The organism is Rathayibacter sp. VKM Ac-2803, from assembly GCF_009807175.1.
In the GTDB taxonomy this organism is placed as follows: domain Bacteria; phylum Actinomycetota; class Actinomycetes; order Actinomycetales; family Microbacteriaceae; genus Rathayibacter.
Genome location: NZ_WUCD01000001.1, coordinates 2260882 through 2316067, shown reverse-complemented (window position 1 = coordinate 2316067; position 55186 = coordinate 2260882). Strand labels below are relative to the sequence as shown.

Below are 55186 nucleotides of genomic sequence, written 5' to 3'. Positions count from 1 at the left end.
CCTGCCGTCGAGGACAATGGCGAACTGGTTCTGCGAGCCGGTCAGCGCGACGAGTCGCGACGTGACGGCGCCGAAGGCCTCGGTGCCCTGGTCGTCGAACGAGAGGTTGACCGCCCAGGTGCCGGTGCTGGCACCGGAGGACGTGGTCATCAGGCCGTTCGAGGCGTCGGAGATGTCCTCGCCGGTGATCTCGACCGGGCCGAGGACGTACTTCACGGTGCCGGTGTCGTCGCAGGTGATCAGCGGCTGGTCGGCGGGCGCGAGGTTCGGGTCCTGGTCGTTCAGGAACGCGCAGTCGAAGGCGGTGTACTGAGCCTCGAGCGCGGGGGTGATGTAGGCGAGGTCGCTCGCGTTCGACGGCGACGCGGTCGGCGTGGTCGAGAGCGACGGATCCACGGGAGTGGGCGTCGGTGACGAGGTCGAGTCGCCTCCGACCGCGGAGTTCGTGGCCTGGCTGGCGACCAGCACGGGGCGGAAGTCGAGCTTCGCCGAGGCCTCGATGCGCTGCAGCGTCTCGTCGTCGGGGGTCCCCGGGATCGAGACGACGATGTTGCTCGAGCCCTGGGTGGTGATCTCGGCCTCGGACACGCCGGACGCGTCGATGCGCTGACGGATGATCGAGACGGCCTGGGTGAGCTGCTCGGACGAGACGGTCTCACCGTCGGTCAGCTGCGGCTGCAGGACGATCTGGGTGCCGCCCTCGAGGTCGAGCGCGAGCTTCGGAGTCCAGGAGCCGCCGCCCCAGAGGACGGCCGCGGTGTTGAGCCCGACGAGGGCGAGGATCAGGACACCGAGCCAGCTCAGTGAGCGCCGGGCCTTGCGGACGGGGGTTGATGCGGCCACCCAGGGCTCAGCTTTCTCTTCGTTCGACGGTGATCGGTCGGGGTCGAGCCCCGGACGCGGAAGGGCGGGCGAGGCGCTCTCGCGCCCGGCCCGCCCTGGAGACTACTGCGCGTCCGGCTTGCGGTCGCGGTCGAGGGGGTCGACCAGCGGGTCGGCCTGGTGCGCGGAGTCGCGCTCGCCGAACGCGGGCGACTCGGCCGCGACGACCGGCTCGACCTCGTCGGCGTCGGCGACGGCGGTCTCGTTCTCGGTCGGGTCGATGATGCGCGCGATCGCCTGGCGGTGGATCGTCAGGAGCGTGCCGGGCGTCGACTCGATGATGATCTTGTTCTCGTCCTCGTCGATCGAGACGACGGTGCCGAACAGGCCGGAGCCGGTCATCAGCTCGGCTCCGGGGACGAGACCGCTCTTCATCTTCTCCGCATCGCGCTGGCGCTTCTTGTTGTTGCGGAACATGAAGATGATCATCACGGCGAGAAGAAGGACGAGCAGAATGATCGTCGGATCCATGGGTGAGCCTTCCGGAGTGGGTGGCGATCCTCGGCGTCAGTGCCGGTCGTGAGCGGATCGAGCGGCCCGTCGGGCCTTGAAGATTATAGGTCATCCCCGAAGAGCGACTGCTGGGGCCCCGCCGAGGGCGCACCACGAGGTGTGAGGGCGAAGTGCCGCCAGGCCGCCGGAGTCGCGACCCGGCCGCGCGGCGTGCGGGTCAGCAGTCCGATCCGCACCAGGAAGGGCTCGACCACGGACTCGACGGTGTCCGCCTCCTCCCCCACCGACACGGCGAGGGTGTTGAGGCCGACCGGGCCTCCGTCGAAGCGGGTCAGCACGATGTCCATCACCGCGCGGTCGAGGCGGTCGAGACCGAGCGCGTCGACGTCGTAGAGCTCGAGGGCCGCACGGACGGCGGTCACGTCGGCCCGCCCTCCGTGCACGAGGGCGAAGTCGCGGACACGGCGCAGGAGGCGGTTCGCGATGCGGGGAGTCCCGCGGCAGCGGCCGGCGATCTCGGCGACGGCCTCGCCGTCGATGTCGAGATCGAGCAGGCGAGCGGCGCGGGTGAGGACCTGCCGCAGCTCGTCCTCGGCGTAGAACTCGAGGTGGGCGGTGAAGCCGAAGCGGTCGCGGAGCGGATTGGGGAGCAGACCGGAGCGGGTGGTCGCCCCGACCAGCGTGAAGGGCGCGAGATCGAGGGGGACGGACGTGGCTCCGGCACCCTTGCCGACCATGATGTCGATGCGGAAGTCCTCCATCGCGAGGTAGAGCATCTCCTCCGCCGCGCGCGCCATCCGGTGGATCTCGTCGATGAAGAGGATCTCGCCGGGCAGGAGCGAGGACAGCACGGCCGCGAGGTCGCCCGCGTGCTGGATCGCCGGTCCGCTCGACAGGCGCAGCGGCGACGAGCTCTCCTCCGCCACGATCATCGCCAGGGTCGTCTTGCCGAGACCGGGAGGGCCCGCGAGCAGGATGTGGTCGGGGGTGCGGCCCTGCATCGCCGCCGCCTTGAGCAGCAGCTCGAGCTGCCCGCGGACCTTGCGCTGCCCGACGAACTCGCTCAGGCTCTTGGGCCGCAGCGCCCCCTCGAAGGCGATCTCGGCCTCGGAGGCGACCTCGGGACCGAGCACGTCGTCGCTCACGATCGCGCCGCCGGGCCGAGTCGGGCGAGAGCGAGGCGGAGGAGCGCCTGCACGTCGGCAGCGTCGGACGCCTGCGCGTCGAGCAGGATCTCGTCGACGACCTCGGCCGCGACGCGCTCGGGCCAGCCGAGGCCGACGAGCGCCGACAGGACGCTCTGGGCGGCGGTGGCGCCGGGACCCGAGCCGCGGGCTGCGCGCGGGCGGACGGCGAGCTTGCCGGCGAGGCTCAGGACGATCAGCTTCGCGGTCTTGGGGCCGATGCCGGTCACCTTGCGGAACACGGCGTCGTCCTCGTCGGCGACGGCCTGCGCGATGCGATCGGGCTCGATCGCGCCGAGGACGCCGAGGGCCGACTTCGGACCCACCCCCGTCACTCCGATGAGCAGCTCGAAGATCTCGAGCTGCTCGGCGTCGGGGAAGCCGTAGAGGGTGAGCGAGTCCTCGCGGACGATCAGCGTCGTGGTGAGGGTCGTCTCGTCTCCGACGCGCAGCTCGATCGCGTGCTGCGGGGTCACGTTGACCGCGTAGCCGACGCCGTGGACGTCGACGACGGCGAGACTCCCGCGGGCGGAGAGGACGGTGCCGCGGAGGGAGGAGATCACCGCAACAGTCTAGGACCTCGAACAGGCGTTCGAGTGGAGGCCTCCGCGGCGCGCCACGCCCGCTGCGCCGGCGTCTCGTCTGCGCCCGCCACGGGGCCCGACGCGAGCGGCGCGCGCCAGGCGTGGCACACCGCGAGAGCGAGCGCGTCGGCGGCGTCGGCCGGGGTGGGCGGGGCGTCGAGACGGAGGACGCGCTGGATCATCGCGGTGACCTGGCGCTTGTCCGCGGCGCCGTATCCGGTCACCGCGGCCTTCACCTCGCTCGGGGTGTGCATGCCGACCGGGAGCGAGCGGCGCGCGGCCGCGACGAGCGCGACTCCGCTGATCTGAGCGATGCCCATCACCGTGCGGACGTTGTTCTGCGCGAAGACGCGCTCGATCGCCACCGCGTCGGGACGGTGCTCGTCGAGGAGCGCCTCGATGCCGTCGCCGAGCGCGAGGAGGCGGCGCTCGAGAGCGTCGTCGGTGGGCGTCCGCAGCACGCTCACGTGCACGAGCGTCGCCCGCCGGTCGCGGGCGACGTCGACGATGCCCACACCGCAGCGGGTGAGCCCCGGATCGATCCCGAGGACGCGCATCAGAGCGCCTGCCCGGGACGGACCGGGGTCACCGCGTCACTCCTCGTCGTTCTCGAGCTCGGCGCGCACCTCGGGCGTGATGTCGAGGTTCGTGTAGACGTTCTGCACGTCGTCCGAGTCCTCCAGCGCGTCGATGAGGCGGAACACCTTGCGCGCGGTCTCGGCGTCGGCCTCGACCTGGAGCGACGCGACGAACTCGACGTCGGCGGCGTCGTAGTCGATGCCGGCCTCCTGCAGCGCGGAGCGGGCGGGGACGAGCTCGCTCGGCTCGGTGCGGACCTCGAAGCTCCCGCCGTGGTCGATGACGTCGTCGACTCCGAAGTCGAGGACCGCGACGAGCACGTCGTCCTCGGTCACGCCGTCGCCGTGCGGGACGGTGATGACGCCCTTGCGGGCGAAGTTGTAGGCGACGCTCCCCGGGTCGGCCATGGTGCCGCCGTTGCGGGTCATCGCCGTGCGGACGTCGGCGGCGGCGCGGTTCTTGTTGTCGGTCAGGCACTCGACGAGCAGCGCGATGCCGTTCGGGCCGTAGGCCTCGTACATGATCGTCGTGTAGTCGATGACCTCGCCGGTGAGGCCCGCGCCGCGCTTGATGGCGCGGTCGATGTTGTCGTTCGGGACCGAGGTCTTCTTGGCCTTCTGCACGGCGTCGACGAGCGTCGGGTTGCCGGAGAGGTCGGCGCCGCCGATCTTGGCGGCCACCTCGATGTTCTTGATCAGCTTGGCGAACGACTTCGCGCGACGCGAGTCCTTGATCGCCTTCTGGTGCTTGGTCGTGGCCCACTTGGAATGCCCGGACACGGTGCTCCCTCGGAAGTTCGTTTCGGCGCGACCCCCGCAGGCGCCGCCTATCAGCTGATGCAGTCTAATCGAGGCTCCGGAGGCGCGAGCGGTGCCGCGCGAGGACGCTCGCCCGCCCGCGCGGAAGATCGGGACGGGGCCGCCTCGTCGGTCCGACCCGATCCGCCGGGAGGTCTGCAGTTCCACCCTGCTGACGGACGTTGGTCTCGATACGCCCCTGCGGGGCTACTCGACCAGCATGCTCGCGAGCGGACGGGCGGGAGTCCGATCTGAAGGAGAGCCTGCAGATCGGCGAGCCCCGCGAGGCGAACCGTCGATTCGCGTGCGAGCGAATCGGCGTAGCCGTTCGCAGGACGCTCCACCCGCGCGACCACCTCTGAAGGCCGACCGCGCCGGACCGGGCAAGGACCGGCCCGGCCGCGAGCACCGCCGAACTGACGATTCGCGTGTCAGCGAATCGGCGTAGCCGTACGCAGGACGCTCCACCCGCGCGACCACCTGTGGGAGCCGACTGCGCTGCGCCGGGCAGGGACCGGCGCAGACGAGGTTGCTCAAGTAGCAGATCCGCCGCCGGCGGATCTGCTACTTGAGCAACCTCGAGAGGACACGATCCGCGAGGGGCTTCCCGTTCGTCTGGCAGGTGGGGCAGTACTGGAGGGTGGAGTCGGCGAAGATCACCTGGCGGACGGTGTCGCCGCAGACGGGGCAGGGCTCGCCGGTGCGGCCGTGGACGCGCATGCCGAGCTTCTTCTCGCGCTTGAGGTCGGCGGCGTGCAGGCCGACGGCACGGCCGAGGGCCTCCTCGAGGGTGTAGCGGAGGGCGGAGTAGAGGCGGTCGAGCTCTTCGGCGGTGAGGGTGGCGGGCTTGAACGGCGACATGCGGGCGACGTGCAGGATCTCGTCGGAGTAGGCGTTGCCGATGCCCGCGATCCGGGACTGGTCGCGGAGGACTCCCTTGAGCTGCGCGCGGCCGGCGGTGGCGAGGATCGCACCGAGGATCTCGCGGGTGAACGCGGGGTCCAGCGGGTCGGGTCCGAGGCGGGCGACGCCGGGCACATCGCGCGGGTCGGCCACGATCGAGAGCGCGAGGCTCTTCTTCGTCCCGGCCTCGGTGATGTCGAAGCCGGAGCCGTCGTCGAGGACGAGGCGTGCCGCGAGCGGACCCCGGCCCGGCTTGACCGGAGCAGTGGGCCGCTCGGGTCGCCAGCGCACCCAGCCGGCGCGCGCGAGGTGCAGGAGGACGTGGGCGTCGCCGATCGCGAGGTCGAGGAACTTGCCGTGGCGGCTCACTCCGTGGATCGTCTCGCCCGCGAGGGACGACGGGGTGATCGCGACGGTCTTGAGCGCCGAGATCGCGTACACGCCGAGGCTCTCGAGGACGCGGCCGCCGAGACGCTCGTCGAGGTCGCTCGCGAGCGCCTGCACTTCGGGGAGTTCGGGCATGCGACCACTGTGGACCGCACCACCGACACCGTCCACCCCTGGCGGAGCGCGCGGCGCGGTGTGCTCAGGCGCCGAAGCGCGTCGCGGCGACTTTCCGCAGGAACAGCTCGTGGAAGCGGTAGTCGCCGGTGATCTCGGGGTGGAACGAGGTGCCGAGCAGGTTGCCCTGCTCGACGGCGACGACGCGGCCGTCGGCGACGGAGGCGAGCGCGGTCGCCCGCTCCCCCAGCGCCTCGACGATAGGAGCGCGGATGAAGACCGCATGCATCGGCGGATCGCCGATGGCGGGGATGTCGAGGTCGGTCTCGAAGGAGTCGAGCTGGTTCCCGAAGGCGTTCCGCCGGACGGTGACGTCGAGCCCGCCGAAGCTGGCCTGCCCGTCGATGCGGTCGAGGACCCGGTCGGCCAGCATGATCAGCCCCGCGCAGGTGCCGTAGACGGGCAGACCCGCCTCGATCGCCTCCGTCACGGGCCCGGCGAGGCCGAACAGGCGAGACAGCTTGTCCATCACCGTGGACTCGCCGCCGGGGATCACGAGGCCCGCGACCGAGGCGAGCTCGGCGGGGCGCCGCACCAGGACGACCTCGGCGCCGAGCTCGCGCAGCACGTGCGCGTGCTCGCGGAAGTCGCCCTGGAGAGCGAGGACGCCGACATGGAGCCCCTCGAGGGACTCGCGCGTCTCGCCCTCGCCCGCGACGGGCGGCTCGCCGGGGCTACCAGCCACGCTCGGAGAGGCGGTGCGGCGCGGGCACGTCGGCCACGTTGATGCCGACCATCGCCTCGCCGAGTCCGCGGGACGCCTCCGCGATGACCTTCGCGTCGTCGAAGAACGTCGTCGCCTTGACGATCGCGGCGGCGCGCTTCGCGGGCTCGCCCGACTTGAAGACGCCGGAGCCGACGAAGACGCCGTCGGCGCCCAGCTGCATCATCAGCGCGGCGTCGGCCGGAGTCGCGACTCCGCCGGCGGTGAAGAGGACGACGGGCAGCTTGCCGGTGCGAGCGATCTCGGCGACGAGGTCGTAGGGCGCCTGCAGCTCCTTCGCGGCGACGTAGAGCTCGTCGTGCGTGAGCGACTTCAGGCGGTTGACCTCGGCCGAGATGGTGCGGATGTGCTTGGTGGCCTCTGAGACGTCTCCGGTGCCGGCCTCGCCCTTCGAGCGGATCATCGCGGCGCCCTCGGTGATCCGGCGGAGCGCCTCGCCCAGGTTGGTCGCGCCGCAGACGAAGGGCACGGTGAACTTCCACTTGTCGATGTGGTTCACGTAGTCGGCGGGCGAGAGGACCTCGGACTCGTCGATGTAGTCGACGCCGAGCTCCTCGAGGACCTGCGCCTCGACGAAGTGGCCGATGCGCGCCTTCGCCATCACGGGGATGGAGACGGCCGCGACGATGCCGTCGATGAGGTCGGGGTCGCTCATCCGCGCCACACCGCCCTGCGAGCGGATGTCGGCGGGGACGCGCTCGAGCGCCATCACGGCGACCGCTCCCGCGTCCTCCGCGATGCGGGCCTGCTCGGCGTTGACGACGTCCATGATGACGCCGCCCTTGAGCATCTCGGCGAGCCCGCGCTTGACGCGGCTCGAGCCGAACTGCTCGGGGGCGGACGAGGACGAGGTGGTGGTGTCAGTCATGTTCGGGGTGTCCTGTTCTGTGCGGCGTCTTCCGCCGACGGCAGCAATGAGTCTACGAGAGGGTGCCGCATGCGATCCGCGCTGGACACGCACCGCCCGGCTGGTCTAGTCGGCGGGCCAGGCGGCGGCGATGCTCGCACGGACGTCGCCGAGCAGCTGCGGCAGCGCCTTCGTGCGGGCGATGATCGGGAAGAAGTTGGCGTCGGTCGCCCAGCGGGGCACCACGTGCTGGTGCAGGTGCGCGGCGATCCCGGCTCCGGCGACGGCGCCCTGGTTCATCCCGAGGTTGAAGCCGTCGTTGTTCGAGACCTCGCGGATGACGCGCATCGCGGTCTGGGTGAGGGCGCCGATCTCGGCCACTTCTTCTGCGGTGGCCTCGTCGTAGAGCGGGATGTGCCGGTACGGGCAGACCAGCAGGTGTCCGGAGTTGTAGGGGAAGAGGTTGAGGAGCACGTACGCGTGCGTCCCGCGGGCGACGATGAGGCCCTCCTCGTCGCTCAGCGTGGGGGCGACGCAGAACGGGCAGTCGTGCGCGCCGGGCTGCCCCTTCTGGATGTACACCATCCGGTGCGGAGTCCACAGGCGCTGGAACTCGTCGGGCACGCCCGCGAGGTGTGCGGAGCCCTCGGCGCCCTCGGGGATGAGATCGCCGTCGGTCATCAGACCTGCGCCTTCGTCGCGATCGCCTCGCGGATGCGGGCGACGGCGTCGGCGACGGGGATGCCGTTCTCCTGCGTCCCGTCGCGGAAGCGGAAGCTCACCGCGCCCGCGTCGCGGTCCTTCTCGCCGACGATCAGCTGGAACGGCACCTTCTGCAGCGTGGCGTTGCGGATCTTCTTCTGCATGCGGTCGCTCGAGTAGTCGATCTCGGCGCGGACGCCCGACTTCTTCAGCTCGCCGATGACGCCCTCGAGGTAGGGCAGGTACTCGTCGGCGATCGGGATGCCGATCACCTGCACAGGCGACAGCCAGACCGGGAACGCACCGGCGTAGTGCTCGGTGAGGATCGCGAAGAAGCGCTCGATCGAGCCGAACAGGGCGCGGTGGATCATCACCGGCTGCTTCTTCGTGCCGTCGGACGCGGTGTACTCGAGCTCGAAGCGCTCGGGCTGGTTGAAGTCGAGCTGGATGGTCGACATCTGCCAGGTGCGGCCGATCGCGTCGCGCGCCTGCACCGAGATCTTCGGGCCGTAGAACGCGGCTCCGCCCGGGTCGGGGACCAGCTCGAGGCCGGACTCGACGGCGACGGCGCGCAGCGACTCGATCGCCGACTCCCACTGCTCGGGGTCGCCGACGAACTTCGGGTTGCCCTCCTCGTTGGTCGAGAGCTCGAGGTAGAAGTCGTCGAGGCCGTAGTCGCGCAGCACCTGCAGCACGAACTCGAGGTTGCGGGTCAGCTCGGCCGCCACGTCCTCCTGGGCGACGTAGATGTGCGCGTCGTCCTGCGTGAGTCCGCGCACGCGGGTGAGGCCCTGCAGCGTGCCGCTCTTCTCGTAGCGGTAGACGGTGCCGAACTCGGCCAGGCGCAGCGGCAGCTCGCGGTAGCTGCGCCCCCGCGAGCGGAAGATCAGGTTGTGGAAGGGGCAGTTCATGGGCTTCAGGTAGTAGTCCTGGCCCTGGCGGGTGATCGTGCCGTCCTCGTCCTGCAGCTCGTCGAGGTGCATCGGGGGGAACATCCCCTCGGAGTACCACTGCAGGTGACCGCTGGTCGTGAAGAGATCGCCCTTGGTGATGTGCGGCGAGTAGACGAGCTCGTAGTCGTGGGCGAGCAGCTGCTCGCGCATGTACTGCTCGATCTCGTAGCGGATGATCCCGCCCTTGGGGTGGAAGACCGCGAGGCCGGAGCCGATCTCGTCGGGGAACGAGAAGAGGTCGAGCTCGTGGCCGATCTTGCGGTGGTCGCGGCGCGCCGCCTCCTCGAGCCGTGCCTGGTGGGCGCGGAGCTCGTCCTTCGTGGGCCAGGCGGTGCCGTACACGCGCTGGAGCTGCGGGTTCTTCTCGGAGCCGCGCCAGTAGGCGGCGGCGTTGCGGGTCAGCGCGTAGCCGTTGCCGATCATCCGCGTGTTGGGGAGGTGGGGGCCGCGGCAGAGGTCCCTCCAGACCGTGTCGCCGGTGCGCGGGTCGACGTTGTCGTAGATCGTGAGCTCGGGGCCGCCTACCTCGACCGACTCGCCGTCGGATCCGCCGCCCTTGAGGCCGATCAGCTCGAGCTTGTAGGGCTCGCCGGCGAGCTCCGCACGGGCCTCGTCCTCGGTCACGACGCGGCGCACGAAGCGCTGCCCCTGGCGGATGATGCGGTCCATCGCCTTCTCGAGCGCCTTCATCGCCTCGGGGGTGAAGGGCTCGGTCACGTCGAAGTCGTAGTAGAAGCCGTCGGTGACGGGCGGGCCGATGCCGAGCTTCGCCTCCGGGTTGATCTGCTGCACGGCCTGGGCGAGCACGTGCGCGGCCGAGTGGCGGAGGATGTCGAGACCCGCCGGCGAGGAGATCAGGACGGGCTCGATGCGGTCGCCGGGGACGACCTCGGTGGCCAGATCGCGCAGTTCTCCGTTGACGCGGAGGGCGACGACGGCCCGATCCGTGAAGTGCGTGAACCCCGTCCCGGCCTCGGTCACCTCGAAGGACGACTCGTTCTGGGGGGGATTCGACGATTCGTTCGACACGCGCGGGCACTCCTCAGGCTCTGCAGACCCCTCGACTTTAGTCGCCCGCGGGGCGTCGGCGGACCGGTTCCGGAGGCAGGCCGGAACACCTCGCGGAGGCGGCTGTCCGCACTCGAGAGAGTGAACTGAGAAGGAGCCCCGGCATTCGGAGAAGTGATGTCGGCGAATGCGCGGACAACGGTGCCGAATGCTCTCTCGACGGAGATATCGAGCGCCTTCTCCCGCGGTACCGCGAGAATGAAACGGGTTGCAGGAACCCCTGATGAGACGGCGTGTCCGGTCGCGATGCCGCGCGGTTCGGAGAAGCTCGAGACGCATTCCGCCGGTGGACTCGCGATATCACCGGGAGAAGCCGGCGAGTGATATCCGAGAGGGAGGGAGCGCGGTCCGGAAGGTGACCTTCCGAACCGCGCCGGGCTCCCTCTCGCTCCGTCACGATTCCTGGCGGTCGGGGGCGTCCGGGAACCCTCGATGCCGAGGCGCGACCCGATCGCGCGATCGGCATCGAGACGATTCTAGGAGGCGGCCGCCTGACACGCGGTTGGGAGCCAGGAGCTGAGTGTCACCATTCCCGTGACCCCCGTAGTGGGGTCGCAGAACGCGCCATTTCTCCCGCTATGTTCGGCAGAGCACCACCAGACCATCGGTCCGGCGGAGATCGCGAACCCTGTCGCGAGACCGCCGCCGACACGAGGCGCCACGTCGCCCGCCCTGCTCATCCTGGGAGCTCGGCGGTCGAGGTGGTGTCGACGAGGCGATGACGCCCCCGCGGCCCCGAAACCGCGACGCGGTCAGTGCCCACCCGAGAAATCCCTTTCCCTGTAAACCCGAAATGCAGGTTGATCCACGTGTACGCACCTTCGGTGCGCCTCCTCGGCGCGCCCATCCCGCTCTGTCCACCCTCGACTCCCCGTCGCCACCCCCCGGCGACCCGAGATACGAGCGGCGGTGAGAGCCGGAGCCGGCGGTGACCGCCGTCTCCGCCGCGGCCCGGCCACCCCGGCGCGACCCCGGCGCCCTCGTCCTCGTGCCCGCCCCGAGAGCGGCGGCCTCGGACTGGCGGCGGCGCTTCTCGCGACGGGTCCTGGCCGCGGACACCCTCGTCCTCCTCGGCGCCGTCGGCCTCTCCGCGGCCCTGCGCTGGAGCGCTGAGCCCTCGACGCGCGACCTCGCCGTCGCGGCCGTCCTCTGCGGCCTCTGGATCGGCGCGGTGCAGCTCTCGCAGCGCCGCCTCGACCAGTACTGCGGATCGGGCGCGGAGGAGTTCCGCCGACTGCTGTCGGCGACGATCCTGACCTTCGGGATCGCCTCCGTCGCCTCGGTCCTGACCCGGATCGACCTGCCGCGCCTGCACGTCCTGGTGGCGCTGCCGATCGGCCTCGCCGGGATGCTCGCCGTGCACGCCCTCGCCCGGGGTCGACTGACTCGGGAGCGACGTGCCGGCCGCTCCCTCTCGCGGGTCGTCGTGCTGGGTCGCACCAGCGACGTCGCGCACGTCGTCGGTCAGATCGAGCGGCGTCGCGGACGCGTCGAGTACGACGTCGTCGGCGTCGCCCTCGCCGACCACGCGGGCGGCGACCAGCGCTCGATCCTCGTGGGCGGGCGCTCCCTCCCGATCGTCGGACCGATCGATCAGGTCGACCGCTCCGTCGTCGAACGACGGGCCGACGCGGTCATCGTCGCGGGCCCGGTCGACGGCGGCGACGCCTTCCTCCGGCGTCTCTGCTGGGCGCTCGAGCCGTTCGCGGTCGAGCTGGTGCTCGCCCCCGGGCTCAGCAGTGTCGCGGGACCGCGCATCCACTGGCGGCCCGTCGACGGCCTTCCGCTGATGCGGGTGGAGCCGCCGCGCTACTCCGGGCCCCGGCACGCGCTCAAGCGGGCGGTCGACGTGATCGTCGCCTCCCTCGCGCTGCTCGTGCTGGCCCCGGCTCTCGCGGTGCTCGCCGTCCTGATCCGCCGCGACAGCGCCGGGCCGGCCCTCTTCCGCCAGGAGCGGGTGGGGCGAGCGGGACGGACGTTCACGATGCTGAAGTTCCGCTCCATGACCGTCGACGCCGAGTCGCGGCTCCTCGAGCTGCAGACGGCGAACGAGGGCTCCGGGCTGCTGTTCAAGCTGCGAGAGGACCCGCGGGTGACGCCGCTGGGACGTGTGCTGCGGCGCTACTCGCTCGACGAGCTCCCGCAGTTCTGGAACGTGCTGCGCGGCAGCATGAGCCTGGTCGGGCCGCGACCCCCGCTCCCGAGCGAGGTCGCGCGCTACGACGAGACCGTCAATCGGCGCCTGTACATCAAGCCCGGCATCACCGGTCTCTGGCAGACCGGCGGCCGCTCCGAGCTCGACTGGGAGGACGGGATCCGTCTCGACCTCTACTACGTCGAGAACTGGTCGCTGACGGGCGATCTGCTGATCCTCTGGCGGACGCTGCGCGTGATGCTGCGCCCGGTCGGCGCGTACTGACGACCCGCGACTCCCCGCACTGACGGCGCCCGCCCCTGATCCACGGGGCGCGCCCCTCGCCCGCTGACGCCCGGACCCCGCGTCGGCTCTCCCCGGCGCGCTCCGCGCCGCTCCTCCGGCGCGCCTGCCGCGCCGCTCCACCACGTCCGCGCTCCCCCTCTCCCTGGTCGGGGAGCGCGGTCCCCTCGGCGTGCCCGCACGCCCTCCTCCTCACCCGAAGGACACCGCCATGACAACCACCATCCCGTCCCGGAGGCTCCGCGTCGCTCTCGTCGGCGCCGGCTACTGGGGCCCGAACCTCGCCCGGAACTTCGCCGCCAGCTCCGACTGGGACCTCGTCGCGATCTGCGATCTCGACCCGGTGCGCGCGCAGAACGTCGCTCGCGCGAACGGCTCCGTCCCCGTCCTCCGCTCGCTCTCGGACGTGCTCGACCTGCCCGGGCTCGACGCGATCGCGATCGCGACCCCCGCCCGCACCCACCACGCCATCGCGATGGCCGCGATCGCCGCCGGACTGCACGTGCTCGTCGAGAAGCCGCTCGCCGACTCCAGCGTGCTCGGGATCGACATGGTCGACGCCGCCGAGCGCGCGGGCGTCGTCCTGATGGCCGACCACACGTACTGCTACACGCCGGCCGTGCTGAAGATGAAGGAGCTGATCGCCTCCGGCTCGCTCGGCGACGTGCTGTTCGTCGATGCCGTTCGGATCAACCTCGGGCTGATCCAGCCCGACGTCGACGTCTTCTGGGACCTCGCTCCGCACGACCTGTCGATCCTCGACTTCATCATCCCCGGCGGTCTGCGCGAGGGCGCCGTGGCCGCGCAGGGTTCCGACCCGCTCGGCTCGGGGCGCTCGTGCGTCGGCTACCTCACCGTGCCGCTCGGCGAGGGGGCGATCGCGAACGTGCACGTCAACTGGCTGAGCCCGACCAAGATCCGCAGGATGGTGATCGGGGGATCCCAGCGCACGCTCGTCTGGGACGACGTGAACCCGCAGCAGCGGCTGAGCGTCTTCGACCGCGGGGTCGACCTGAACTCCTCCCTCCGCACCGGAGCCTCGCGTCGCGACGCGGCCATCTCGTACCGCCTCGGCGACACCTGGTCGCCGGCGCTGCCGGAGCGCGAGCCGCTCGCCGACATGGTCGCCGAGTTCGCGAACTCCATCTCGGAGCGCCGAGCGCCCCGCACCGACGGGCGCGCCGCGCTCCGCGTGCTGAACGTGCTGGAGCAGGTCAGCGACCGGCTCCTGGACGCCAGCCAGGTCAGCCGCACCAGCGCTCCGGCGCTCCGTCTCGAGGAGGCCTCGTGGCTGCGCTGACCCCCTCCCCCGTGACCCTGGGCGGCGCGGACGTCCTCGTGACCGGCGGCGCCGGCACGATCGGCTCGACGATCGTCGACCGCCTCCTGGCGACCGGGGTGAACCGCGTCGACATCCTCGACAACCTCGTCCGCGGCCGCCGCGAGAACCTCGAGGGCGCGCTGGCCGACGGCCGCGTGCGCCTGATCGAGGGCGACATCCGCGACCGCGACCTCGTCGACTCGCTCGTCCGCGGCAAGGACGTCGTCTTCCACCAGGCGGCGATCCGGATCACGCAGTGCGCCGAGGATCCGCGGCTCGCCTTCGACGTGCTCGCCCAGGGCTCCTTCACCGTCTTCGAGGCGGCGGCCGCTCACCGCGTCGGCCGCGTCGTCGCCGCGTCGAGCGCCTCGATCTACGGTCTCGCGACCCGCTTCCCCACCCACGAGCGGCACCACCCCTACGCCAACGACACGATCTACGGCGCGGCGAAGGCCTTCAACGAGGGCATGCTGACCAGCTTCGGCGCGATGGCGGGCCTGCACTCGACGGCGCTGCGCTACTTCAACGTCTACGGACCGCGGATGGACGTGCACGGCCTCTACACCGAGGTGCTCGTGCGCTGGATGGAGCGGATCGAGTCGGGGGTGCCGCCGCTGATCCTCGGTGACGGCAGCCAGACGATGGACTTCGTGCACGTCGACGACGTCGCCCGCGCCAACGTGATCGCGGCCACCGCGGGGCACGACGGGGCGTTCAACATCGGCGCCGGAGTCGAGACCAGCCTCCTCGATCTCGCCCGCACGCTCCTGCAGGTGATGGAGTCGGACCTCGAGGTCGAGTTCGCGCCCGCCCGCTCGGTCAACAGCGTCACCCGGCGCCTGGCCGACACGCGTGCGGCGCGCGACGAGCTCGGCTTCGTCGCCGACATCGACCTGGCGAGCGGGCTGCGCTCGCTCGTGCAGTGGTGGCGCGGCGAGCGCGCCGACGCTCCTGCGCTGAGCGGGGCGAGCCGATGAGCGCCGACGTGCTGCCGCGCATCGACGTCATGCGCCCGTGGCTCGGCCAGGAAGAGGTGGACGCCCTCGCCGAGGTCGTCGCCTCCGGCTGGATCGCCCAGGGTCCGCGGGTCGCGCGGTTCGAGGAGGCGTTCGCCTCCGCGATGGGCGTCGACCACGCGGTCGCGCTGTCGAGCTGCACGACGGCCCTCCACCTGGGCCTGGTCGTCGCGGGAGTGACGGTGGGCGACGACGTGGTGGTCCCCTCCTTCTCGTTCATCGCCACTGCCAACGCCGTCGTGCACACCGGGGCCCGCCCCGTCTTCGCCGATGTCGACCCGGTCACCGGGAACGTCACGGCCGAGACGATCAGGGCGGCGCTCACCCCCGCGACCCGCGCGGTGATCGCGGTCGACCAGGGCGGAGTCCCGGTCGACCTCGATCCGATCCGCGCGCTGTGCGATCCGCTCGGGATCGTCGTGCTCGAGGACGCGGCCTGCGGGGCCGGTGCGCAGTACCGCGGCCGCCCGGTCGGAGCCTCCGCCGCCCTGACGGCGTGGTCGTTCCACCCGCGCAAGCTCCTCACCACCGGCGAGGGCGGGATGCTGACCACGAACGACGCCGGCCTCGCGGCGCGCGCCCGCCGCCTCCGCGAGCACTCGATGTCGGTATCGGCGGCCGATCGCCACGGCAGCCTGCTGGCACCGCCCGAGCAGTACGACGAGGTCGGCTTCAACTACCGGATGACGGACTTGCAGGCGGCCCTCGGTCTCGTGCAGCTCGGCCGGCTCGGCGAGCTCGTGGCCCGCCGTCGCGCGCTCGCGGCGCGGTACTCGGAGGCGTTCGCACCGGTCCCGGGCCTGCGCCCGGTCGAGGACCCCGCGCACGGCACCGGCAACTACCAGTCGTACTGGGTGGAGATCGGCGACGAGTACCCGCTCGATCGCGACGGACTGATGGCCGAGCTCGCCTCGCGCGGGATCTCGGCGCGGCGCGGGATCATGGCGGCCCACCGCCAGCCTCCGTACCGCGAGCACCCGGGAGCGGACCGACTGCCCGTCACCGAGCGGCTCACGGACCGCACGCTGATCCTGCCGCTCTTCCACGCCCTCACCGCCGAGGAGCAGGACCGCGTCATCGACGCCGTCCTCGCCCCCGCGCGCCTCACGGAGGTGCCCGCGGATGCCTGAGCTGATCATCGTCGGCGCGAGCGGACTGGCGCGGGAGACCCTCGCGCTGGTCGCCGCCTCCGGCCGGCACAGACCCGTCGCCGTGGTCGACGACGGCGCGGCCCGCTGGGGCTCCGAGCTGGCGGGAGTCCCCGTGATCGGCGGACTCGACGCGGTCCGCGAGCACCCGCGCGCCGAGATCGTCGTCTGCGTCGGCCACGGCAGCGCGCGCGCCCGCCTCGTCGACCGGCTGCGCGCGGTGGGAGTCGTCGACTCGCGCTACGCCCGGCTGGTCCACCCCGACGTGCACGTCCCCGACGACTGCCGGATCGGTGCGGGGAGCATCGTGATGGCGGGCGTCGTCCTCACGGCCGACGTGTCGCTCGGCCGCCACGTCGTCACGATGCCCAACGTCACCCTGACCCATGGCAACCGCATCGGCTCCTTCACGACGCTCTGCGCCGGCGTCATCCTCGGCGGCGGCGTGCGCGTGGGTGAGGAGGCGTACCTCGGCATGGGCTCGTCGGTGCGCGAGCGCGCCCGCATCGGCCGCAGGGCCACCCTCGGGATGGGCGCGGTCCTGCTCCGCGACCAGCCGGCCGGGGAGACCTGGGTCGGCGTCCCGGCTGCGGCGCGGATCGATCCGGCACCGGTCCGCCGCGCCGGCACCGCGCTCGAGGGAGCGAGCGCATGAGCGCCGTCCGCGGGCACCGCACCCCGGCCCTCGCTCCGAGCGGCGCCCCCGCGCTCGTCTCGGTCGTGATCGCGGTCGAGGAGCACGACGACCGCCTGCCGCGGGCCCTCGCGAGCGTGCTCGCGCAGACCGGCGTCCGCCTGGACGTCGTCGTCGTGACGGCCTGGTCGCTCGCGGTGACGGATCCGCGGGTCCGGGTCGTCCCCTCCCGCGCCGGGGCGCTCGAGGCCCGCAACCTCGGTCTGGCGCTCGCCTCGGGGGACGCCGTGATGGTGCTCCCCGTGACCGACGTCCTGACCGAGGGGGCACTCGAGCGCGCCGCCGCGCTGCTCGCCGCGCACCCGTGGATCGGCGCCGTCTACGGGGCGGCCGAGATCTCGGACGCCACCGCGCCCGAGGCCCGCGGACGGGTCGACTGGACGCTGTGGAGCGGCTCGGACTGGATCGAGCGGACCTCGCGTCACGGCTCCGATCTCGTTCTCGACCACGCGGCGCTCGTGCGCCGGAGCGTCGCCGACGCGCTGGGCGGCTACGCCGTCGACCTGCCGCGCACCGCCGATCTCGACTACTGGCTCCGGCTCGCCGCCGTGAGCGGCGTGGGACGGATCAACGGAGTCGCGCAGACGCTCTGCCGGCCGCTGCCCGCCGCCGATCCCCTCGCCGAGCTGCGGGAGCGGCACGACGCGCTCGAGCGCTTCTTCGAGAGCGCCGGACACGACTGGAGCGGCCGCACCGCCCGCGGCGGCGACCGGCGCGAGCGGGCCTCGCGCGCCGTCGCCCGGGAGGCGATGCGCTCGGCGCTCCTGCACCGCGCGTCGGCGAGCCTCGACGAGCGCGCGGACGGCGCCCGCTTCGCCTCCGTCGCCGCCGAGTGCTGGCCGGCGGTCGTCGACTCGCGCGACTGGCGCCGCTTCGTGCGCCGCGGCGAGGGCGAGCAGACCCCCTCGCGGCGCCGGCTCGAGCTCGGCGCCGACCGGGTCCGCGCGGTGCTGAGGAGGTCGGACCCGTGACCGCGACGCTGACCGGCGTCGGCCGACGCAGGATCGTCTCGGCCCTGGGCTGGAGCGCGCTCAGCACGATCGCGCTCCGGCTCGGCAGCCTGGGTCTCGGGATCGTGCTCGCCCGGATCCTCGCGCCGGAGGCCTTCGGCGTCTACGCCCTGGCACTCACCGTGCAGTCGGTGCTGATGGCGCTCTCGGACTTCGGACTCAGCACCGACCTGATCCGCTCGGCCGACCCCGAGCGCCGCGCCCCCACGGTGTCGGTGCTCGGGCTCGTGCTCGGCGGGACGCTCGGAGCGGCGATGGCCGCGGCGTCGCCGTCGATCGCGGCGATGACGGGATCCCCGGAGTCGGCGGGGGTGACGGCGGTCCTCGCGATCACCCTCCCGCTCGCGGGCGCCGGAGTCGCGCCGTACGCCGCCCTCCAGCGCCGGTTCGCGCAGCGCCCGCTGTTCCTCATCGCGGCCGTCGACTTCGCGGTGTCGACCACGATCACGCTCTCGCTGCTCGCGGCGGGCACCGGAGTGCTCTCCCTCGCGATCGCGCGGGTCGCGGCGCAGAGCTGCACCCTCGTGCTCCTCTTCCTCGCCGCCCGCGAGCGGCCGCGCTTCGGCTGGGACCGCTCCGTCGCCCCCTCCGCCCTGCGCTTCGGTCTGCCGGTGGCGATCGCCAACCTGATCTCGTGGGGCGTGCTCGGCACCGACAAGGTCGTGATCGCCGGGCTGATCGATCCGGTCGCCCTCGGCTACTACGTGCTCGCCTTCAACATCTCGACCTGGCCGATGACCGCGGTCGGCCAGGTGGTGCGCTCGGTCGCCCTCCCCGCGTTCTCGCGCGCTCACGAGGAGGGACGGCCGGCCCCCCTGGCGGCCGCCGCCGGTCTCACCTGGGCGCTCGCCGCTCCGCTCGGCGCGCTGCTCGCGGTGCTCGCCGGCCCGCTGGTCGGCGTCGTCTACGGCGAGACATGGGCTCCCGCCGCGGGTGCGCTCGCGCTGCTCGGCTTCGTCGGCGCCCTGCGGGTGGTCTACGACCTCTTCAGCTCGGCCGCCCTGGCCCAGGGCGGGTCGGGCCGGGTCGCCGTCGTCCAGGGGGTGTGGCTCGCCGCGCTCACTCTCGCGCTCGTCCCCGCGGTGCTCCTCGGCGGCTTCGTCGGAGCGGCATGGGCGCAGATCGCCGTCGCGGCGCTCGTCGTCGGGCCGGCCTTCGTCTGGCTGTTGCGCACCATCGGCGCCGACCTCCCGGCCATCGGCCGCTCCCTCCTGCCTCCCGCGCTGGCCTCGGCGCTCGCCGCGGGTGCCGCCGCGCTCGTCCCCGTCGCCCTCGGCGCCGTCGGACTCGACGCCGACTGGCTCGCCCTCCTGACCGGGGCCGCGATCGGCGGTCTCGTCTACCTCCTGCTCCTGCGCACCTGGCTGCTCGGCCGCGTGCGCGAACTCTCCGCCTCCGACCGAAGGACCGCATCATGACCTACTCCGAGCCGATCGTCCCGCTCGCCGACCTGCACCTGCAGCACCTCGTCGTCGCGGACGTGGTCCGCGAGGGCTTCGACCGCGTCCTCGCCGAGTCGTCGTTCGTGCGGGGCCCCGATGTGACGCGTTTCGAGGAGGAGTTCGCCGCCTACTGCGGAGTCCGGCACACCGTCGGCGTCGGCAACGGCACCGACGCGCTCGAGCTGGCCCTGCTCGCCCTCGAGCTGCGCCCGGGCGACGAGGTCCTGGTGCCGGCGAACACCTTCGTCGCGACCGCCGAGGCCGTGATGCGGGCCGGGGCGACTCCGGTGTTCGTCGACTGCGACGACGACTACCTGATCGACGTCGCCTCCGCCGCCGCCGCGGTCACTCCGCGGACCCGGGCCGTGATGGCCGTGCACCTCTACGGACAGTGCGCCCCGGTCGAGCAGCTGGCGGCCGCCCTCGGCCCCGCGGTGACGATCGTCGAGGACGCGGCGCAGGCCCAGGGCGCGCGCCGCTTCGGGGCCCGGGCCGGCTCCCTCGGCGCGATCGCCGGGACGAGCTTCTACCCGGGCAAGAACCTCGGCGCCTACGGCGACGCGGGCGGAGTGATGACCGACGACGACGAGCTCGCCGCGGCCGTCCGCCGCCTCGGCAACCACGGCGGCCTCACCGCCTACCGGCACGAGGTGCTGGGCACGAACTCGCGGCTCGACTCGCTGCAGGCCGTGGTTCTCAGTGCCAAGCTGGCCCACCTCGACGAGTGGAACCGGCAGCGCCGCGAGGCTGCGGCCCGCTACGGCGAGCTGCTCGACGAGGTCGGCGGGCTCGCCCTGCCGCGCACGGCGGCCGGGAACGAGCATGTGCACCACCTGTACGTCGTGCGCACCGCCCAGCGCGACCGGGTGCGGGAGGTGCTCGGCGCGGCCGGCATCGCGACCGGTGTGCACTACCCGCAGCCGGTGCACCTGATGAGCCCCTTCCTCCGCGAGGGCCGGCCCGCCGTCGCCCTGCCGAACGCGGAGGCGTTCGCGGGCGAGCTGCTGACCCTCCCGCTGTTCCCGGGCATCACCGCGGCGCAGCAGGAGTACGTCGCCCAGTCGCTCGTCGGCGCGCTCCGGGTCGGGGCGCTGCGATGAGGACCTCCGCCGTTCCGGAGACAGCAGCGCGGTCGGGCCGGGTCGTCCCGGTGACGGCCGCCGACACGTCGTCCGCGACGGTCTCGGTGCTCATCCCCCTCTACAACTACGGGCGCTACCTCCGCGAGGCCACGGCGAGCGCCCTCGTCCAGGAGGGAGTCGACGTCCAGGTCGTGATCGTCGACGACCGCTCGACCGACGACTCGCTCGCGGTCGCCCGGACGATCGCTGCCGAGGATCCGCGGGTGACCGTGATCGCGAGCCCGCGCAACCGCGGACCGGTCGAGAGCATCCTGGTCGCGCTGTCGGCCGCCACGGGCGAGTTCTCGTGGTATCTCGACGCCGATGACGTGATCACTCCGGGAGCGCTCGCGCGCGCTGTCGCGGTCGCCCGGACCCACCCGTCGGTGGGTCTCGTCTACGGACACCCCCTGCACTTCACCGACGGCGCCGAGCGCCCGACGGCGCGCAGCACCTCCACGGCGTGGATCCTCTGGCGCGGTCAGGACTGGCTGCACGAGCGCTGCCGCACGGGTCTGAACGTGATCACCTCCCCCGAGGTGCTGGTGCGCCGCTCGGTCCTCGACCGCGTCGGCTGGCCGCGGCCGCTGCCGCACACCTACGACCTCGAGCTGTGGCTCCGCCTCTCGGCCGCGGCCGATGTCGCCTACATCCAGGGCGCCGACCAGGCCTGGCACCGCGAGCACGCCGGCAGCCGGTCGGACGTCGTGACGCCGCTCCGGGATCTGCGCGAGCGTCTGCTCGCGTTCGAGACCTTCTTCGCCGCTCCGGGCGGACCCCTCGCCGAGGCGGCCGAGCTGGAGGAGCTCGCCCGCATCGCCCTCGCGCGCTCGGCGCTCGAGCGGGGTGCGCAGCACTTCGACAGCGGAGGGGCGACCAGGGCCGAGCTCGACGAGCACCGGGAGTTCGCCCGGTCGGTCTTCCGCGACGCGGCCTGGCTGCCCGAGTGGGAGCGACTGCAGTCGCGCCTGCTCTCCCCGGAGCCGGGCGCGCGGTTCGCCCCGCGCTTCCTCTCCGAGCGGGTGGTGCGCCGACTGCGCACCGACCGGTCGTGGCGCCGCTGGCACCGCGAGGGGAGCTTCTGATGCGCGCTGTCCGCGTGCCCCGCGAACTCGTCCGCCGGCTCCGCACCACCGGGCGCCGAGACCTGGTGCAGCGCGCCGTGCGCGCCCTCGGCGACCGTGTCGGCGTCGGCGAGCTCGACATGCCGCTGCTCCCGGGCGACATCGCCGACTCGGCGACCCTCCGCCTGCCCGGGGCCCCCGGACCCGTCGAGGGCCCCGCCGCCCTCGGCTGGATCTGCACCCCTCCCGACCGCGGCTCCGGCGGCCACACGACCCTCTTCCGGATGGTCCAGGGGCTCGTGGAGCGCGGTCACCGCTGCACCCTCTTCCTCTACGACCGGCACGGAGCCGAGTTCGAGCAGCGCGCCGCGATCATCCGCGCGTCGTGGCCGTGGCTCGACGTCGACATCCGCAGCGCCGACGACGGCATCGTGGGGGTCGACGCCGCGATCGCGACCTCGTGGGAGACGGCGCACGTCCTCGCCACCCGAGGGACCGCTCCGATGGCGCGCCTGTACTTCGTGCAGGACTTCGAGCCGTTCTTCCACCCGCGGGGCACCCTCGCCGCGCTCGCGGAGGACAGCTACCGGTTCGGCTTCAGGATGATCGCGCTGGGCGAGATGGTGCGCTCGCACCTCGACGGGCTCGGGATCGAGAGCGACCTGGCGCCCTTCGGCTGCGACACCCGCACCTACACGCTGCAGAACGCCGACGGCGAGCGCTCGGGAGTCGTCTTCTACGCGAAGCCGTCCGCCGACCGGCGCGGCTACCTCCTGGGGCGCCGCGCGCTCTCCCTGTTCCACGAGGCGCACCCGACGGTGCCCATCCACGTCTACGGGACCGCCCCCGGCGCCTGGGACGTTCCGGTGATCGAGCACGGCACCCTCGCGCCCGCCGAGCTCGCCGCGCTGTACAACCGCTGCTCCGCCGGGATCGCCCTCTCGTTCACCAACATCTCGCTGGTCGCCGAGGAGCTGCTCGCCTGCGGCGTCGTCGCGGTGGTCAACGACTCGGTCGACGCCCGCGCCGACCTCCCGCAGACCGGCGCCGTCTGGGCCGCTCCGACGCCCGCGGGCATCGCGGCGGCTCTCGGCCGGGCCGTCGACCACCCCCGACCCGGCCGCGTGATCGCCGCCGGGGTCCGCCACGGCTGGGGCCCGGCTCAGGAGGTCGTCGAGCGCGTCGTGCTCGACGAGCTGCGCCGCCCCGCCCTCGCCTCCGCCACCGCACCTCTGGAGAACTGAACCATGACCCCCGATCAGATCCGGCGCGTCGTCCTCGGCGGCGCCCCCGTCGATCTCGCCCAGCACGACGAGGCCGTCCGCACCATCGCGGCGCGCGCGGCGTCGACCGACGACGCCCCGCTGGGCGTGCTCTCGGTCAACGTCGACCACGTCAACCACTTCGGGCACGGCGGCCGCTGGCGGCACGTGCTGGAGCAGCGCACCGACCCGGGCGCCGGCGCTCCCGCCACACTCGTGCTGCTGCCGGACGGGGAGGGGGCCGCGGAGTGGACGGAGGCCGCCTCCGACCGGACCGCCTCCGACACGACCCGGCCCGAGCGTCCCGTCGAGTGGCTCTCCCTCATCGACGGCACCCCGATCGCGACCCAGGCCCGGCGACTCACGGGAACCTCCTGGCCCCGGCTGGCGGGCAGCGACCTCATCGGCCCCCTGCTCGACCGCGCCGCGGTCGACGGCGTCCGCGTCGGCGTGCTGGGCGGCTCGGTCGAGGCGCAGGAGCGGCTGCGCACGCGGCTGGCCGAGGAGCGCCCCGATCTGGTGCTGGCCGGGCTCTGGTCGCCGACCCGCGAGCAGCTCGCCGACCCGGCCGCGAACGCCGGACTCGTCGAGGCGATCCGCGGCGCGGCCGTCGATCTGCTCATCGTCGGCCTGGGCAAGCCCCGCCAGGAGCTCTGGATCGACGAGCACGGCCCGAGGACCGGGGCGCACGTCCTGCTGGCCTTCGGCGCCGCGGTCGACTTCCTCGGCGGCTCCGTGCGGCGGGCGCCGCAGTGGGTCGCCGACCGCGGCGTCGAGTGGCTGTGGCGCCTGGCGCTCGAGCCGCGCCGCCTCGCCCGCCGCTACCTCGTCGAGGGCCCGCTCGCCTACGGCCGCCTGCGGCTGCACAGCACGACCACTGTCGATCGGGAGCCGAACGTGCACGGCGAGCGCCAGCCCGCCCTCTCCGCGGGCAGCGGAACCGAGCAGGGGCGCTTCGTCGGGCCGGGCGAGCCCGCCGACGTCGCCGCGCTCGTGGTGAGCTATCGCTCGGCCGCGAACCTCGACCGCCTGATCGCGAGCCTGCGGGAGGAGGCGCGGCGAGGCGTCCGCCTCCGCGTGGTCGTCGTCGACAACGCCTCCGACGACGGTTCGCTCGCCCGGGCCGCCGCGCACCCCGACGTCGTGGCCATCGACGCCGGTGGCAACGTGGGCTACGCCGCGGCCGTCAACATCGCCCGGAGGCACGCGGGCGACGCCGGCGCCCTGTTCGTGCTCAACCCCGATCTCGTCGTCCTGCCGGGTGCGATACCCCGTCTCCTGGCCCGGATGGACACCTCGGAGGCCGGAATCGTCGTGCCGCTGCTGCGCGAGGCGAGCGGGGCGCCCGCCCGCTCGCTCCGCCGCGAGCCCACCCGGCTGCGCGCCCTCGGCGACGCCCTTCTCGGCGACAGGCTCCCGGACCGCCCCGCCTTCTCGAGCGAGACCGACAGCGACCCCGAGAGCTACCGGCACGCCCACGCGATCGATTGGGCGACCGGTGCGGCCGTGCTGATCGACTCGCTCGTCGCAGCCCGTCTCGGCGACTGGGACGAGCGCTTCTTCCTCTACTCCGAGGAGACGGACTACTTCCGCCGGGCGCGCGATCTGGGCGCCGCGGTGTGGTTCGAGCCGACGGCCGAGGTGGTCCACGAGCAGGGCGGCTCCGGGCAGTCGAGCGCGCTCGCCGCCCTGCTCGCGGTGAACCGCGTCCGCTACGTCGCGAAGTTCCACGGGGCCCTCTACACGGCCACCTTCCGGCTCGTCGTCCTGGCCGCGGAGACGGCGCGCGCCCTCCTCCCCGGCGAACGCGGGCGGGCGCACCGCCGGGCCGCCGTCGCCCTCGCCGTCGGCCCGCACCTCGCGGGAGTGCCGAGTGCCGCGCCGAGCCGCTCGCCCGCGCTCCCCCACCCCACGGGCTCCGTGATCGTGCCCGCCCACGACGAGGCCGCCGTCATCGGGCGGACCCTCGCGCCGCTCGCGGCTGCAGCGGCAGCGGGATCGCTCGAGGTGATCGTGGTGTGCAACGCCTGCACCGATCGGACCGCCGACATCGCCCGCTCGTTCCCCGGCGTCTCGGTGGTCGAGCTCGAGGAGGCGTCGAAGACCGCGGCCCTCAACGCGGGCGACGCCGTCGCGACGTCGTGGCCGCGGCTGTACCTCGACGCCGACGTCGACGTCACGGCCGACGCCGTGTGGAACGTCTTCCAGGCGCTCACCCGCGGCGGGCTGCTCGCCGCGCGTCCGTCGGCGGTCCACGACGCGACGGGTGCGGATCCGCTCGTCCGCGCCTACTACCGCGCCCGCTCGCGGGTGCCCTCGCTGCACACCGCTCTGTGGGGCGCGGGCGGCTACGCGGTGAGCGGCCCCGGGCACGACCGCATCGGCGCGTTCCCCTCGCTCGTCGCCGACGACGAGTACGTCGACGGTCGCTTCGCCCCCGCGGAGCGCGCGGTCGTGGCGTCGGCTCCGGCGGTCGTCCGGGTCCCGCAGACCACGGCGAGCCTGGTCGGGGTGCTGCGCCGCTCCCACCGCGGGACGGTGCAGCTGGCCGAGCAGGCCGCCTCCGGCGAGCGCCGTCGTGGACGGACCGCCCTCGCCCTGCTGCGCTCGGCGCAGGGCCCGCGGCAGCTCGCCGACGCGGCCGTCTACGCCGGCTTCGCCGTGGCGAGCCGGCTGCGCAGCGGGAGCACGACCGGGTGGACACGGGACGACACGACCCGCGTCGCTGCCCCGCAGCAGGACCCCTCGCAGCGCAGGGAGGTCTGAGCCGTGACGACCACCCTCGAGCGCACCGGACCGCCGACCCTCCTGCGCCTCACGGCCTACGCGCTGTTCCTCACCCCCGCTGACGAGGTGCTCGCACCGCTGGGCGCGTCGGGATACCTCGCGATGGTGCTCGCGCTCGTCCTCGCGGTGGCCTGGCTCGCCTCGGCCCTGCTCGGACTGCACGACCCCGTGCCGATGCGGCACCCCGGCCGTCTCGCGCTGACCCTCCTGCTCGGGGCGAGCATCCTCTCGTACGTCCGGTACGCGAGCGGCGACACCATCACCCGGAGCGGCGAGGGGCAGCTGAGCGCCGACCGGTGGCTGCTGATGCTCTTCGCCTCCGCCGGGATCGCCCTGGTGACGACGCAGAGCGTGCGCACCCTCGAGCACGCGCGGATCCTGATCGGGTCGCTCGTGAACGCCGCGACGCTCTGCGCGGTGATCGCGATCATCCAGTTCACGACGCACACCGATCCCGTCGAGCTGATCCGCGGCGCCATGGTCGGCTTCGTCGACAACGGAGGCAGCACGCCGTTCCAGGACCGCGACGGACTCACCCGGGTGGCCGGCACCACCTTCCATCCGATCGAGCTCGCCGTCGTCTCGTCGATGCTGCTGCCGCTCGCCGTGTGGCGGCTGATCTACGACGGGCGCACCGCCCGCTGGCTGCGGATCGCGTCCTGCGTCCTGCTGCTCTCGGCCGTCGCCCTCACCGTGTCGCGATCGGGAGTGCTCTCGCTCGTCGTCGGGATGGGCGTGGCGCTGGTCTTCCTCCCGCGCGCGGCACGCCGGTGGGGCTATCTGCTCGCACCGATCGCCGTCGCCGCGTTCTTCGTGGCCACCCCGGGGCTGCTGGGCACTCTGACCGGTGCGATCGGCGCGGGGACCAGCGACTCCTCGATCACGAACCGGCTCGACAACTACCCGCGCGTCGCCGCGCTCGTCGCTCACCACCCGGTCCTCGGGACGGGGCCGGGCACGTACCTGCCCGACGACGCGACGCTGATCCTCGACAACCAGTACCTCGGCTCGGCGATCACCCTCGGGCTGGTCGGCGCCGCCGCGGTCGTCGCGTACTTCGTCGTGCCGGCCCTCTTCGGTCTCGTCGCCGCGCAGTTCGCGCGCGAGCCCCGCCTGCGGGCGCTGACCGGGAGCGTCGCGGCCTCGGCCACGGTCGCCGCGGTCGCGTCCGCGACCTTCGACTCACTGGGCTTCCCAGTGTTCGCCCTGCTGTTCCCGTTCGTGCTCGGCCTCTCGGGGAGCTGCTGGCTCCTCGTCCGCGCCGAGCTCGGACTCCCCTCCGCCCTGTCGACGGACGCTCGCGTCCGCGTCATCGGCGAGATCGACCACTCCCCAGAAAGGCAGTCCTGATGGACCCCGTCTCCGTACTCCGCACCCTCTGGCGCCACCGCCTCCTCGCCGCCGTCGTCCTGGCGCTCACCGTCGCCGGGATGGCCTACGTGCTCGTCCTGTCGCCGCGCACCTACGCCTCGACCGCGACCTACGCCATCGTCAACCCGCAGCTGCCGACCGACGCCGAGCTCGAGGCCGATCCGGCGCTCGCGGCCCTGAACTCCGACAATCCGTACCTCCGCTCCTCCGACAACTCGCTCGCCGCGCAGGTCCTCGTCACCGTGCTGAACAGCGACGGCACCGCGGAGGCGCTGGCGGCGCAGGGGCTCAGCACGCAGTTCGCCGTCGAGCGCTCGGCGTGGTCGGGTCAGGGGCTCCTGCTGAGCGTGACCGCCGACGCACCGAGCGCCGGTCAGTCGCTCGACACGACAGCGGCACTGGGCGGGATGCTCGTCGACACGCTCCGCAGCATCCAGACGGTCAACGGCGCCGATGACCGCTACCTCTTCACCGCGCTCGAGGTGCAGACCCCGCTGAAGGCGACCGAGCAGATCTCGGACCGGCTCCGCGCGGTGATCATGGTCGGGGCCGGCGGCTTCGTGCTCCTCTTCGCCGCCGTGTCGCTCGCGCGCGCGATCGAGGGCAGGAGGACGGGCCCGATGGCCCCTCCCGCGGCACCGCCGGCTCCGATCCTCCCCCCGGCTCCGCCCGAGCTCGCCCGTCGGCGCCCCCAGCCCGCCCAGCGACGCGGACCCGCCGTGTTCAGCCGTCGCTGAGACGGCCGCCGTCCAGCCGGGGGAAGGGGACGTCGAGAGGAGGTGCGGGATGCTCATGACGGCATCGCACCGCAGACCTCCGACAGCGGCCCGTCCGGCCTCGCGCCCCGCGCCGGAATGTGGAGAACGGGCGCGCGACATCGCTGGGGAGGAGCCTCCGCCCCCTCCCGGCGGAGATCAGACCGGGGCGAGGACCCCGTCCCGCTCGACGTACGCCTCGCCCGTCTCGGGGCACCGCCAGACCCCGTCGGCCTCCGCCACGAGCCGCGCCCCCGCCCGGCCGACCCAGCCGATCCGCCGGGCCGGCACTCCGACGACGAGAGCGTGGGCCGGCACGTCGGAGGCGACGACGGCACCCGCGGCGACCATCGCCCACGCGCCGATCCGCACCGGGGCGACGCAGACCGCCCGAGCGCCTATCGCCGCCCCCTCCTCGACGACGACCGCGACGGCCTCCCAGTCGTCGGCCGACTTCAGCGCACCGTCGGGAGTCACCGCCCGCGGCCGCAGGTCGTTCGTGAACACGACCGCCGGCCCGACGAACACTCCGTCGGCGAGCACCGCGGGCTCGTAGACCAGCGCGTGGTTCTGGATCTTGCAGCGGTCCCCCACCACGACGCCGGGCCCGAGGTAGGCGCCCCGGCCGATCACGCACTCCCGGCCGACGCGAGCGTCCTCGCGCACCTGCGCGAGATGCCAGATCAGCGTCCCCGCCCCCACTTGCGCCCTCGGATCGACGTCGGCGGACGGGTGGATGCGGGCGGTGTCCTCGGCCATACCGCAGTGTCCCACGCGAGGACCCCCGGGCGGCGGACTCGGTTCAAGCCCCTTGCCCGGAGCCCGCGGACGGCGTGGGCTGGCAGAGCGCGACCGCCGCGCCCCGCGACGAAAGGCACCCCGTGCTCTCCGACCACCCCCTCTGCCCCGTGCTGCTCACCACCGACCCCGCGGCCTCCCGCGCCTTCTACGCCGACACCCTCGGGCTCACGATCCTCGAGGAGAGCGACGCCGCGATCGCCTACGCCGCCGGAGGCACCCGCTTCACCGTCACCGCGAGCACCGTCGGCTCGCAGGACGAGCAGACGAAGGCGGCCTGGCGCGTGCTGGATCTGCGCGCCGAGCTCGACGACCTCGCCGCGCGCGGTGTCGTGCCGCAGGACTACGACTCCGACGAGCTGCGGACCGAGAACGGCATCGCCGACCGCGGCGACGTCTGGGCGGCCTGGATCCTCGACCCCGACGGCAACGCGCTGGGCATCGAGCAGCCCAAGGGCTGAGGCGCCACTCCGGCGAGCGGCTCCGCCGCCGCGCCCTAGAATCGGCGCATGCCCGACGACTCCCCCTCCGCTCCCGCGCCCGGCTGGTACCCCCACCCGGCCGACATCGGAGCGGAGCTCTACTGGGACGGCGCGGCATGGACCGGCCGCTCCCGTCCCGCAGCGCCGCCCGCCTCGTCCATCCCTCTCTACGGGACGCCGAGTGCCTCCGATCGACAGGCGAGCGCGCCGCAGCCCGGGCTGTACGCCCAGCAGCCGGCGCCCTCCACCGCCGGTCGCAACCCGTTGGCGATCGCGAGCCTCGTCCTGGGCATCGCGAGCATCCTCGTCAACCCGTTCCTGGTCCCCTCGATCCTCGCGATCGTGTTCGGCGTCCGCGGGCGGACGGCCGCCGAGAGCGTCGGCACCGGCCGCGGCCTCGCCACCGCGGGCCTCGTCACGGGCATCGTCGGCATCGGCACGGGCGTCCTCTCCTTCCTCTCGAACCTGTCCGACCTCGCCGGTCTCGCGGGCTGAGCGGGGTGGCCGTCCCCCCTGCCGATGCGCCGATGACGCGCCGCCGGAGCGCGCCCTGGCTGTTCGTCGTCGCCGTCGCCCTGGTCGCTCTCGTCCTGCGCGGGCCGATCGTCGCCCTGGCGCCGGTGATCGACGCGATCCGCGACGATCTCTCCCTCTCCTCCGCGCAGGCCGGGGTGCTCACCAGCATCCCGGTGCTCTGCTTCGCACTGGCGACTCCGCTCGCCCTCGTCGTGATCCGCCGCGCGGGGCCAGACACCGCCGTCGTCGTGACGATCCTCGGAGTCGCGCTCGGCACGATCCTCCGCTCCGCCGGTGACGTCGTCACCGTGGTCGCCGGCACGATCGTGATCGGCGTCTTCATCACCATCGGCAACGTCGTGGTGCCCGTCGTCATCCGCCGCGACGTCTCTCCCGAGCGCGTCGACCTGACGACCGGCGTCTACACGGCCGCGCTCAACATCGGCTCGACGATCACCTCCCTCGGCACGGCTCCACTCGCGCTCGCGGTCGGCTGGCGGGGCGCGCTGCTCGTCTGGCTCGCCCTGAACGCGCTCGCCCTGCTCGGCTGGCTGCTCGCCGTCGGTCCGGCGCGGGCTCTGAAGCCTGCGCCGCGCCTCGCCGCCGACCGAGGCCCCGCCGAGCCCGCCCCGCGCATCTGGCGCAGCGCCACCGTCCTGGCCCTCGCGGTCTGCTTCTCGAGTCAGGCGTTCTCGTACTACGGAGTCACGGCGTGGCTGCCCACGCTGCTCGTCGACCGCAACGGCTTCTCGATCGAGACGGCCGGCGCCAGCTCCTCGGTCTTCCAGCTCGCCGCCGTCGTCGGCGCGATCGGCGTCCCCCTGCTCGTCAAGAGGCTGCGGCCGCTCGGCAGCATCGCCCTGGTCGGCGTGCTCTGGTGCACCGTCCCGGCCGGGCTCCTCCTGGCCCCTCAGCTCTGGGCGCTGTGGTGCATCCTCGGCGGCGTCGCGCAGGGCGGCGGGTTCACGGTGGTCTTCGTCCTCGTCGTGCGGCTCTCGCAGTCGGACGCGCACGCCTCCCGCCTGTCCGCGACCGTGCAGGGCCTCGGCTACGCGGTCGCCGCCACCGCCCCGACGGTGCTGGGCTTCGCCCACGATGCGAGCGGAGGCTGGGACGCACCGCTCACGGTCGTCCTCGGCGCCACCGTGTCGTTCCTCCTCTTCGGCGTCTTCGCCGCCGCCCGCCACTCCCGGACGGTCTGATCCGGGCACCACACCTGTCGGACACGGATCGCCGCGCGTCAAGGGCCTTCCGAAGCCGGACCGGGGCCGTAGCGTGTCGGCATGGCCGAGAAGAGCACGACCCGCGAGAAGACCGCGCCCGAGCCCGACGACTCGCGCAAGCCCGACGAGGTCAGCGACATCACCAAGCGCTCCTGGCTGTACGTCCTGAAGAAGACCGCCCGCGAGTTCGGCGCGGACCAGTGCACCGATCTCGCCGCCGCGCTCACCTACTACGCCGTGCTGGCCCTCTTCCCGGCGCTGCTCGCCATCGTCTCGGTCCTCGGCGTCTTCGGCCAGGCGCAGGCCACCACCGACACCGTCCTCGAGCTCGTCCGCAACCTCGGCTCGGCTCAGGTCGTCGATCTGCTGCGCGAACCGATCCAGTCGCTGATCACCTCCCCCGCCGCAGGCATCGCCCTCGTCACCGGAATCGTCGGCGCGATCTGGTCGGCCTCCGGATACGTCGGGGCGTTCGGCCGCGCGATGAACCGCATCTACGAGATCGACGAGGGACGTCCCTTCTGGAAGCTGCGCCCCACGATGCTGGGTGTCACGGTCGTCACCGTGATCCTCATCGTCATCGCGGCGCTCCTGCTCGTGCTGAGCGGCCCGGTCGCCTCGGCCGTCGGCGACGTCGTGGGCCTCGGCCCGGCGGCGCTCACGGTGTGGAACATCGTCAAGTGGCCGGTGCTCCTGGTCATCGCCGTCGTGATCGTCGCGGTCCTGTACTACTTCGCGCCGAACATCCGGCAGCCGAAGTTCCGCTGGATCAGCACCGGGGCGCTCCTCGCCCTCGCCATCTGGCTGATCGCCTCCGTCGGGTTCGCGTTCTACGTCGCCAACTTCTCGAACTACAACAAGACCTACGGCTCGCTCGGCGCCGTCATCGTCTTCCTCCTCTGGATCTGGATCACGAACATCGCCCTGCTCTTCGGCGCCGAGTTCGACGCCGAGCTCGAGCGCGGCCGTCAGCTCCAGGCCGGGATCGAGGCCGAGGAGACCCTCCAGCTCCCGCCGCGCGACACCGCGGCCAGCGCGAAGAAGCAGGCCGTGCACGAGCAGGACGTGCGCGACGGGAAGTGGCTGCGCCTCTCGAACGAGAACCGCTCCTCCGACGCCGCCGCCGCCGAGGACGACGAGGCCGCGAAGAGCTGAGCGCTCACGACTCGGCGTCCCACAGAGCGCGGTAGTAGGCGGCCCGCTCCTCGTCCGCGGCGATGCCGTACGCGTCGAGCAGCAGCGGCCCGAAGCCCTCGCCGTAGTTCCAGCGGAGGCTCATCGCGGCGACCGCGAGGTCGGCCCAGCGGTCGCCGACACCCAGGTCGCCGACGTCGACGATCCCGCTCCAGAGTCCGTCGTCGTCGAGCAGGGTGTTCGGCGCGCAGGCGTCGCCGTGCACCACCACGGGGTCGACGAGCAGCGGAGGCGCGCCCAGCCGCGCCACGCGGCGATCGAACCACGAGTCCCCGCTCAGCGACTCCGGCACCTCCGCCACCGGCAGGGCGTGCAGCGCCCGCAGGCCCGCCGCGATCGCCCGCACCGCGGCCCCGGGTCGAGCGATCCAGTGATCGGAGGCGGCGCTGTCGCCCGGCAGCGCTCGCGTCAGCAGCCACTGCCCGCCGTCGCCCCGGCCGTGCTCGAGCAGCGTCGGCGCCGGGATCCTGCCCTCCAGCCAGCGGAGGCGCTCGGCCTCCCGACCGAGGTCGACGCCGGCCGCGTCCGGGCTCCATTTGAGGTAGCCGTCGCTCACGCGGAAGGTGAGCCCGTCGAGCTGGTTGCGCCAGACGAGGGCGGGAGCGGCTCCGCCGTTGCTCGCAACGGCGATCTCCGGGATCGAGACCCCCTCGAGGGAGTACTGCCGCGAGAGATCCGGTCCGGTCATCGCGCCAGGCTACCGCTGGCCCTTGCCTGTGGTCCGACCACACCGTACGCTGTGGTCTGACCACGGAGAGGTGAGCGGCGGATGAGCGATCGAGCCTGGGAGAGCGTGCTCTCGCACGTCGAGGGACTCCTGCTCACCGGAGCCCTCGCCCCGGGCGACCGCCTCCCCGGAGAGCGAGTGCTCGCCCTCGAGCTCGGAGTCGGCCGCTCCTCCGTCCGAGAGGCCGTGCGCGTCCTCGAGGTCATGGGGCTCATCCGCACCCGGACAGGCTCCGGTCCCACCTCGGGCGCCGTCATCGTCGCGCGCCCCACCGGCGGCATGAGCGCCCTCCTGCGTCTCCAGGTCGCGGCGAGCGGTTTCGCCGTCGAGGACGTCGTCCGCACCCGCCTCGTCCTCGAGACCGCGGTCGTCGACGACCTCGCCCGCACGCCCGGCGTCGAGCTCGACGACAGCCGGGAGCTCCTCGACGCGATGGACGCCGAGACCCTCGATCACGACGCCTTCCTCGCCCTCGACCAGCAGTTCCACCTCTCGCTCGCCGAGGCGTCCGGCAACGCGGTCATCGCCGCGATGACCGCGGGCCTGCGCGACGCCGTCGAGAGCTACGTCCTCCGCGCCGCCCGCTCGCTGCCCGACTGGCCGCGGACCCGCGACCGCCTCCGCAGCGAGCACCGCGCCCTCGTCGCGGCCCTCGACGCCGCCGACCCCGAGCTCGCCCGCACGCTCGTCCATACCCACATCTCGGGCTACTACGCCGAGACCCACCTCACCGCGAAGAAGGACTGACCATGGTCGACCGCCGAATCCCGAAGGTGCGCGATCTCGCGCCCCTGATGCAGTTCAAGAAGCCCGAGCTCGACCTCAAGAAGGCGCGGCTCGACAGGGCGCTGACGATCGAGGACCTGCAGCGCATCGCCCGCCGCCGCACCCCGAAGGCCGCCTTCGACTACACCGAGGGCGCTGCGGAGGCGGAGATCTCGCTCGGCCGCGCCCGCGAGGCCTTCCGGGACATCCAGTTCAACCCCGCGATCCTGCGCGACGTGTCCGAGGTCCGCACGGGCTGGGACGTCCTGGGCGCTCCCGTCTCGCTCCCCTTCGGCATCGCGCCGACCGGCTTCACCCGGATGATGCAGACCGAGGGCGAGATCGCCGGCGCGCGCAACGCCGCCAAGTGGGGCATCCCGTTCTCGCTCTCCACGATGGGCACCACCGCCATCGAGGACGTCAAGGCCGCGAACCCGCACGGCCGCAACTGGTTCCAGCTCTACATGTGGAAGGACCGCGACCGCTCGATGGCGCTCGTCGACCGCGCCGCCGCAGCCGGCTTCGACACCCTGCTGGTGACCGTCGACGTCCCCGTCGCCGGCGCGCGCCTCCGCGACAAGCGCAACGGCTTCTCGATCCCGCCGCAGCTGACCCTCGGCACCGTCGTCAACGCGATGCCGCGCCCCTGGTGGTGGATCGACTTCCTCACCACCGAGCCGCTGTCCTTCGCCTCCCTCGACCGCTGGTCGGGCACCGTCGGCGAGCTGCTCGACACGATGTTCGACCCGACCGTGGGCTTCGACGACCTCGCGTGGATCCGCGACCAGTGGCCCGGCAAGATCGTCGTCAAGGGCATCCAGACGGTCGACGACGCCCGCCGCGTCGCCGAGCTGGGCATCGACGGCATCGTGCTCTCGAACCACGGCGGACGTCAGCTCGACCGTGCGCCGATCCCGTTCCACCTGCTCCCCGAGGTCGTCCGCGAGGTCGGCTCGTCGGGCATGGAGGTGCACCTCGACACCGGCATCATGTCCGGCGCAGACATCGTCGCGTCGATCGCGCACGGCGCCCGGTTCACGCTCGTCGGCCGCGCCTACCTCTACGGCCTGATGGCCGGCGGCGAGGCGGGCGTCAACCGGATGATCGAGATCCTGTCCGACCAGATCACCCGCACGATGCGCCTCCTGGGCGTCACCTCCCTCGAGGAGCTGACCCCCGAGCACGTCACCCAGCTGCAGCGCCTCGCCCCGCGCGCCCTCTCGCCGCAGCTGTCGCCCGTGAGCTGATCCCGAGCGCGCCCGCTGGTCCTGGCAGGTCAGCGGGCGCGCAGGTAGCGCAGAAGCAGCGTGTCACCGGAGGCGAGCACGTGCGCCAGGCGCTGCTCACGCGCTCCCGGCAGCGATCCCCGGGCGATCCGGCCCGCGTCGCCCGCCTCGAGCGTCGGGCTCAGCGTCAGATCCAGCTCGTCCACCGCGTCGTCCGCCAGTAGCGCGCCGAGCAGCGACGGCCCGCCCTCGCAGTGGATCCGCGCCAGCCCGCGCTCGGCGAGGGCGTCGCGCATCCGCGGAGCGTCCAGCGCGTCCTCGCCGCAGACCAGCACCTCGGCGACCTCCGCGAGCTCGTCGCGTCGCCGCGCCGGGGAGCGCCCCGTCGTCACCACCACCGGCCGCACCGGCGCCTCGGTGAACAGCCGCGACCCCGCGTCGAGATCGAGCGACCCCGAGACGATGGCGAAAACGGGGTGCGGAGGCAGCCCCGCGGCGGTCCGCGCCAAAGCGGCCTCCTCCCCGAGCACCATCGGGCCGTAGCCCTCGGTCCGCACCGTGCCCGCGGCCACCAGCACCACGTCCGCGAGGCGGCGCAGCAGGTCGAAGACCCGCAGATCGGCTTCGCCGCCGAGCGCCCCCGACACGCCGTCGTGGGTCACCGCCCCGTCGATGCTGGAGACGAAGTTGACCCGGAGCCAGCGCTCGGCGCTCCCCTCCGCGTACAGGGCGAGGATCGCGTCGTCGTCGAGCGCGGCGAGCGGCGACGGGTGCAGCCGGTCGATGACCGCGCTCACGCGCCCGCCTCCTCGATGTTGTGGCGGAGGTAGGCCGGTGCTCGCCAGCCCAGCACAGCCTCCGTCAGCCGCACCGCGTCGACCGCCTGCCGCACGTCGTGCATCCGCACGATCCGCGCCCCGTTCAGGATGCAGATCACCGCGGCCGCGAGGGACCCCTCCAGCCGCTCGCCCTGCGGTCGGTCGAGCGTCTCGCCGATGAAGTCCTTGTTCGACACCGCCGCCAGCACCGGGTAGCCGAGCGCCGCGACTTCGCCGAGCCGGCGGGTCAGCTCGAGGGTGTGCAGGGTGTTCTTGTTCAGGTCGTGCCCCGGGTCGACGATGATCCGCTCCGGAGGCACTCCCGCGGCCAGCGCGCGCTCGACCCGGTCGCGGAGGTGCGCCACGACCGTCGCCACCACGTCGTCGTACTCCGGCCGCGTCGGCTCGCTCCGCGGCGCGCCCACGCTGTGAGTGACGACGAGCTGGGCCGACGAGGCGGCGAGCACGCCGAGCATCTCCGGGTCGTGCAGCCCGCTGGTGTCGTTGACGACGGAGGCGCCCTCGGCGATGCTCGCGCGAGCCACCTCGGCGCGGGTCGTGTCGACCGAGATCACCACGTCGCTCCGCTCGTGGATCCCCGCGACCACCGGGACGACGCGGTCGAGCTCCTCCTGCAGCGAGACCTCGGGACCGCGGCCGAACGGCACCCCGCCGATGTCGACCCAGTCGGCGCCCTGGTCGGCGGCACGGACGGAGGCGGCGACCGCCGCGTCGAGCGCGAACGTCGATCCCCTGTCGTAGAAGGAGTCGGGAGTGCGGTTCACGACCGCCATCACGGCGACCTGCCGCTCGAAGTCGAACTCGCGTCCGCCGATGATGCGCGTCATCGTCCAGTGGTCCTCTCGGGCTCCCCGCGCCGATCGGTCGTCGGCGCCGCCCACCCTAGACGAGCCGACCCCTCACCGGCCTGGATCCCGGCCCTGGGTCCGCCGGATCCGGCGGCTCGAGCCGTCCGCCGCCCTCGCCCTCGAGGAGGACCTGGAACAGCACGTGGTCCTGCCACTCCCCCGCGATGCGGAGGTAGCGGCGGGCGATCCCGATCCGCTCGAAGCCGTTGTGCTCGAGCACCGCCTGCGATCCGCGGTTGTGCAGCAGCGTGCCGGCCTGCACGCGGTGCAGTCCCAGCTCGGTGCGCGCGAGGCGCAGCATCTCGCCGACGGCCCGGGTCATCAGCCCGCGACCCTGCAGGGAGGCGTCGAGCCAGTACCCGAGATCGGCGCTGTCGAAGGCGCCGTGCACCACGTTCGAGAGCGTGAGCCGGCCGACGATGTCGTCGCCGCGCTCGAGCACCATCGGCAGGACGCTGCCGGCACGGTGCGCGAAGAGCACGTCGGCGATGGCGTCGGTCTGGCCGCCCGACTCGAAGAAGCGCACGGAGCGCACCGGCTCCCAGGGCGCGAGGTGGCGCCGGTTGCGCCGGTAGGCGCTCGCGAGCGACGGACCGTCCTCCCGGGCGATCAGGCGGAGGCTGGTGGTGTCGTCGAGGGCGATCGGGGCGGGCATCGCCACGAGAGTAGCCCCGGAAGCCGCCCGAGCAGAACCGAGGAGGAGAGCCCGCGCCGCTCGAGACGCCCGGACCCTCGGTCGTGCACGCCGGGGGAACGACGAAACCCCCGGCCGAGGGCCGGGGGTTCGGGTGGTGGGCGATACTGGGATCGAACCAGTGACCTCTTCCGTGTCAGGGAAGCGCGCTACCGCTGCGCCAATCGCCCGCTGCTCCGTGAGGAGCGCCTCGTTCGGGGAACGATCGAGGTGGATACGGGATTCGAACCCGTGTATACGGCTTTGCAGGCCGCTGCCTCGCCTCTCGGCCAATCCACCGTGTACGGGATTCGGTGTCGGCGGCCCGGGGGCCGACCGGGTAGGAGCCACCCGGGGGTGGATCGCTACCAGTAGTGCTGTCTTTCAGAGAAATACCGGCCGCGAGGCCGGTATTCGAGCGGATGACGAGATTCGAACTCGCGACCCTCACCTTGGCAAGGTGATGCGCTACCGCTGCGCCACATCCGCATGGGGTCTTGCCTGTCCTGCATGTTCACTGTGTTGCGTATTCAACTGTGTTGCGTATTCGACTGCGTGTCTTGCATCTCACCCCGGCGCTTTCGCTCCCCGGCTCGACCTAGAAGACTGTATCCGACCGCCGCACGAGAAACCAAATCGAGCGGCCGCCGATCTCGGCCGTCGCAGCGCCTCGCCCGTCTTTCCGCGCGAAACCCGCCCGTCACACCCCGTTCACCCGGGCGTGGCGCTCGTCGGTGGTGCCTCCCGCCCCGCGGGATCCGCTACGATCCTTACTCGGGTCGTCCACAAGACGGCCCTCTGGGCGATTGGCGCAGTTGGTAGCGCGCTTCCTTCACACGGAAGAGGTCATCGGTTCGAGTCCGGTATCGCCCACCCTCACCCCCGGCTTCCCGCCGGGGGTTTTCTCATGCCGCGATCGAGGAGCCGCTCCCGCGATGATGGGCCGCTCCCACGCCGTCTCCGGCGCTCTCGCCTGGGCGATCGCCACCTCCGTGCCCGCCGTCGCCGTGCCGCTGCAGCTCGATGCGCTCCCGCTCGACCTCCGCCTGGTCGGCCTCGGTGTCGCCGCCGGCTGGGCTCTCGCGCCCGACGCCGACCACGCTCGCGCCACGATCTCCCGCTCAGCCCCCGGGGCGTCGCTGCTCACTGCGACGGCCGGCCGGATCAGCGGCGGGCACCGGCACGGGATGCACTCGCTCCTGGCGATCGCGGTGGTCTGGTACCTCGTGCCGCTCCTCACGGAGCTGCGGTTCCCCGTTCCGCTCGTCGGCCCGGTCTCGCTCGCCGCCCCGCTGACCCTGCCCGCCCTCGCCTTCGCGGCGAAGGCGATCCGCGCCGCGCCGTCCTGGCCGATCGCGTGGGCGGGGGCGGTCGTGGTCACCGTCCTGCTGATCGCCCTCGCCGACGGCACCTGGGCCTGGCTGCGCGTCGCCGCGACTCTCGGCTACCTCGTGCACGTGGCGGGCGACGCGCTCACGACCGAGGGGATCAACTGGCTCTGGCCCCTGCGCATCCGGTCGCCCCGCTGGGTGCGCCGCACGCCGCTGCGGCACCTCTGGACCTCCGGGGGCTACGCCGCGGTCCCCGTGCTCGGCTCGGCCGGCTCGTGGCGCGAGACGATCCTCTACTGGCTGATGTCGACGGCGGCCATCGTGCTCACGGCCGCCGCGGTCGCCGCCGAGCTCGTCTGACGGCGCTCAGAACACCTTCCCCGGGTTCATGATCCCGAGCGGGTCGAAGACCGCCTTGATGCCGCGCTGCAGCGCGAGCGAGTCCTCGCCCAGCTCCTCCGCGAGCCAGCGCCGCTTCAGCAGGCCGACCCCGTGCTCGCCCGTGAGGGTCCCGCCGAGCGCGACGGCCGTCCGGAACAGCTCGGCGGCCGCCTCCCACACCTCCTCGCCGACCTCGGTCGAGCCGGGCGGCAGCACGAAGTTCGGGTGCAGGTTGCCGTCGCCTGCGTGCGCGACGGTCGGGATGCTCAGCCCCGTCCGCTCCTCGATGCCCCGGATGGCGGCGAACATCGCCGGGAGAGCCGAGCGCGGCACGCAGACGTCCTCGATCAGCACCTCGCCCACGGCCTCGAGGGCGGGGTGGAAGCCGCGCCGGACGGCCAGCAGCGCCTCGCCCTCCTCGGGGTCGTCGGTCGCCTCGGCGAGGCCTCCGGCGGCGGTCACGATCTCGAGGATGCGCTGCGCCTCCTCCGCAGCTCCCCCGCCGTCGGTCTGCACCAGCAGGTAGGAGCGACCGCGGTCCATCGCGACGCCGGTGTGGCGGGAGATCGCCGCGAGGGCCGCCTCGTCCATCAGCTCCATCACCGCCGGCCGCAGCCGGGCCGCCGTGATCGCGGCGGAGGCGGCGGCCGCGTCGACCACGCTCGCGAAGTAGGCGCCGATCGTCACGACCGAACCGGTCGGCAGCGGCCGGAGCTTCACGGTCGCCTCGACGATCACGCCGAGCGTCCCCTCCGACCCTGTGAGGAGCGCCGTGAGGTCGTAGCCCGTCACGCCCTTCACGCTGCGCCGCCCGGTGCGGACGAGCCGGCCGTCGGGCAGGACCACGGCGAGGCCGAGCACCGCCTCACGGGTGACGCCGTACTTCGCGCAGAGCAGCCCGCCCGCGTTCGTCGCGATGTTGCCGCCGATGCTCGAGATCGCCTTGCTCGCGGGGTCGGGCGAGAAGACCAGCCCGTCGGCGGCGACGGCGTTCGAGAGGGCCTGGTTCAGCACGCCGGGCTCGACGACGGCGAGCTCGTCCTCGAGCGAGATCTCGAGGATCCGGTCCATCCGCGCCGTCGAGAGGACGATCGCTCCGGAGGTGGCGACCGCGCCCGCCGCGAGGCCCGTCCCCGCGCCGCGCGGCACGACCGGCACGCGGTGCGCCGTCGCGATCCGCAGCGTCGCCCGGACGTCGTCGACCGATCGCGCCAGGACGAGGGCGAGCGCCCGCCCTTCGCTCGTCCACCCGGACTTGTCGGTGTGCACGGCCTCGAAGTCGGGCCCGTCGACCACGAGGCGAGGCCCCAGCTCGTCGCGCAGCAGCGTCAGGAGGTCGGTGCTCGCCAGGGTCTGCGTGCTCGCCAGGGTCTGCGTGCTCGCCAGGGTCTGCGTGCTCATGGTCCACTCCGGGTGCTCGCGGTCGGTCTCCCGATCCTTCCACGGCGGCGGTGCAGGATGGAGGGATGATCGGCACGGAGCGATGACGGCGGCCACCAGTGCGGGGATCCTCCTGCACCGACGGGGCCCGGGCGAGGTGGAGGTCTTCCTCGGCCGGATGGGGGGCCCGTTCTGGGCGCGTCGGCCGCGCGCCTGGTCGATCCCGAAGGGCCTGCACACGGCCGAGGAGGCTCCGCTCGACGCCGCTCGACGCGAGTTCGAGGAGGAGATCGGCGCCCCGCCTCCCGACGTCGACTACGCGCTGCTCGGCACGTTCCGCCAGAGCAGCGGCAAGCTCGTCACGGTCTTCCACGGTCCCGGAGACGACGGCGTCGCCTTCGTCGCGAGCAACACCTTCGACCTCGAGTGGCCCCGCGGCTCCGGCACCCTCCGCACCTTCCCCGAGATCGAGACCGCCCGCTGGCTCCCCCTCACCGAGGCCCGCCCCCAGCTCGTCGCCGGCCAGCTCCCGGCCCTCGACGCCCTGGAGGCCCTCCCCGCCGCCCCGTGACCGCGGACTCCCCTCCGCCCGGACCGCACGCCTCCCCCGCTCGCTGATCGAGTAGCCCGCGCAGCGGGCGTATCGAGATCCCCCACCGTCAGAAGCCGAGGCCTGCACACTTCACTTCTGACGCGGGTGGGTCTCGATACGCCACCTGCGGCGGCTACTCGACCAGCAGGCTTGCGCGGTCGCGTCCGATGAATCCGCCAGCGGCGGAAGGCGAGGCCTGCACACCGGACTGCTGACGCGGGTCGGTCTCGATACGCCGCCTGCGGCGGCTACTCGACCAACGGGCTCGCGGGGTCGCCTCGTAGCGACTCCGCCGGCGTCGCAGGACGAGACCTGCACACCGCGCCGCTGACGCTGGGGTACGCAGCCGCCCCTGGACGGTCGGGCGGCGGGCTATCGACCCGCCTCGACCCACCGCACCAGAACGCCGGTGGTAGCTGCCGGCTCGCGAGCGAACCAGGAGGTGCCAGCCCTTTAACGGCTCAGTACAGGTCGAGGTCCGCCGGTACCGTCACGTCGTCGTCCGAGTAGACCGGCGACGGTCCGCTGAGGCGGTTCGTGCGCTCGTGCAGGTCCGCGACCAGCGCGTCGTCCACGATCTCGTCGGCGAGCGTGTGCTCCTCCGAGACGAGCATCTGGCTCGCGGGGCCGAGCAGCAGCCGGACCTGTCCGACCGTGCCCTCGTGGAGCGCGGGCACCTCGACCGTGTCGGCAGTGGACGTCATCGCGAGGACGCGCGCGTACTCGATCACCGCGAGGGCGATCTCGTCGCCCGTGACGACGCTCTCCTCCGCGTAGTGGATACGTCTCACGAGCTGCCCCCTCCGCGGCGGGATCCGAGCCCCGGCCTGCAGTCCAGAGTTGCACGCGGTGCCCCGCCCGGGCCGCGCGCGGCCGACATCCGACGGGGGCTTTACAGCGGCCGTCGCGCGTGCCCGGCTCGTCGTCAGCCGGCCGCCGAGTACACCCGCAGCGCCAGCGGAACGATGCGGACGCTCGTGCGCTCGTAGCCGTCGCGCTCCCCGTCGAACACCTCGGTCTCGCCGTCGTGCGCCCAGCCCGGGTCCTCTCCGCCGGGGCGGCGGGCCTGCACCGTCAGCCGGTCGGTCGAGAACGACTCGACCACCGGCGATCGCCAGCCGGGCACCCGGCCGACGACGGGCGTCGCGGTGCGGCCGAGGACGAGCGAGAGCGCCCCGCGGGTGCGCGGGGTGCGTCCGGCGTGCAGGATCCGCACGTCGAGCTGCCCGTCGTCCAGGCGGCGCCGGGCGAGGGGCGCAGCGGTCCGCGGGTGCTCGCGGTTCACGCCGACGAAGTACGACCAGACCCGCTCGACGCCCTCGTCGCGCTTCAGGTCGAACGGATCCGCGGCGCGCACTACCCGGAGCGCCGCGAGGATGGCGGCCAGCGGCTTCCCGATCACCCGCTCGTGCTTCTCGCGGGCCGCGACGAACTCGGGGTAGATCCCGATCGAGACCGTGTTCAGCACGGTGACCGGCTCCCCGTCGCCGGCGACGACCTCGGCCACGTCCACGTCCCGCCGCTCGCCGAACGCCGCCGCCTCCAGCGCGTCCTCGACGGTGACCAGCCCGAGCGCCTTGGCGAAGTGGTTCATCGTCCCGCCCGGGAGGACGAGGAGGGTCATCCCCGCTTGTCGCGCGAGAGCCGCGCCGACCGCCATCGTGCCGTCGCCGCCGTAGACGCCGAGCACCTGCGGAGGCGCGTCGCCGGCGCGCGCGGCCCGCACCACGTCCGCCAGCTCCTCGCCCTCCTCGAGCCGGTGGACGGTCGCGGCGGGGAAGCGACCGAGGATCAACGGCTCGGGGTCCGGCCGGTGCGAGTCGCGTCCTGCACTCGGGTTCAGCACCACGAGCAGCTCCGCGCCGTCGCCGAGGGGGTGCCGGTCGACGGGAGGCCGCCCCGCCCGCTCCGACACCGGGACGTGCCGCGGCGTCGCCGGCACCAGGAGCCTGCCGAGCCCCGCGACCGCCGCGCCGAGCGCCGCACCGCCGACGACGTCCGACATCCAGTGCACTCCGACGTGCAGCCGTGAGAACGCCACCGTGGCGGCGAGAGGCGCGAGGGCGGCCCCTGCTCGCGGCGACTCCAGGGCGACTCCCACGGCGAAGGCGGCGGCGCTCGCCGCATGACCGGAGGGGAACGACGGCGAGGAGGGCACCTTCGCGAGCCGTCGGCCGACCGGCACGTCCACGATCAGCGGGCGAGCGCCTCCGAAGACGTTCTTCCCGACGACGTTCGCCAGCGCGCTCGCGGCGGCCAGCGACGCCGCGCCGCGCAGTGCCTCCCTCGGGCGCCCCGCGAGCACCAGCAGCGCTCCGAGCCCGAACCACAGGACGCCGTGGTCGGCGACGCGCGACGCGGCCACCAGCGCTCCGTCCACGACCGCGGACGGGCGCCGCGCGTTCACCCGCCGCGCCGCGCGGGCGTCGATCCGCCGGACGAGCCGCGGGAGAGCGCGGACTCTCGTGAGGAGGACGATCGGGGGTCGGGTTCCGCGCAGAGCCATGGCCTCAGACTAGGAGTCGGCACCGTGGAGCGACCCAGTGGAGCGACGCGGAGGCGCTTCCCCCTCGGCCGCTCAGGTCTCGCCGAAGCCCGACTCGATCAGCGCGGCGAGCCGCTCGACCGCCTCCTCGGCCTGCGGCCCGGACGCCGAGAGGACGACATCGTCCCCGCGGTCCAGCCCGAGCGACATCACCCCGAGGAGGCTCGTAGCGTCCTTGCCGTTCGCGTCGATGCGCGCGTCGAAGGTGGTCGCCAGCGTCACGAACTCGGCGGCGGGGCGGGCGTGCAGCCCGTTCGGATTGATCAGCCGCACGCTGCGCCGAGGTCCGCCCGACGGCTGCACGGGAGCGACGGACTCGTGGGCGAACGACCCGCGCGCCGACTCGGCCGCCCGGACCACCTCGTCGAGTGCCGCCCCCGTCGACGCGGCGACGGCCGCGGCCACCGCCCCCTCGACCAGCGGAGCGTCGACGATGCGGACGCGCTCGCGCGCCTCGTCGTCGAGGAACTCCACGGCCGTCTCGGCGGTCATGATCGCCGAGCCGAGATCGCAGAGCACCACAGCGCCGTCCCCCGAGTCGGCTTCGCCGAGCGCCGCCGAGATCCGGTCGAAGCTCGTGCCGATGCCGTCGTCGTCGGTCCCGCCCGCGGCGATCAGCGCGACGGCGGGCGCCATCTGCGCCGCGAGCTCGACCAGCCCCCTGGCGATCAGGGCGCTGTGCGAGACGAGGACCAGCCCGACACTCACGCGGCCGCCTTGGCTGCGGCACGCAGCAGCAGGACCGTCGACACGCTGCCCGGGTCGCGGTGCCCGATGGCCCGCTCGCCGAGGTAGCTCGCGCGGCCCTTGCGGGCGACCAGCGGATCCGTCGACTCCGACCCGCGCTGCGCACCCTCGACCGCGGCGGTCAGCGCGGCGGAGGGAGACCCGCCGCTCGCGACCGCCTCCTGCGCCGCCTCGACGGCGGGCGTCCACGCGTCGATCATCGTCTTGTCGCCCGTCTCCGCCTTGCCGCGGAGGACGATCCCGTCGCGCGCGGCGGTCAGCAGCGCGACCACGTCGGAACCCTCGAGCGTCTCCCTGCCGGCGACCGCGGCGGACGCCTTGAGGAACGCCGTGCCGAACAGCGGACCCGACGCACCGCCGACCGTCGAGATCAGCGTCGTCGCCACGAGCTTCAGCACGTCGGCCGGAGTGGCCGGGGACGCCGTCTCGAGCTTCGCCAGCACCGCCTGGAACCCGCGGTCCATGTTCTCGCCGTGGTCCCCGTCGCCGATCGCGCGATCGAGGGTGATCAGCTCGACGCGGTGCTCCGCGATCGAGTCCGCAGCCCTCCGCATCCAGGCCGTCGCCCACGCCGCATCCAGAGCCCGAGCTCCCTGTCCGTCCTGCATCCTCGCTCCTTCGCTCATCGGTGCGTGCGCACCGGTGCCGTCCGTGCCGTCCCGCCCCTCGGCGCTCATCGTCCCCAGCGCAGCGCCGCGGTCTGCACCGGGGCGTCCCAGAGCTCGGTCAGCGCGTGGTCGAGCTTCAGCACGCTCAGCGAGAAGCCCTGCATCTCGAGCGAGGTGACGAAGTTGCCGACGAGGCTGCGCACGACGCGGATCCCCTTCTCCTCGAGCGCCTCGGCGGCGCGCCGGTAGGCGATGTAGAGCTCGATCTGCGGGGTGCCGCCCATGCCGTTGACGAACAGCAGCACCTCGTCGCCGGAGGAGAAGGGCAGGTCCTCCAGGATCGGCCCGAGGATGCGGTCGACGATCCGGTCCGCCGGCTCGAGCGCGATCTTCTCGCGCCCCGGCTCGCCGTGGATCCCGATCCCGATCTCGATCTCGTTCTCCCCCAGCTCGAAGCTCGGCTCGCCCGCGTGCGGCACGATGCACGGCGTCAGGGCGACGCCCATCGAGCGGACGTTCGCGTTCACCGTCTCGGCGATCGTCGCCACCGCGTCGAGGGAGTCGCCGCGCTCGGCTGCGGCTCCCGCGATCTTCTCGACCAGCACGGTCCCCGCGACGCCGCGACGACCCGCCGTGTAGAGCGAGTCCTTCACCGCCACGTCGTCGTCGATGACGACGGAGCGCACCTCGATGCCCTCGGCCCCGGCGAGGTCGGCCGCCGTCTCGAAGTTGAGGACGTCGCCGGTGTAGTTCTTCACGATGTGCAGGACGCCCGCTCCGCCATCCACGGCCTGCGTGGCGGCCACGATCGGGTCGGGCGTCGGCGAGGTGAACACCGCTCCGGGCACTGCGGCGTCGAGCATGCCGTGGCCGACGAAGCCGGCGTGCAGCGGCTCGTGCCCGCTGCCTCCTCCGCTGACGATCCCGACCTTGCCCGAGCGGGGCGCGCCGCTGCGGACGACGAACAGCGGATCGGTCTCGACCCGCACCAGGTCGGCGTGCGCGAGGCCGAATCCGGCCACCGACTCCGTGACGACGTTCTTCGGGTCGTTGATGAGCTTCTTCATCGAGGTCTCCTCCAGGATCGGATCACCGCGGTCGGCGTGCCCTGTCCTCGGGGCGATCCGGCGCGTGGTGGATCGCGGTCCGCACCGTCGCGGACAGCGCTCCCACGTTACGCCCTGCGGCCCATGGGATCAGAGGTCGCGGGTCGGGTCGGAGGGCGTCAGTCGACCCGCCGGGTCTCCTGCACCCACTCCGCGAGCTTCGCCGTCGCCGCGCCGGAGTCGACGGCGGAGGCCGCCCGATCCAGGGCCGAGCGGAAGCGGTCGAGGATCGAGGTCCGGATCAGGGCGGGGTCGCGAGCGAGGTCGTAGGCGATCAGCCCGGCCGCGGCGTTGAGGAGGACGATGTCGCGCACCGCTCCCTCCTCCCCCGCCAGGGTCGCGCGGACGACGCCGGCGTTGTAGGCGGCGTCCCTGCCGCGGAGCTCGTCGATGCTCGCGCGGCGCAGCCCCAGGTCGCGGGGGTCGAGGTCGTGCTCGACGACCGAGCCGCGCGAGACCTCCCAGATGTGGCTGTGGCCGGTCGTCGTCAGCTCGTCGAGGCCGTCGTCGCCGCGGAACACCAGGGCGGTCGCCCCCCGCGTCTGGAACACGCCCGTGAAGAGAGGAACGCGATCGAGGTGGGCGACACCGACCGCCGACGCCTCGGGGCGCGCGGGATTGCACAGCGGACCGAGGAAGTTGAACACCGTCGGCACGCCCAGCTCGGCGCGGACGGCGCCGGCGTGCCGGAAGCCGGGGTGGAACATCGCGGCGAAGACGAAGGCGATCCCGGTGCGGCGGAACGCCTCCGCGACGCGCTCGGGCGACAGCGTCAGGTCGACGCCGAGGGCGGCGAGCACGTCCGACGACCCCGACGACGACGAGGCCGCCCGGTTGCCGTGCTTGATCACCGGAGTCCCCGCCGCCGCCGCGATGATCGCCGCCGTCGACGAGATGTTCACGGTGCCGAAGCGGTCGCCCCCCGTCCCGACGATGTCGAGCGCCATCGGATCCACGTCGAGCGGAACCGCGTGCTCCAGGATCGCGTCGCGGAAGCCGACGATCTCGTCGACCGTCTCGCCCTTCGCCCGCAGTGCCACCAGCAGACCCGCCAGCTGCGCGGGGGTCGCCTCCCCCTGCATGACCTGCTCCATGGCCCAGGTGGCCTCGTGGACGCTGAGATCGGAGGATTCGAGGAGGGAGCTGATGATCCGCGGCCAGGACAGGGTTTCCGACATGGCTCTCAGATTATGCGACTACGAAGGCCCCACGGGAAGTGCGAGTTACCCCTCTTGCCATCGGCCATAATGGTCTGTGTGACGAGCACCTCAATCTCCCCCACGGCCACCGCGCCCGTAGTGAACCGACCCAATCCGGTCGCGGTCGGAACGATCGTCTGGCTGAGCAGCGAGGTCATGTTCTTCGCGGGCCTGTTCGCGATCTACTTCACCCTGCGCAGCACCTCGCCGGAGCTGTGGGCAGCCGAGACCGGCATCCTCAACGTCCCGTACGCGACGGTGAACACGATCATCCTGGTCGCGTCCTCCTTCACGTGCCAGGCGGGAGTGTTCGCCGCAGAGCGCCTCCAGCCGCGCGCGACGGGCATGAGCCCGCTCAAGTGGGGCATGGTCGAGTGGTTCTTCGTCACCTACGCGCTGGGCGCCGTCTTCGTCTCGGGTCAGGTCTTCGAGTACGCCACCCTCGTCTCCGAGGGCGTGAGCCTCTCGAGCAACGCCTACGGCTCCGCGTTCTACATCACCACCGGATTCCACGCGCTGCACGTCACCGGCGGTCTGATCGCCTTCCTCCTCGTCATCGGCCGCGGCTTCGCGGTCAAGAACTTCGGCCACAAGGAGGCGACCAGCGCGATCGTCGTCTCCTACTACTGGCACTTCGTCGACGTCGTCTGGGTCGCCCTGTTCGTCGTCATCTACTTCCTCAAGTGACCCGCGTGGCACCGATGGACTCCACCCCCGAACCCCGCAGGAAGGTTGCCTCGATGGCCTCCCCGAAGACGAAGAGCCGCGCCAAGAAGGGTCGCCGCCACCCTCTCGCCACGCTGGCTCTGATCGCCATCGGCCTCGGCCTGACGGGCGGCACGTACGCGGCCGTCGGCGTGGCGACCTCTGCCTCCGCCGAGACCTCGGCCAACAGTCAGCAGACGATCGACGAGGGCTCCAAGCTCTTCGCGGCCAACTGCGCCACCTGCCACGGCCTCGACGCCGCCGGCACCGACAACGCCCCGTCGCTCATCGGCGTCGGCGCGGCCTCGGTCGACTTCCAGGTCGGCACCGGCCGCATGCCGATGCAGATGCAGGGACCGCAGGCGCTCGAGAAGCCGGTGCAGTTCACCGACGAGCAGGTCGCCGAGCTGGCCGCCTACGTCGCGTCGCTCGCCCCCGGCCCCGCCATCCCCGAGGGCGAGGTCCTCGACGGACAGGGCGACAGCGCCAACGGCGCCGAGCTCTTCCGCATCAACTGTGCGATGTGCCACAACGTCGCCGGAGCCGGCGGCGCGCTGACCGAGGGCAAGTTCGCTCCCCCGCTGGGCGGCGTGACCGAGGCGCACATCTACGAGGCGATGGTCACCGGCCCGCAGAACATGCCGGTCTTCAACGACCTCAACATCTCGCCCGAGGACAAGCGCGACATCATCTCGTACCTCAAGTACATCGAGGCCAACCCGTCTCCCGGCGGATTCGCGCTCGGCTCCCTCGGGCCGGTCGCGGAGGGCCTCTTCCTCTGGATCTTCGGTCTCGGCGCCATCGTCGCGCTCACGGTGTGGATCACCGCCCGATCGAACTAGCGAACACCGGCGCCCCGACGGGCGCTTCCAGTCAAGGGCACCGAGCGGTGCCGAGCAGGCGTGAGACAACACGGCGTGAAAAGGAGAACCATGGCAGAGCACGATGAGGGTGGCGGCACCGACCTCGCCACCTCGTCGGCCACCGGGCACGGGACGGCTCCGGCCGGCACCGCGGTCGTGACGCGGGGACGCGTCCAGGACCCGGGACTCCCGCCGCACCGCCCCCGGATGACCGACCTCGACCCCAAGGTCGAGAAGCGTGCCGAGCGCACGGTGTACACGCTCTTCTACCTGTCCTTCGCGGGCTCCATCTTCGCGGTCGCCGCGTACATGGCGTTCCCGATCACGGAGAACGTGGCGTCGGTCCGGCTGAACACCCTGTTCATCGGCCTCGGCATGTCCCTCGCCCTGCTGGGCATCGGCATCGCCGCCGTCCACTGGGGCAAGCAGCTGATGTCGGACCACGAGGGCATCGACATCCGCCACCCCGTCCGCAGCTCCGAGGACACCCGCGCCCGCGCCCTCGAGATCTTCGACCAGTCCGACAAGGAGTCCGGCTTCGGCCGGCGCTCGCTCGTCCGGAACAGCCTCATCGGCGCCCTGGTCGTCTTCCCCCTGCCCGCCGTGATCCTGTTCCGGGGCCTCGGCCCGCAGGATCAGAACCCCGTCGCCCTCCTCAAGACCACGATGTGGCGCGAGGGCACGAGGCTCACCCTGGACCCCTCGGGTGCCCCGATCCTCGCATCGGACGTCACCCTGGGCTCCGCCTTCCACGTCATCCCCGAGGGACTCGACGAAGTCGAGGGCAAGCTGGAGGAGAAGGCCAAGGCCGCCGTCCTCCTGATGCGCCTGAAGCCGGAAGACCTGATCGTCAGCGAGGGTCGCGAGACCTGGAACTACGACGGGATCGTCGCCTACTCCAAGATCTGCACGCACGTCGGCTGCCCCGTGGCACTGTACGAGCAGCAGACCCACCACCTGCTGTGCCCGTGCCACCAGTCGCAGTTCGACATCACGCGCGAAGCCGCTGTGATCTTCGGACCCGCGAAGCGCCCGCTTCCGCAGCTACCCATCACCATCGACGACGAGGGCTATCTGGTCGCGCAGCGCGACTTCACGGAGCCCGTCGGTCCGTCCTTCTGGGAGCGATGACTCACATGTCCACCACCACCCCCGCACGTCCCGCCGGCCCCCCCGCCGAGCAGGGCGACGGCGTCATCCTGGGCAGCGGCAAGCTGCAGAAGGGATACGTCGGAGCCGCGTCGAACTACATCGACGAGCGCACGAGCATCTCGGCGGTCGTCAAGGAGTTCGGCCGCAAGATCTTCCCCGACCACTGGTCGTTCCTCCTGGGCGAGGTGGCGCTGTACAGCTTCGTCATCATCCTGCTCTCGGGCACGTTCCTCACGTTCTTCTTCCAGGCCTCCATGGTCGAGACGCACTACGAGGGCAGCTACCTGCCCCTGAAGGGCATCGAGATGTCCGCGGCGATGTCCTCGTCGCTCGACATCTCGTTCGACATCCGCGGCGGCCTCCTGATGCGCCAGATCCACCACTGGGCGGCCCTGCTGTTCGTGGCCTCGATCGGCCTGCACATGCTGCGCATCTTCTTCACCGGTGCGTTCCGCAAGCCGCGCGAGCTCAACTGGGTGATCGGCTTCGTCCTCTTCATCCTCGCGATGGCCGAGGGCTTCACCGGCTACTCCCTCCCCGACGACCTGCTCTCGGGCAACGGCCTCCGCATCATCGACGGCATGGTCAAGGGCATCCCGATCGTGGGCACCTGGATCTCGTTCCTCCTCTTCGGCGGCGAGTTCCCGGGCACCGACATCGTCGGCCGTCTCTACACCCTGCACATCCTGCTCCTGCCCGCCCTGGTGCTCGCGTTCATCGCGCTCCACCTCGTGTTCGTGGTCGTCCACAAGCACACCCAGTTCCCGGGTGCCGGCAAGACCGAGCAGAACGTCGTCGGCTACCCGGTGCTGCCGGTCTACGCCGCCAAGGCCGGTGGGTTCTTCTTCATCGTCTTCGGTGTCGTCGTCCTCATCGCCTCGCTGTTCACGATCAACCCGATCTGGAACTACGGACCGTACGATCCCTCGCCGGTGTCGGCCGGAACCCAGCCCGACTGGTACATCGGCTTCGCCGACGGTGCCCTGCGTCTGATCCCGCCGGGACTCGAGTGGGCCATCCCGGGCATCGGCACCCTGTCGTTCAACATCCTGATCCCGCTCGGCGGCCTGGGGCTGTTCATCGTCCTGGTGATGCTCTACCCGTTCATCGAGGCCTGGATCACCGGTGACAAGCGCGAGCACCACCTGCTGGACCGCCCGCGCAACGCCGCGACCCGTACGGCCATCGGTGCCGCCGGTGTCACGTTCTACGCCGGTCTCTGGGCCGCCGCGTCGTCGGACATCATCGCGACCCACTTCCACCTCACGATGGAAGGCGTCATCCACTCGCTGCAGTTCGCGGTCATCGTCGGCCCGTTCATCGCCTACTTCATCACCAAGCGCATCTGCCTCGCGCTGCAGAAGAAGGACCGCGAGATCGCCCTGCACGGCTTCGAGTCCGGCCGCATCGTCCGCCTCCCCGGCGGCGAGTTCATCGAGGTGCACCAGCAGCTCGACGAGTACGAGCGCTGGAAGCTCGTCAGCCAGGACGAGTACCAGCCCCTGATGATCCGTCCTGACTCCCGCGGCCGCATCAGCGCCCCGCAGCGTGTGCGGGCCGGGCTCTCCCGCTGGTTCTTCGAGGACCGCATCACTCCCGTCACCCAGAAGGAGCTCGAGAGCTCGCACAGCGAGCACTAGGCCCCCTCCCCCGAAGGGCCCGGACGATCCGTCGTCCGGGCCCTTCGTCGTGCTTGGCGGACGGTGTGCCTGATCGATGATGCCGACGCGTCAGCCCGAGTGCCCGAGCAGCCAGCGCACTCCGAACCGGTCCGTCACCTGGCCGTCGTGGTCGCCCCACGGCCTCTCCTGCAGCGGATCCGCGACGGTGCCATGCTCTGCGAGCCGTTCGAACCAGGCGGCCGTCGTGACGGCGTCAGCGGCGCCCAGGAGCGCGAGGACGAGCCCGTCCATCCGCAGCTCCGCGCCGTGCTCATCGGCCGCGAAGATCGCCACAGGGCCGCTGAGCGCGCCATGCGCGATCGCCTCCGGGCTGCCGTCGGTGCGCCCGAACTCCTCGAGGGCGTGCAGCTCGAGCTCGCCCCCGAAGACCTCGCGATAGAACGTCAGAGCCTCTCGGGCGCGACCGTCGAAGAACAGGTACGGAACAGGACTCATGCGCCCATCCTCCCCCGCCCGCGTCGACAGTCAAGGAACCCCCGCACGTCGATCGAGGCCGCCCCGAAGTGCAGGCTCCCTCGACGGTTCGTGGATCCCTCGGCGCCGGGAGCGACGGGCCCTAGGAGCCGTTGCCGATCAGCTGCAGCTGCGAGCCGTCGATGTCGACGAGGAATCCCGCGCGCAGTCCCCAGGGCTGCCTCCGGACGGGCACGAGCCGAGGATGGCCGCTGCTCCGCTCCGGCACCCCGGAGCCCTTGATCCGCGCGTACAGCGCGTCGACGTCATCGACCCGGATGCTGCACATCGCGTCGCTCTCGGCGGGGACGAGGTCGGCGAAGGGGAAGAACTCGAGCTCGAGCCCTCCTGAGCGCAGGATCAGCCAGCTGTCACCCCGATAGCCCGGGCTGAATCCGAAGCGGCCGTAGAAGGCGATCGTGGCGTCGAGGTCGCGGGAGGGCAGGTTCGGCACCGCACGGTCGGTCATCGCGCGAGCCTACTCCGACCGACGGACGCAGCGCCCGATCGCAGTCCGGGGCCGGACGGACGAGAGGGCCGGGTGCCGGAGGACGAATCCTCCTGCACCCGGCCCTCTCACCGGAGACACCGCCTAGCGGGCGAAGTACCCGCGGTAGTACTCGTAGACCCAGCCGGCGATCGCGACGAGGAAGAGACCGACCGCGATGTAGACGATCCAGAAACCGACGGCGAGACCGAGGAAGGCCAGCGCCGCCGATGCGCCGAGGATCAGCGGCCACCAGCTCCACGGGCTGAAGAAGCCCAGCTCCGGGTCACCGTCGTCGATGTCCGCGTCGAGACGGTCCTCGGGCAGCTCGGCGCCCTGAGCCTTGTGGACACGGCCGACGTAGAACGCGATGAACGCGCCCAGCACCGACGAGAGGGCGATGCCGACGGTGCCGACCCACTCGATCTGGCCCGTGTCGATGAGCGACCAGACGATGTAGGTGACATCGGCGAGGAGGAAGAAGCCGGCCAGCAGCCAGAACAGATTGACGTTCGCGCGCATGGCCCTACTTCACCGTGCCTTCGGACTTGTCGTACGTGGGGGCGTCCGGAGCATCCTTCGCCGGACCGATGCCGACGGGGATGCCGGCCTCGGGGTGGTTGAGGTCGAAGGCCGGAGCCTCGCTGCGGATGCGCGGGATCGAGGTGAAGTTGTGACGGGGCGGCGGGCACGAGGTCGCCCACTCGAGCGACCGCGAGAAGCCCCAGGGGTCGTTGACGGTGACCTTCGGAGCCTTCCGCGCCGTGATGTACACGTTGAGGAAGAACGGGATGAGCGACACCGCGAGGATCATCGCGCCCACGGTCGACACCTGGTTCATCCACGTGAAGCCGTCCTCGGGCAGGTAGCTCGCGTAGCGACGGGGCATGCCCACGACGCCGAGCCAGTGCTGGATGAGGAACGTGGTGTGGAAGCCGATGAACAGCAGCCAGAAGTGCCACTTGCCCAGCGTCTCGTTGAGCATCTTGCCGGTCCACTTGGGCCACCAGAAGTAGAAGCCCGAGAACATCGCGAAGACGACGGTGCCGAAGACGACGTAGTGGAAGTGCGCCACGACGAAGTAGGAGTCGGAGACGTGGAAGTCGAGCGGCGGTGAGGCGAGGATGACGCCCGTGAGCCCACCGAAGGTGAAGGTGATCAGGAAGCCGATCGCCCAGATCATGGGGGTCTCGAACGTCACCGAGCCTCGCCACATCGTGCCGATCCAGTTGAAGATCTTCACGCCCGTCGGCACTGCGATGAGCATCGTCATCAGCGAGAAGAACGGCAGGAGGACGGAGCCGGTCACGTACATGTGGTGCGCCCAGACGGTGACCGAGAGGGCCGCGATCGCGATGGTCGCGTAGATCAGCGTCTTGTAGCCGAAGATCGGCTTGCGGCTGAACACCGGGAAGACCTCGGAGACGATGCCGAAGAACGGCAGCGCGATGATGTACACCTCGGGGTGGCCGAAGAACCAGAAGAGGTGCTGCCAGAGCAGGACGCCGCCGTTGGCCGCGTCGTAGATGTGCGCGTCGAAGACGCGGTCGGCTCCGAGCCCGAACATCGCCGCGGCGAGGACGGGGAACGCGAGCAGCACGAGGATCGAGGTCACGAGGATGTTCCACGTGAAGATCGGCATGCGGAACATCGTCATGCCGGGAGCGCGCATCGTGATGATCGTCGTGATGAAGTTCACCGCGCCGAGGATCGTGCCGAATCCGGACAGGGCGAGGCCGAAGACCCAGAGATTGCCGCCCAGCCCTGGCGAGAACGTCGTGCTCGAGAGTGGCGCGTAGGCGAACCAGCCGAAGGACGCCGCTCCCTGCGGGGTGACGAAGCCGGCGACGGCGATGAGCGAGCCGAAGCTGTAGAACCAGTAGGCCAGCGCGTTCAGTCGCGGGAAGGCGACGTCGGGGGCGCCGATCTGCAGCGGCATCAGCACGTTGGCGAAGCCGGCGAACAGCGGCGTCGCGAACATCAGCAGCATGATCGTGCCGTGCATCGTGAAGAGCTGGTTGTACTGCTCGCGGGTCTCGACCACGGCGAGGCCGGGCTCGAAGAGCTGGGCGCGGATGACCAGCGCCATCACTCCCGCGATGCAGAAGTAGATGAAGGAGGTGATCAGGTACATGTACCCGATGACCTTGTGGTCGGTGGACGTCATCCAGCGAACGAGGACGTTCGCCTTGCGCTCGACCGGCGGGGTGCCGAATGCGCGGGACGACGGGGCGGGTGCGGTGGCGGTGCTCATGCTCCCTTACTCCTCGTTCTCGGTGCGGACCGGCGCGTCGGTGCCGGGCAGGTTGCTGTTGCGGTCGTACTCCGCGCCGAGCTGGCCGGTCTGGCCCGCGTCGCGCAGCGACTGGATGTAGTCCTCGTACTCGGCCTCGGAGACGACCTTCACGTTGAAGAGCATCGCCGAGTGGTACTCGCCGCAGAGCTCGGCGCACTTGCCGGCGTAGGTCCCCTCCTTGAGCGGAGTGACGTACATGAAGTTCGTCTTGCCGGGGATCATGTCCTTCTTGTAGAGGAAGTCCACGACCCAGAAGGAGTGGATCACGTCGCGAGCATCGAGCTGGATCGTGATCTTCTTGCCGACGGGCAGGTAGAGGGTGGGCACCTCGGACTCGACGAGCGAGCCGGCGGCGTCGCCGGTGCCTCCCTCGTACTGCCCCTGGATGCCGGCCGAGTAGACGTCCTCGTCGACGTAGTTGAAGTCCCACGCCCACTGCTTGCCGTAGACCTGGATGGTCTCGTCGGGGTCGTCGTAGGGCTGCTCGATGGCGGCCTGGTCGCGCGCGGTGAAGGCGAAGAACCCGATCACGAGGATGAGCGGCACGATCGTGTAGAAGATCTCGATCGGCATGTTGTACCGCAGCTGCACCGGAAGGCCGGTCTGCCCCTTGCGGCGGCGGTAGACGACGACCGCCCAGATGGTGAGACCCCACGTGATCACACCGACCGCGAGCAGGACGATCCAGGAGGTGACCCACAGG

The 55186-nt window shown here is 72.2% G+C and carries 53 protein-coding genes and 4 tRNA genes (2 of these 57 running past the window's edge); 26 read left to right on the top strand and 31 right to left on the bottom strand.

Annotation, left to right across the window (positions count from 1 at the left end; genetic code table 11):
- The 11 genes from secD to thrS form a co-directional block, all read right to left on the bottom strand.
- On the bottom strand, positions 1-843 hold the start of the coding sequence (gene secD / locus GRS96_RS10780) for a protein translocase subunit SecD (protein WP_159853363.1). The gene continues 882 nt to the left of window position 1, outside the view; the window shows 843 of its 1725 coding nt (coding positions 1-843); its start codon is at positions 841-843; its stop codon lies beyond the left edge, outside the window.
- A 102-nt stretch (positions 844-945) separates the two neighbouring features.
- On the bottom strand, positions 946-1353 hold the full coding sequence (gene yajC, locus GRS96_RS10775) for a preprotein translocase subunit YajC (protein WP_159853361.1): 408 nt from the start codon (positions 1351-1353) through the stop codon (positions 946-948).
- An 83-nt stretch (positions 1354-1436) separates the two neighbouring features.
- Positions 1437-2480, bottom strand: coding sequence for a Holliday junction branch migration DNA helicase RuvB (gene ruvB / locus GRS96_RS10770; RefSeq protein WP_159853359.1), 1044 nt, complete (start codon positions 2478-2480; stop codon positions 1437-1439).
- Entirely contained in the window at positions 2477-3082 is a 606-nt protein-coding gene (ruvA, locus tag GRS96_RS10765) for a Holliday junction branch migration protein RuvA (RefSeq protein WP_159853357.1), read from the bottom strand. Before ruvA ends, ruvB begins: the two co-directional genes overlap by 4 nt.
- Positions 3079-3660 (bottom strand): crossover junction endodeoxyribonuclease RuvC, encoded by a 582-nt coding sequence (gene ruvC / locus GRS96_RS10760; RefSeq protein ID WP_159853355.1) that lies wholly within the window; start codon positions 3658-3660, stop codon positions 3079-3081. The genes ruvA and ruvC overlap by 4 nt, the downstream gene beginning before the upstream one ends.
- A gap of 36 nt (positions 3661-3696) precedes the next feature.
- Positions 3697-4461, bottom strand: a complete 765-nt coding sequence (locus GRS96_RS10755) for a YebC/PmpR family DNA-binding transcriptional regulator (protein WP_159853353.1) — start codon at positions 4459-4461, stop codon at positions 3697-3699.
- A gap of 582 nt (positions 4462-5043) precedes the next feature.
- Positions 5044-5904: an Fpg/Nei family DNA glycosylase gene (locus GRS96_RS10750; protein ID WP_159853351.1), complete on the bottom strand. Its 861-nt coding sequence runs from the start codon at positions 5902-5904 to the stop codon at positions 5044-5046.
- A gap of 64 nt (positions 5905-5968) precedes the next feature.
- Positions 5969-6511, bottom strand: a complete 543-nt coding sequence (gene pdxT, locus GRS96_RS10745; RefSeq protein ID WP_235021824.1) for a pyridoxal 5'-phosphate synthase glutaminase subunit PdxT — start codon at positions 6509-6511, stop codon at positions 5969-5971.
- 106 nt (positions 6512-6617) lie between these two features.
- Positions 6618-7535: a pyridoxal 5'-phosphate synthase lyase subunit PdxS gene (gene pdxS, locus GRS96_RS10740; RefSeq protein WP_159853347.1), complete on the bottom strand. Its 918-nt coding sequence runs from the start codon at positions 7533-7535 to the stop codon at positions 6618-6620.
- 105 nt (positions 7536-7640) lie between these two features.
- A complete protein-coding gene (locus tag GRS96_RS10735; protein WP_159853345.1) occupies positions 7641-8195 on the bottom strand; it encodes an HIT family protein in 555 nt (184 codons plus the stop codon).
- Positions 8195-10150, bottom strand: a complete 1956-nt coding sequence (gene thrS, locus GRS96_RS10730; RefSeq protein WP_235021823.1) for a threonine--tRNA ligase — start codon at positions 10148-10150, stop codon at positions 8195-8197. Before thrS ends, GRS96_RS10735 begins: the two co-directional genes overlap by 1 nt.
- 1015 nt (positions 10151-11165) lie before the next feature.
- On the opposite strand from thrS, the gene GRS96_RS10725 reads away from it, so the two are divergent.
- The 13 genes from GRS96_RS10725 (at position 11166) to GRS96_RS10665 (ending at position 27647) form a co-directional block, all read left to right on the top strand.
- Positions 11166-12656 carry a sugar transferase gene (locus GRS96_RS10725; RefSeq protein ID WP_159853341.1) on the top strand — a complete coding sequence of 497 codons (1491 nt, stop codon included), beginning with the start codon at positions 11166-11168 and terminating at the stop codon, positions 12654-12656.
- Between the two features lie 229 nt (positions 12657-12885).
- Positions 12886-13974 carry a Gfo/Idh/MocA family protein gene (locus GRS96_RS10720; protein ID WP_159853331.1) on the top strand — a complete coding sequence of 363 codons (1089 nt, stop codon included), beginning with the start codon at positions 12886-12888 and terminating at the stop codon, positions 13972-13974.
- The gene (locus tag GRS96_RS10715; protein WP_235021804.1) at positions 13962-14972 is read left to right on the top strand and encodes an NAD-dependent epimerase/dehydratase family protein; all 1011 of its coding nucleotides are present in this window, start codon (positions 13962-13964) and stop codon (positions 14970-14972) included. Before GRS96_RS10720 ends, GRS96_RS10715 begins: the two co-directional genes overlap by 13 nt.
- Positions 14969-16141 (top strand): DegT/DnrJ/EryC1/StrS family aminotransferase, encoded by a 1173-nt coding sequence (locus GRS96_RS10710; RefSeq protein WP_159988459.1) that lies wholly within the window; start codon positions 14969-14971, stop codon positions 16139-16141. Before GRS96_RS10715 ends, GRS96_RS10710 begins: the two co-directional genes overlap by 4 nt.
- A complete protein-coding gene (locus GRS96_RS10705) occupies positions 16134-16814 on the top strand; it encodes an acetyltransferase (RefSeq protein ID WP_159988458.1) in 681 nt (226 codons plus the stop codon). The genes GRS96_RS10710 and GRS96_RS10705 overlap by 8 nt, the downstream gene beginning before the upstream one ends.
- A complete protein-coding gene (locus tag GRS96_RS10700; RefSeq protein WP_159988457.1) occupies positions 16811-17824 on the top strand; it encodes a glycosyltransferase in 1014 nt (337 codons plus the stop codon). The genes GRS96_RS10705 and GRS96_RS10700 overlap by 4 nt, the downstream gene beginning before the upstream one ends.
- Complete coding sequence (locus GRS96_RS10695; protein ID WP_159988456.1) at positions 17821-19281, top strand: oligosaccharide flippase family protein; 1461 nt, start codon at positions 17821-17823, stop codon at positions 19279-19281. Before GRS96_RS10700 ends, GRS96_RS10695 begins: the two co-directional genes overlap by 4 nt.
- Positions 19278-20405: a DegT/DnrJ/EryC1/StrS family aminotransferase gene (locus tag GRS96_RS10690; protein WP_159857260.1), complete on the top strand. Its 1128-nt coding sequence runs from the start codon at positions 19278-19280 to the stop codon at positions 20403-20405. Before GRS96_RS10695 ends, GRS96_RS10690 begins: the two co-directional genes overlap by 4 nt.
- On the top strand, positions 20402-21511 hold the full coding sequence (locus tag GRS96_RS10685; RefSeq protein ID WP_159988455.1) for a glycosyltransferase family 2 protein: 1110 nt from the start codon (positions 20402-20404) through the stop codon (positions 21509-21511). The genes GRS96_RS10690 and GRS96_RS10685 overlap by 4 nt, the downstream gene beginning before the upstream one ends.
- Positions 21511-22734, top strand: a complete 1224-nt coding sequence (locus GRS96_RS10680) for a rhamnosyltransferase WsaF family glycosyltransferase (protein ID WP_159857256.1) — start codon at positions 21511-21513, stop codon at positions 22732-22734. Before GRS96_RS10685 ends, GRS96_RS10680 begins: the two co-directional genes overlap by 1 nt.
- Before the next feature lie 3 nt (positions 22735-22737).
- Complete coding sequence (locus GRS96_RS10675) at positions 22738-25518, top strand: WecB/TagA/CpsF family glycosyltransferase (protein ID WP_159988454.1); 2781 nt, start codon at positions 22738-22740, stop codon at positions 25516-25518.
- Positions 25519-25521: 3 nt separating this feature from the next.
- Entirely contained in the window at positions 25522-26889 is a 1368-nt protein-coding gene (locus GRS96_RS10670) for an O-antigen ligase family protein (RefSeq protein ID WP_159988453.1), read from the top strand.
- Positions 26889-27647, top strand: a complete 759-nt coding sequence (locus GRS96_RS10665; protein WP_159857250.1) for a chain-length determining protein — start codon at positions 26889-26891, stop codon at positions 27645-27647. Before GRS96_RS10670 ends, GRS96_RS10665 begins: the two co-directional genes overlap by 1 nt.
- Positions 27648-27824: 177 nt before the next feature.
- On the opposite strand, the gene GRS96_RS10660 is transcribed toward GRS96_RS10665, so the two are convergent.
- Positions 27825-28424 carry an acyltransferase gene (locus GRS96_RS10660; RefSeq protein ID WP_159988452.1) on the bottom strand — a complete coding sequence of 200 codons (600 nt, stop codon included), beginning with the start codon at positions 28422-28424 and terminating at the stop codon, positions 27825-27827.
- A 74-nt stretch (positions 28425-28498) separates the two neighbouring features.
- On the opposite strand from GRS96_RS10660, the gene GRS96_RS10655 reads away from it, so the two are divergent.
- From GRS96_RS10655 to GRS96_RS10640, 4 genes are all read left to right on the top strand, one after another.
- Entirely contained in the window at positions 28499-28924 is a 426-nt protein-coding gene (locus tag GRS96_RS10655) for a VOC family protein (RefSeq protein ID WP_159988451.1), read from the top strand.
- 48 nt (positions 28925-28972) lie between these two features.
- Positions 28973-29440, top strand: coding sequence for a DUF4190 domain-containing protein (locus tag GRS96_RS10650; protein ID WP_159857244.1), 468 nt, complete (start codon positions 28973-28975; stop codon positions 29438-29440).
- Between the two features lie 5 nt (positions 29441-29445).
- Positions 29446-30663, top strand: coding sequence for an MFS transporter (locus GRS96_RS10645; protein ID WP_236553616.1), 1218 nt, complete (start codon positions 29446-29448; stop codon positions 30661-30663).
- Between the two features lie 81 nt (positions 30664-30744).
- Entirely contained in the window at positions 30745-31839 is a 1095-nt protein-coding gene (locus tag GRS96_RS10640; protein ID WP_159988450.1) for a YihY/virulence factor BrkB family protein, read from the top strand.
- A 4-nt stretch (positions 31840-31843) separates the two neighbouring features.
- Here the strand turns inward: GRS96_RS10640 and GRS96_RS10635 are convergent, their stop codons facing one another.
- Positions 31844-32566 (bottom strand): aminoglycoside 3'-phosphotransferase, encoded by a 723-nt coding sequence (locus GRS96_RS10635; protein WP_159988449.1) that lies wholly within the window; start codon positions 32564-32566, stop codon positions 31844-31846.
- Between the two features lie 81 nt (positions 32567-32647).
- On the opposite strand from GRS96_RS10635, the gene GRS96_RS10630 reads away from it, so the two are divergent.
- Both GRS96_RS10630 and GRS96_RS10625 read left to right on the top strand, forming a co-directional pair.
- Positions 32648-33352, top strand: coding sequence for a FadR/GntR family transcriptional regulator (locus GRS96_RS10630; RefSeq protein ID WP_159988448.1), 705 nt, complete (start codon positions 32648-32650; stop codon positions 33350-33352).
- 2 nt (positions 33353-33354) lie between these two features.
- Positions 33355-34617, top strand: coding sequence for an alpha-hydroxy acid oxidase (locus GRS96_RS10625; RefSeq protein ID WP_159857234.1), 1263 nt, complete (start codon positions 33355-33357; stop codon positions 34615-34617).
- Between the two features lie 29 nt (positions 34618-34646).
- Here the strand turns inward: GRS96_RS10625 and GRS96_RS10620 are convergent, their stop codons facing one another.
- The 6 genes from GRS96_RS10620 to GRS96_RS10595 form a co-directional block, all read right to left on the bottom strand.
- On the bottom strand, positions 34647-35393 hold the full coding sequence (locus GRS96_RS10620; protein ID WP_236553615.1) for a pyrimidine reductase family protein: 747 nt from the start codon (positions 35391-35393) through the stop codon (positions 34647-34649).
- On the bottom strand, positions 35390-36262 hold the full coding sequence (folP, locus tag GRS96_RS10615) for a dihydropteroate synthase (RefSeq protein ID WP_159857232.1): 873 nt from the start codon (positions 36260-36262) through the stop codon (positions 35390-35392). Before folP ends, GRS96_RS10620 begins: the two co-directional genes overlap by 4 nt.
- Positions 36263-36317: 55 nt before the next feature.
- Complete coding sequence (locus GRS96_RS10610; protein WP_159857230.1) at positions 36318-36938, bottom strand: GNAT family N-acetyltransferase; 621 nt, start codon at positions 36936-36938, stop codon at positions 36318-36320.
- A 134-nt stretch (positions 36939-37072) separates the two neighbouring features.
- Positions 37073-37147: transfer RNA gene (locus tag GRS96_RS10605), tRNA-Val, on the bottom strand.
- A gap of 38 nt (positions 37148-37185) precedes the next feature.
- Positions 37186-37256: transfer RNA gene (locus GRS96_RS10600), tRNA-Cys, on the bottom strand.
- A 117-nt stretch (positions 37257-37373) separates the two neighbouring features.
- Positions 37374-37445, bottom strand: a tRNA-Gly gene (locus GRS96_RS10595).
- 311 nt (positions 37446-37756) lie between these two features.
- Between GRS96_RS10595 and GRS96_RS10590 the strand changes: the two genes are divergently transcribed.
- A tRNA-Val gene (locus GRS96_RS10590) sits at positions 37757-37829 on the top strand.
- 62 nt (positions 37830-37891) lie between these two features.
- Entirely contained in the window at positions 37892-38647 is a 756-nt protein-coding gene (locus tag GRS96_RS10585) for a metal-dependent hydrolase (protein WP_159988447.1), read from the top strand.
- A 6-nt stretch (positions 38648-38653) separates the two neighbouring features.
- On the opposite strand, the gene GRS96_RS10580 is transcribed toward GRS96_RS10585, so the two are convergent.
- Positions 38654-40069: an FAD-binding oxidoreductase gene (locus GRS96_RS10580; RefSeq protein ID WP_159988446.1), complete on the bottom strand. Its 1416-nt coding sequence runs from the start codon at positions 40067-40069 to the stop codon at positions 38654-38656.
- An 82-nt stretch (positions 40070-40151) separates the two neighbouring features.
- Here GRS96_RS10580 and GRS96_RS10575 point away from each other — a divergent pair, with 82 nt between their 5' ends.
- Positions 40152-40619, top strand: coding sequence for an NUDIX domain-containing protein (locus GRS96_RS10575; RefSeq protein WP_159988445.1), 468 nt, complete (start codon positions 40152-40154; stop codon positions 40617-40619).
- A 482-nt stretch (positions 40620-41101) separates the two neighbouring features.
- On the opposite strand, the gene GRS96_RS10570 is transcribed toward GRS96_RS10575, so the two are convergent.
- From GRS96_RS10570 to trpD, 6 genes are all read right to left on the bottom strand, one after another.
- Positions 41102-41431 (bottom strand): hypothetical protein, encoded by a 330-nt coding sequence (locus GRS96_RS10570; RefSeq protein WP_159857222.1) that lies wholly within the window; start codon positions 41429-41431, stop codon positions 41102-41104.
- Positions 41432-41565: 134 nt separating this feature from the next.
- Positions 41566-43146 carry a diacylglycerol/lipid kinase family protein gene (locus GRS96_RS10565; RefSeq protein WP_159857220.1) on the bottom strand — a complete coding sequence of 527 codons (1581 nt, stop codon included), beginning with the start codon at positions 43144-43146 and terminating at the stop codon, positions 41566-41568.
- Between the two features lie 72 nt (positions 43147-43218).
- Positions 43219-43893, bottom strand: coding sequence for a dihydroxyacetone kinase phosphoryl donor subunit DhaM (gene dhaM / locus GRS96_RS10560; protein WP_159857218.1), 675 nt, complete (start codon positions 43891-43893; stop codon positions 43219-43221).
- Entirely contained in the window at positions 43890-44540 is a 651-nt protein-coding gene (gene dhaL, locus GRS96_RS10555; protein WP_204162072.1) for a dihydroxyacetone kinase subunit DhaL, read from the bottom strand. The genes dhaM and dhaL overlap by 4 nt, the downstream gene beginning before the upstream one ends.
- 65 nt (positions 44541-44605) lie before the next feature.
- Positions 44606-45607, bottom strand: a complete 1002-nt coding sequence (gene dhaK / locus GRS96_RS10550) for a dihydroxyacetone kinase subunit DhaK (protein WP_159988443.1) — start codon at positions 45605-45607, stop codon at positions 44606-44608.
- A 158-nt stretch (positions 45608-45765) separates the two neighbouring features.
- Complete coding sequence (trpD, locus tag GRS96_RS10545; protein WP_159857212.1) at positions 45766-46824, bottom strand: anthranilate phosphoribosyltransferase; 1059 nt, start codon at positions 46822-46824, stop codon at positions 45766-45768.
- Between the two features lie 69 nt (positions 46825-46893).
- On the opposite strand from trpD, the gene ctaE reads away from it, so the two are divergent.
- The 4 genes from ctaE to qcrB all read left to right on the top strand — a co-directional run bounded on the left by ctaE (position 46894) and on the right by qcrB (position 51205).
- Positions 46894-47532: an aa3-type cytochrome oxidase subunit III gene (gene ctaE / locus GRS96_RS10540; protein WP_159857210.1), complete on the top strand. Its 639-nt coding sequence runs from the start codon at positions 46894-46896 to the stop codon at positions 47530-47532.
- 53 nt (positions 47533-47585) lie between these two features.
- The gene (gene qcrC / locus GRS96_RS10535; protein WP_159857209.1) at positions 47586-48392 is read left to right on the top strand and encodes a cytochrome bc1 complex diheme cytochrome c subunit; all 807 of its coding nucleotides are present in this window, start codon (positions 47586-47588) and stop codon (positions 48390-48392) included.
- A gap of 90 nt (positions 48393-48482) precedes the next feature.
- Positions 48483-49544: a cytochrome bc1 complex Rieske iron-sulfur subunit gene (gene qcrA / locus GRS96_RS10530; protein WP_159988442.1), complete on the top strand. Its 1062-nt coding sequence runs from the start codon at positions 48483-48485 to the stop codon at positions 49542-49544.
- Positions 49545-49549: 5 nt separating this feature from the next.
- On the top strand, positions 49550-51205 hold the full coding sequence (gene qcrB, locus GRS96_RS10525) for a cytochrome bc1 complex cytochrome b subunit (protein WP_159857205.1): 1656 nt from the start codon (positions 49550-49552) through the stop codon (positions 51203-51205).
- A 90-nt stretch (positions 51206-51295) separates the two neighbouring features.
- Here the strand turns inward: qcrB and GRS96_RS10520 are convergent, their stop codons facing one another.
- The 5 genes from GRS96_RS10520 to ctaC form a co-directional block, all read right to left on the bottom strand.
- Positions 51296-51682, bottom strand: coding sequence for a VOC family protein (locus GRS96_RS10520; RefSeq protein ID WP_159857203.1), 387 nt, complete (start codon positions 51680-51682; stop codon positions 51296-51298).
- Positions 51683-51803: 121 nt separating this feature from the next.
- Positions 51804-52169 (bottom strand): bleomycin resistance protein, encoded by a 366-nt coding sequence (locus GRS96_RS10515; protein ID WP_159857201.1) that lies wholly within the window; start codon positions 52167-52169, stop codon positions 51804-51806.
- Positions 52170-52292: 123 nt separating this feature from the next.
- The gene (locus GRS96_RS10510; RefSeq protein ID WP_159857199.1) at positions 52293-52709 is read right to left on the bottom strand and encodes a cytochrome c oxidase subunit 4; all 417 of its coding nucleotides are present in this window, start codon (positions 52707-52709) and stop codon (positions 52293-52295) included.
- A 4-nt stretch (positions 52710-52713) separates the two neighbouring features.
- Positions 52714-54441: an aa3-type cytochrome oxidase subunit I gene (gene ctaD, locus GRS96_RS10505; protein ID WP_159857197.1), complete on the bottom strand. Its 1728-nt coding sequence runs from the start codon at positions 54439-54441 to the stop codon at positions 52714-52716.
- Positions 54442-54447: 6 nt separating this feature from the next.
- Positions 54448-55186, bottom strand: partial view of an aa3-type cytochrome oxidase subunit II gene (ctaC, locus tag GRS96_RS10500; RefSeq protein ID WP_159857195.1) — the 3' portion only. It continues 149 nt past the right edge of the window; only the last 739 of its 888 coding nucleotides appear in the window; its start codon lies beyond the right edge, outside the window; the stop codon is at positions 54448-54450.

What these genes read in the sequence shown, in the direction of transcription:
- yajC (WP_159853361.1), bottom strand. Translation starts at nt 1,353, where the DNA reads ATGGATCCGACGATCATTCTGCTCGTCCTTCTTCTCGCCGTGATGATC.
- ruvC (WP_159853355.1), bottom strand. Translation starts at nt 3,660, where the DNA reads ATGCGCGTCCTCGGGATCGATCCGGGGCTCACCCGCTGCGGTGTGGGC.
- GRS96_RS10750 (WP_159853351.1), bottom strand. Translation starts at nt 5,904, where the DNA reads ATGCCCGAACTCCCCGAAGTGCAGGCGCTCGCGAGCGACCTCGACGAG.
- pdxS (WP_159853347.1), bottom strand. Translation starts at nt 7,535, where the DNA reads ATGACTGACACCACCACCTCGTCCTCGTCCGCCCCCGAGCAGTTCGGC.
- GRS96_RS10735 (WP_159853345.1), bottom strand. Translation starts at nt 8,195, where the DNA reads ATGACCGACGGCGATCTCATCCCCGAGGGCGCCGAGGGCTCCGCACAC.
- GRS96_RS10720 (WP_159853331.1), top strand. Translation starts at nt 12,886, where the DNA reads ATGACAACCACCATCCCGTCCCGGAGGCTCCGCGTCGCTCTCGTCGGC.
- GRS96_RS10710 (WP_159988459.1), top strand. Translation starts at nt 14,969, where the DNA reads ATGAGCGCCGACGTGCTGCCGCGCATCGACGTCATGCGCCCGTGGCTC.
- GRS96_RS10705 (WP_159988458.1), top strand. Translation starts at nt 16,134, where the DNA reads ATGCCTGAGCTGATCATCGTCGGCGCGAGCGGACTGGCGCGGGAGACC.
- GRS96_RS10700 (WP_159988457.1), top strand. Translation starts at nt 16,811, where the DNA reads ATGAGCGCCGTCCGCGGGCACCGCACCCCGGCCCTCGCTCCGAGCGGC.
- GRS96_RS10690 (WP_159857260.1), top strand. Translation starts at nt 19,278, where the DNA reads ATGACCTACTCCGAGCCGATCGTCCCGCTCGCCGACCTGCACCTGCAG.
- GRS96_RS10685 (WP_159988455.1), top strand. Translation starts at nt 20,402, where the DNA reads ATGAGGACCTCCGCCGTTCCGGAGACAGCAGCGCGGTCGGGCCGGGTC.
- GRS96_RS10680 (WP_159857256.1), top strand. Translation starts at nt 21,511, where the DNA reads ATGCGCGCTGTCCGCGTGCCCCGCGAACTCGTCCGCCGGCTCCGCACC.
- GRS96_RS10675 (WP_159988454.1), top strand. Translation starts at nt 22,738, where the DNA reads ATGACCCCCGATCAGATCCGGCGCGTCGTCCTCGGCGGCGCCCCCGTC.
- GRS96_RS10665 (WP_159857250.1), top strand. Translation starts at nt 26,889, where the DNA reads ATGGACCCCGTCTCCGTACTCCGCACCCTCTGGCGCCACCGCCTCCTC.
- GRS96_RS10660 (WP_159988452.1), bottom strand. Translation starts at nt 28,424, where the DNA reads ATGGCCGAGGACACCGCCCGCATCCACCCGTCCGCCGACGTCGATCCG.
- GRS96_RS10650 (WP_159857244.1), top strand. Translation starts at nt 28,973, where the DNA reads ATGCCCGACGACTCCCCCTCCGCTCCCGCGCCCGGCTGGTACCCCCAC.
- GRS96_RS10640 (WP_159988450.1), top strand. Translation starts at nt 30,745, where the DNA reads ATGGCCGAGAAGAGCACGACCCGCGAGAAGACCGCGCCCGAGCCCGAC.
- GRS96_RS10635 (WP_159988449.1), bottom strand. Translation starts at nt 32,566, where the DNA reads ATGACCGGACCGGATCTCTCGCGGCAGTACTCCCTCGAGGGGGTCTCG.
- GRS96_RS10630 (WP_159988448.1), top strand. Translation starts at nt 32,648, where the DNA reads ATGAGCGATCGAGCCTGGGAGAGCGTGCTCTCGCACGTCGAGGGACTC.
- GRS96_RS10625 (WP_159857234.1), top strand. Translation starts at nt 33,355, where the DNA reads ATGGTCGACCGCCGAATCCCGAAGGTGCGCGATCTCGCGCCCCTGATG.
- folP (WP_159857232.1), bottom strand. Translation starts at nt 36,262, where the DNA reads ATGACGCGCATCATCGGCGGACGCGAGTTCGACTTCGAGCGGCAGGTC.
- GRS96_RS10610 (WP_159857230.1), bottom strand. Translation starts at nt 36,938, where the DNA reads ATGCCCGCCCCGATCGCCCTCGACGACACCACCAGCCTCCGCCTGATC.
- GRS96_RS10585 (WP_159988447.1), top strand. Translation starts at nt 37,892, where the DNA reads ATGATGGGCCGCTCCCACGCCGTCTCCGGCGCTCTCGCCTGGGCGATC.
- GRS96_RS10580 (WP_159988446.1), bottom strand. Translation starts at nt 40,069, where the DNA reads ATGAGCACGCAGACCCTGGCGAGCACGCAGACCCTGGCGAGCACGCAG.
- GRS96_RS10575 (WP_159988445.1), top strand. Translation starts at nt 40,152, where the DNA reads ATGACGGCGGCCACCAGTGCGGGGATCCTCCTGCACCGACGGGGCCCG.
- GRS96_RS10565 (WP_159857220.1), bottom strand. Translation starts at nt 43,146, where the DNA reads ATGGCTCTGCGCGGAACCCGACCCCCGATCGTCCTCCTCACGAGAGTC.
- dhaL (WP_204162072.1), bottom strand. Translation starts at nt 44,540, where the DNA reads ATGCAGGACGGACAGGGAGCTCGGGCTCTGGATGCGGCGTGGGCGACG.
- dhaK (WP_159988443.1), bottom strand. Translation starts at nt 45,607, where the DNA reads ATGAAGAAGCTCATCAACGACCCGAAGAACGTCGTCACGGAGTCGGTG.
- trpD (WP_159857212.1), bottom strand. Translation starts at nt 46,824, where the DNA reads ATGTCGGAAACCCTGTCCTGGCCGCGGATCATCAGCTCCCTCCTCGAA.
- ctaE (WP_159857210.1), top strand. Translation starts at nt 46,894, where the DNA reads ATGGTCTGTGTGACGAGCACCTCAATCTCCCCCACGGCCACCGCGCCC.
- qcrC (WP_159857209.1), top strand. Translation starts at nt 47,586, where the DNA reads ATGGCCTCCCCGAAGACGAAGAGCCGCGCCAAGAAGGGTCGCCGCCAC.
- qcrA (WP_159988442.1), top strand. Translation starts at nt 48,483, where the DNA reads ATGGCAGAGCACGATGAGGGTGGCGGCACCGACCTCGCCACCTCGTCG.
- qcrB (WP_159857205.1), top strand. Translation starts at nt 49,550, where the DNA reads ATGTCCACCACCACCCCCGCACGTCCCGCCGGCCCCCCCGCCGAGCAG.
- GRS96_RS10520 (WP_159857203.1), bottom strand. Translation starts at nt 51,682, where the DNA reads ATGAGTCCTGTTCCGTACCTGTTCTTCGACGGTCGCGCCCGAGAGGCT.
- GRS96_RS10515 (WP_159857201.1), bottom strand. Translation starts at nt 52,169, where the DNA reads ATGACCGACCGTGCGGTGCCGAACCTGCCCTCCCGCGACCTCGACGCC.
- GRS96_RS10510 (WP_159857199.1), bottom strand. Translation starts at nt 52,709, where the DNA reads ATGCGCGCGAACGTCAATCTGTTCTGGCTGCTGGCCGGCTTCTTCCTC.
- ctaD (WP_159857197.1), bottom strand. Translation starts at nt 54,441, where the DNA reads ATGAGCACCGCCACCGCACCCGCCCCGTCGTCCCGCGCATTCGGCACC.